The sequence below is a fragment of the Hoeflea marina genome (genome assembly GCF_003182275.1).
Taxonomy (GTDB): Bacteria; Pseudomonadota; Alphaproteobacteria; order Rhizobiales; family Rhizobiaceae; genus Hoeflea; species Hoeflea marina.
Genome location: NZ_QGTR01000005.1, coordinates 56,754 through 111,445 on the forward strand (window position 1 = coordinate 56,754; position 54,692 = coordinate 111,445).

58 protein-coding genes and 1 tRNA gene (2 of these 59 cut by a window edge) are annotated in these 54,692 nt (G+C 65.9%); 27 read left to right on the plus strand and 32 right to left on the minus strand.

Annotated features, from left to right (window positions below; translation table 11 throughout):
* The 4 genes from DFR52_RS18490 to DFR52_RS18505 form a co-directional block, all read left to right on the plus strand.
* A protein-coding gene (locus tag DFR52_RS18490; protein WP_110033503.1) for a rhomboid family intramembrane serine protease crosses the window boundary here: on the plus strand, window positions 1-311 show its 3' end. It extends 475 nt beyond the left edge of the window; the window shows 311 of its 786 coding nt (coding positions 476-786); the start codon falls outside the window, past its left edge; it ends in the stop codon at window positions 309-311.
* Window positions 312-512: 201 nt separating this feature from the next.
* Window positions 513-1,262: an electron transfer flavoprotein subunit beta/FixA family protein gene (locus DFR52_RS18495; RefSeq protein WP_110033504.1), complete on the plus strand. Its 750-nt coding sequence runs from the start codon at window positions 513-515 to the stop codon at window positions 1,260-1,262.
* A gap of 15 nt (window positions 1,263-1,277) precedes the next feature.
* Entirely contained in the window at window positions 1,278-2,207 is a 930-nt protein-coding gene (locus DFR52_RS18500) for an electron transfer flavoprotein subunit alpha/FixB family protein (RefSeq protein ID WP_110033505.1), read from the plus strand.
* Window positions 2,208-2,334: 127 nt separating this feature from the next.
* The gene (locus DFR52_RS18505) at window positions 2,335-3,216 is read left to right on the plus strand and encodes a 3-hydroxybutyryl-CoA dehydrogenase (RefSeq protein ID WP_110033506.1); all 882 of its coding nucleotides are present in this window, start codon (window positions 2,335-2,337) and stop codon (window positions 3,214-3,216) included.
* A gap of 178 nt (window positions 3,217-3,394) precedes the next feature.
* Here DFR52_RS18505 and tlpA read toward each other — a convergent pair whose 3' ends face one another.
* Window positions 3,395-4,093, minus strand: coding sequence for a thiol:disulfide interchange protein TlpA (gene tlpA / locus DFR52_RS18510; RefSeq protein WP_110033507.1), 699 nt, complete (start codon window positions 4,091-4,093; stop codon window positions 3,395-3,397).
* Between the two features lie 21 nt (window positions 4,094-4,114).
* Between tlpA and argH the strand changes: the two genes are divergently transcribed.
* The 4 genes from argH (at window position 4,115) to DFR52_RS18530 (ending at window position 9,756) form a co-directional block, all read left to right on the plus strand.
* Window positions 4,115-5,515, plus strand: coding sequence for an argininosuccinate lyase (gene argH, locus DFR52_RS18515; protein WP_110033508.1), 1,401 nt, complete (start codon window positions 4,115-4,117; stop codon window positions 5,513-5,515).
* 111 nt (window positions 5,516-5,626) lie between these two features.
* Complete coding sequence (lptM, locus tag DFR52_RS18520) at window positions 5,627-5,815, plus strand: LPS translocon maturation chaperone LptM (protein ID WP_110033509.1); 189 nt, start codon at window positions 5,627-5,629, stop codon at window positions 5,813-5,815.
* 9 nt (window positions 5,816-5,824) lie between these two features.
* Window positions 5,825-7,099, plus strand: coding sequence for a diaminopimelate decarboxylase (gene lysA, locus DFR52_RS18525; RefSeq protein ID WP_110033510.1), 1,275 nt, complete (start codon window positions 5,825-5,827; stop codon window positions 7,097-7,099).
* A gap of 104 nt (window positions 7,100-7,203) precedes the next feature.
* Window positions 7,204-9,756: a TIGR02302 family protein gene (locus tag DFR52_RS18530; RefSeq protein WP_110033511.1), complete on the plus strand. Its 2,553-nt coding sequence runs from the start codon at window positions 7,204-7,206 to the stop codon at window positions 9,754-9,756.
* A 9-nt stretch (window positions 9,757-9,765) separates the two neighbouring features.
* Here DFR52_RS18530 and DFR52_RS18535 read toward each other — a convergent pair whose 3' ends face one another.
* The 3 genes from DFR52_RS18535 to DFR52_RS24315 all read right to left on the minus strand — a co-directional run bounded on the left by DFR52_RS18535 (window position 9,766) and on the right by DFR52_RS24315 (window position 11,208).
* The gene (locus tag DFR52_RS18535; RefSeq protein ID WP_110033512.1) at window positions 9,766-10,125 is read right to left on the minus strand and encodes a response regulator; all 360 of its coding nucleotides are present in this window, start codon (window positions 10,123-10,125) and stop codon (window positions 9,766-9,768) included.
* Between the two features lie 133 nt (window positions 10,126-10,258).
* Complete coding sequence (gene hpt, locus DFR52_RS18540) at window positions 10,259-10,801, minus strand: hypoxanthine phosphoribosyltransferase (protein WP_110033513.1); 543 nt, start codon at window positions 10,799-10,801, stop codon at window positions 10,259-10,261.
* Between the two features lie 161 nt (window positions 10,802-10,962).
* Window positions 10,963-11,208: a hypothetical protein gene (locus DFR52_RS24315; RefSeq protein ID WP_146215633.1), complete on the minus strand. Its 246-nt coding sequence runs from the start codon at window positions 11,206-11,208 to the stop codon at window positions 10,963-10,965.
* A gap of 510 nt (window positions 11,209-11,718) precedes the next feature.
* Between DFR52_RS24315 and ftsE the strand changes: the two genes are divergently transcribed.
* From ftsE to DFR52_RS18565, 4 genes are all read left to right on the plus strand, one after another.
* Window positions 11,719-12,378: a cell division ATP-binding protein FtsE gene (ftsE, locus tag DFR52_RS18550; protein WP_170132311.1), complete on the plus strand. Its 660-nt coding sequence runs from the start codon at window positions 11,719-11,721 to the stop codon at window positions 12,376-12,378.
* The gene (locus DFR52_RS18555; protein ID WP_110033516.1) at window positions 12,371-13,363 is read left to right on the plus strand and encodes a cell division protein FtsX; all 993 of its coding nucleotides are present in this window, start codon (window positions 12,371-12,373) and stop codon (window positions 13,361-13,363) included. The genes ftsE and DFR52_RS18555 overlap by 8 nt, the downstream gene beginning before the upstream one ends.
* A gap of 304 nt (window positions 13,364-13,667) precedes the next feature.
* Window positions 13,668-14,330 carry a YdcF family protein gene (locus DFR52_RS18560; protein WP_245415399.1) on the plus strand — a complete coding sequence of 221 codons (663 nt, stop codon included), beginning with the start codon at window positions 13,668-13,670 and terminating at the stop codon, window positions 14,328-14,330.
* A gap of 101 nt (window positions 14,331-14,431) precedes the next feature.
* Entirely contained in the window at window positions 14,432-15,214 is a 783-nt protein-coding gene (locus DFR52_RS18565) for a lysophospholipid acyltransferase family protein (RefSeq protein ID WP_110033518.1), read from the plus strand.
* Window positions 15,215-15,270: 56 nt separating this feature from the next.
* Here the strand turns inward: DFR52_RS18565 and DFR52_RS18570 are convergent, their stop codons facing one another.
* From DFR52_RS18570 to DFR52_RS18615, 10 genes are all read right to left on the minus strand, one after another.
* Window positions 15,271-15,807 (minus strand): gamma-glutamylcyclotransferase, encoded by a 537-nt coding sequence (locus DFR52_RS18570; RefSeq protein WP_170132312.1) that lies wholly within the window; start codon window positions 15,805-15,807, stop codon window positions 15,271-15,273.
* Window positions 15,808-15,986: 179 nt separating this feature from the next.
* A complete protein-coding gene (locus DFR52_RS18575; protein WP_110033519.1) occupies window positions 15,987-16,331 on the minus strand; it encodes a RidA family protein in 345 nt (114 codons plus the stop codon).
* Between the two features lie 66 nt (window positions 16,332-16,397).
* Window positions 16,398-17,531 carry an NAD(P)/FAD-dependent oxidoreductase gene (locus tag DFR52_RS18580; RefSeq protein WP_110033520.1) on the minus strand — a complete coding sequence of 378 codons (1,134 nt, stop codon included), beginning with the start codon at window positions 17,529-17,531 and terminating at the stop codon, window positions 16,398-16,400.
* Complete coding sequence (locus tag DFR52_RS18585; protein ID WP_110033521.1) at window positions 17,528-18,940, minus strand: FAD/NAD(P)-dependent oxidoreductase; 1,413 nt, start codon at window positions 18,938-18,940, stop codon at window positions 17,528-17,530. Before DFR52_RS18585 ends, DFR52_RS18580 begins: the two co-directional genes overlap by 4 nt.
* On the minus strand, window positions 18,937-19,239 hold the full coding sequence (locus DFR52_RS18590) for a (2Fe-2S)-binding protein (RefSeq protein WP_110033522.1): 303 nt from the start codon (window positions 19,237-19,239) through the stop codon (window positions 18,937-18,939). The genes DFR52_RS18585 and DFR52_RS18590 overlap by 4 nt, the downstream gene beginning before the upstream one ends.
* A complete protein-coding gene (locus DFR52_RS18595; protein WP_110033523.1) occupies window positions 19,211-20,350 on the minus strand; it encodes an NAD(P)/FAD-dependent oxidoreductase in 1,140 nt (379 codons plus the stop codon). The genes DFR52_RS18590 and DFR52_RS18595 overlap by 29 nt, the downstream gene beginning before the upstream one ends.
* A complete protein-coding gene (locus DFR52_RS18600) occupies window positions 20,347-21,147 on the minus strand; it encodes an ABC transporter permease (protein WP_110033524.1) in 801 nt (266 codons plus the stop codon). The genes DFR52_RS18595 and DFR52_RS18600 overlap by 4 nt, the downstream gene beginning before the upstream one ends.
* Window positions 21,144-22,004 (minus strand): ABC transporter permease, encoded by an 861-nt coding sequence (locus DFR52_RS18605; protein WP_110033525.1) that lies wholly within the window; start codon window positions 22,002-22,004, stop codon window positions 21,144-21,146. The genes DFR52_RS18600 and DFR52_RS18605 overlap by 4 nt, the downstream gene beginning before the upstream one ends.
* Window positions 22,001-23,062 carry an ABC transporter ATP-binding protein gene (locus DFR52_RS18610; RefSeq protein ID WP_110033526.1) on the minus strand — a complete coding sequence of 354 codons (1,062 nt, stop codon included), beginning with the start codon at window positions 23,060-23,062 and terminating at the stop codon, window positions 22,001-22,003. The genes DFR52_RS18605 and DFR52_RS18610 overlap by 4 nt, the downstream gene beginning before the upstream one ends.
* A gap of 189 nt (window positions 23,063-23,251) precedes the next feature.
* Window positions 23,252-24,280, minus strand: coding sequence for an ABC transporter substrate-binding protein (locus tag DFR52_RS18615; protein WP_210205877.1), 1,029 nt, complete (start codon window positions 24,278-24,280; stop codon window positions 23,252-23,254).
* Window positions 24,281-24,397: 117 nt separating this feature from the next.
* On the opposite strand from DFR52_RS18615, the gene DFR52_RS18620 reads away from it, so the two are divergent.
* Both DFR52_RS18620 and DFR52_RS18625 read left to right on the plus strand, forming a co-directional pair.
* Window positions 24,398-25,318, plus strand: coding sequence for a LysR substrate-binding domain-containing protein (locus DFR52_RS18620; RefSeq protein WP_158285000.1), 921 nt, complete (start codon window positions 24,398-24,400; stop codon window positions 25,316-25,318).
* A 200-nt stretch (window positions 25,319-25,518) separates the two neighbouring features.
* Complete coding sequence (locus DFR52_RS18625; protein ID WP_110033529.1) at window positions 25,519-26,535, plus strand: DUF2125 domain-containing protein; 1,017 nt, start codon at window positions 25,519-25,521, stop codon at window positions 26,533-26,535.
* 8 nt (window positions 26,536-26,543) lie between these two features.
* On the opposite strand, the gene DFR52_RS18630 is transcribed toward DFR52_RS18625, so the two are convergent.
* The 3 genes from DFR52_RS18630 to DFR52_RS18640 form a co-directional block, all read right to left on the minus strand.
* The gene (locus tag DFR52_RS18630; protein ID WP_110033530.1) at window positions 26,544-27,488 is read right to left on the minus strand and encodes a prephenate/arogenate dehydrogenase family protein; all 945 of its coding nucleotides are present in this window, start codon (window positions 27,486-27,488) and stop codon (window positions 26,544-26,546) included.
* Window positions 27,485-28,591, minus strand: coding sequence for a pyridoxal phosphate-dependent aminotransferase (locus DFR52_RS18635; protein ID WP_110033531.1), 1,107 nt, complete (start codon window positions 28,589-28,591; stop codon window positions 27,485-27,487). The genes DFR52_RS18630 and DFR52_RS18635 overlap by 4 nt, the downstream gene beginning before the upstream one ends.
* Window positions 28,592-28,698: 107 nt before the next feature.
* Entirely contained in the window at window positions 28,699-29,448 is a 750-nt protein-coding gene (locus DFR52_RS18640) for a class I SAM-dependent methyltransferase (RefSeq protein ID WP_110033532.1), read from the minus strand.
* Window positions 29,449-29,545: 97 nt separating this feature from the next.
* Here DFR52_RS18640 and gloB point away from each other — a divergent pair, with 97 nt between their 5' ends.
* Both gloB and DFR52_RS18650 read left to right on the plus strand, forming a co-directional pair.
* Window positions 29,546-30,316: a hydroxyacylglutathione hydrolase gene (gloB, locus tag DFR52_RS18645; protein ID WP_110033533.1), complete on the plus strand. Its 771-nt coding sequence runs from the start codon at window positions 29,546-29,548 to the stop codon at window positions 30,314-30,316.
* Window position 30,317: 1 nt separating this feature from the next.
* A complete protein-coding gene (locus tag DFR52_RS18650; RefSeq protein ID WP_110033534.1) occupies window positions 30,318-30,761 on the plus strand; it encodes a cupin domain-containing protein in 444 nt (147 codons plus the stop codon).
* On the opposite strand, the gene DFR52_RS18655 is transcribed toward DFR52_RS18650, so the two are convergent.
* The 3 genes from DFR52_RS18655 to DFR52_RS18665 form a co-directional block, all read right to left on the minus strand.
* Window positions 30,751-31,386, minus strand: coding sequence for a lysoplasmalogenase family protein (locus DFR52_RS18655; RefSeq protein ID WP_158285001.1), 636 nt, complete (start codon window positions 31,384-31,386; stop codon window positions 30,751-30,753). The two genes, DFR52_RS18650 and DFR52_RS18655, sit on opposite strands and share 11 nt — an antisense overlap.
* A 14-nt stretch (window positions 31,387-31,400) precedes the next feature.
* Window positions 31,401-32,276 (minus strand): aromatic amino acid exporter YddG, encoded by an 876-nt coding sequence (gene yddG / locus DFR52_RS18660; protein WP_110033536.1) that lies wholly within the window; start codon window positions 32,274-32,276, stop codon window positions 31,401-31,403.
* Window positions 32,277-32,410: 134 nt separating this feature from the next.
* On the minus strand, window positions 32,411-33,187 hold the full coding sequence (locus DFR52_RS18665) for a DUF3108 domain-containing protein (protein ID WP_110033537.1): 777 nt from the start codon (window positions 33,185-33,187) through the stop codon (window positions 32,411-32,413).
* Window positions 33,188-33,464: 277 nt separating this feature from the next.
* Here DFR52_RS18665 and rpmB point away from each other — a divergent pair, with 277 nt between their 5' ends.
* Window positions 33,465-33,761, plus strand: coding sequence for a 50S ribosomal protein L28 (gene rpmB / locus DFR52_RS18670; RefSeq protein ID WP_110033538.1), 297 nt, complete (start codon window positions 33,465-33,467; stop codon window positions 33,759-33,761).
* 84 nt (window positions 33,762-33,845) lie between these two features.
* Window positions 33,846-34,475 (plus strand): queuosine precursor transporter, encoded by a 630-nt coding sequence (locus DFR52_RS18675; RefSeq protein WP_245415400.1) that lies wholly within the window; start codon window positions 33,846-33,848, stop codon window positions 34,473-34,475.
* Between the two features lie 30 nt (window positions 34,476-34,505).
* Here the strand turns inward: DFR52_RS18675 and DFR52_RS18680 are convergent, their stop codons facing one another.
* The 4 genes from DFR52_RS18680 to DFR52_RS18695 all read right to left on the minus strand — a co-directional run bounded on the left by DFR52_RS18680 (window position 34,506) and on the right by DFR52_RS18695 (window position 39,385).
* Window positions 34,506-35,531 carry an esterase-like activity of phytase family protein gene (locus DFR52_RS18680; RefSeq protein WP_110033540.1) on the minus strand — a complete coding sequence of 342 codons (1,026 nt, stop codon included), beginning with the start codon at window positions 35,529-35,531 and terminating at the stop codon, window positions 34,506-34,508.
* A complete protein-coding gene (gene cobT / locus DFR52_RS18685; RefSeq protein ID WP_110033541.1) occupies window positions 35,531-37,429 on the minus strand; it encodes a cobaltochelatase subunit CobT in 1,899 nt (632 codons plus the stop codon). The genes DFR52_RS18680 and cobT overlap by 1 nt, the downstream gene beginning before the upstream one ends.
* A gap of 8 nt (window positions 37,430-37,437) precedes the next feature.
* Window positions 37,438-38,433: a cobaltochelatase subunit CobS gene (gene cobS, locus DFR52_RS18690; RefSeq protein ID WP_110033542.1), complete on the minus strand. Its 996-nt coding sequence runs from the start codon at window positions 38,431-38,433 to the stop codon at window positions 37,438-37,440.
* Between the two features lie 331 nt (window positions 38,434-38,764).
* Window positions 38,765-39,385 (minus strand): J domain-containing protein, encoded by a 621-nt coding sequence (locus DFR52_RS18695; RefSeq protein ID WP_110033543.1) that lies wholly within the window; start codon window positions 39,383-39,385, stop codon window positions 38,765-38,767.
* Between the two features lie 166 nt (window positions 39,386-39,551).
* Here DFR52_RS18695 and DFR52_RS18700 point away from each other — a divergent pair, with 166 nt between their 5' ends.
* Window positions 39,552-39,833 (plus strand): BolA family protein, encoded by a 282-nt coding sequence (locus tag DFR52_RS18700; protein ID WP_110033544.1) that lies wholly within the window; start codon window positions 39,552-39,554, stop codon window positions 39,831-39,833.
* 42 nt (window positions 39,834-39,875) lie between these two features.
* Here DFR52_RS18700 and DFR52_RS18705 read toward each other — a convergent pair whose 3' ends face one another.
* The 3 genes from DFR52_RS18705 to DFR52_RS18715 are packed head-to-tail and all read right to left on the minus strand — an operon-like array spanning window position 39,876 to window position 42,888.
* Window positions 39,876-41,171 carry an HlyC/CorC family transporter gene (locus DFR52_RS18705; RefSeq protein WP_110033545.1) on the minus strand — a complete coding sequence of 432 codons (1,296 nt, stop codon included), beginning with the start codon at window positions 41,169-41,171 and terminating at the stop codon, window positions 39,876-39,878.
* Complete coding sequence (gene aroB / locus DFR52_RS18710; RefSeq protein ID WP_110033546.1) at window positions 41,168-42,283, minus strand: 3-dehydroquinate synthase; 1,116 nt, start codon at window positions 42,281-42,283, stop codon at window positions 41,168-41,170. Before aroB ends, DFR52_RS18705 begins: the two co-directional genes overlap by 4 nt.
* Window positions 42,280-42,888, minus strand: a complete 609-nt coding sequence (locus DFR52_RS18715) for a shikimate kinase (protein WP_110033547.1) — start codon at window positions 42,886-42,888, stop codon at window positions 42,280-42,282. The genes aroB and DFR52_RS18715 overlap by 4 nt, the downstream gene beginning before the upstream one ends.
* 225 nt (window positions 42,889-43,113) lie before the next feature.
* Here DFR52_RS18715 and DFR52_RS18720 point away from each other — a divergent pair, with 225 nt between their 5' ends.
* The 5 genes from DFR52_RS18720 to DFR52_RS18740 all read left to right on the plus strand — a co-directional run bounded on the left by DFR52_RS18720 (window position 43,114) and on the right by DFR52_RS18740 (window position 46,960).
* Window positions 43,114-43,257, plus strand: coding sequence for a histidine kinase (locus DFR52_RS18720; RefSeq protein WP_110033548.1), 144 nt, complete (start codon window positions 43,114-43,116; stop codon window positions 43,255-43,257).
* 42 nt (window positions 43,258-43,299) lie between these two features.
* Window positions 43,300-44,277 (plus strand): site-specific tyrosine recombinase XerD, encoded by a 978-nt coding sequence (gene xerD / locus DFR52_RS18725; RefSeq protein ID WP_110033549.1) that lies wholly within the window; start codon window positions 43,300-43,302, stop codon window positions 44,275-44,277.
* A 77-nt stretch (window positions 44,278-44,354) separates the two neighbouring features.
* Complete coding sequence (locus DFR52_RS18730; RefSeq protein ID WP_110033550.1) at window positions 44,355-45,311, plus strand: acetyl-CoA carboxylase carboxyltransferase subunit alpha; 957 nt, start codon at window positions 44,355-44,357, stop codon at window positions 45,309-45,311.
* 162 nt (window positions 45,312-45,473) lie between these two features.
* Window positions 45,474-46,718 carry a L,D-transpeptidase family protein gene (locus DFR52_RS18735; protein WP_110033551.1) on the plus strand — a complete coding sequence of 415 codons (1,245 nt, stop codon included), beginning with the start codon at window positions 45,474-45,476 and terminating at the stop codon, window positions 46,716-46,718.
* Window positions 46,718-46,960, plus strand: a complete 243-nt coding sequence (locus DFR52_RS18740) for a sulfurtransferase TusA family protein (protein WP_110033552.1) — start codon at window positions 46,718-46,720, stop codon at window positions 46,958-46,960. Before DFR52_RS18735 ends, DFR52_RS18740 begins: the two co-directional genes overlap by 1 nt.
* A 9-nt stretch (window positions 46,961-46,969) precedes the next feature.
* On the opposite strand, the gene DFR52_RS18745 is transcribed toward DFR52_RS18740, so the two are convergent.
* Window positions 46,970-48,127, minus strand: coding sequence for a CobW family GTP-binding protein (locus tag DFR52_RS18745; RefSeq protein WP_110033553.1), 1,158 nt, complete (start codon window positions 48,125-48,127; stop codon window positions 46,970-46,972).
* A gap of 1 nt (window position 48,128) precedes the next feature.
* Window positions 48,129-49,283 carry a D-alanyl-D-alanine carboxypeptidase family protein gene (locus tag DFR52_RS18750; RefSeq protein WP_110033780.1) on the minus strand — a complete coding sequence of 385 codons (1,155 nt, stop codon included), beginning with the start codon at window positions 49,281-49,283 and terminating at the stop codon, window positions 48,129-48,131.
* A 239-nt stretch (window positions 49,284-49,522) separates the two neighbouring features.
* Between DFR52_RS18750 and DFR52_RS18755 the strand changes: the two genes are divergently transcribed.
* The 3 genes from DFR52_RS18755 (at window position 49,523) to DFR52_RS18765 (ending at window position 51,526) form a co-directional block, all read left to right on the plus strand.
* The gene (locus tag DFR52_RS18755) at window positions 49,523-50,689 is read left to right on the plus strand and encodes a M20 aminoacylase family protein (RefSeq protein ID WP_110033554.1); all 1,167 of its coding nucleotides are present in this window, start codon (window positions 49,523-49,525) and stop codon (window positions 50,687-50,689) included.
* Between the two features lie 190 nt (window positions 50,690-50,879).
* A tRNA-Arg gene (locus DFR52_RS18760) sits at window positions 50,880-50,956 on the plus strand.
* A 195-nt stretch (window positions 50,957-51,151) separates the two neighbouring features.
* Window positions 51,152-51,526, plus strand: coding sequence for a hypothetical protein (locus DFR52_RS18765; RefSeq protein WP_210205874.1), 375 nt, complete (start codon window positions 51,152-51,154; stop codon window positions 51,524-51,526).
* A gap of 193 nt (window positions 51,527-51,719) precedes the next feature.
* Here the strand turns inward: DFR52_RS18765 and DFR52_RS18770 are convergent, their stop codons facing one another.
* The 3 genes from DFR52_RS18770 to DFR52_RS18780 form a co-directional block, all read right to left on the minus strand.
* Window positions 51,720-52,577, minus strand: coding sequence for a sugar phosphate isomerase/epimerase family protein (locus DFR52_RS18770; protein ID WP_110033555.1), 858 nt, complete (start codon window positions 52,575-52,577; stop codon window positions 51,720-51,722).
* Between the two features lie 71 nt (window positions 52,578-52,648).
* Window positions 52,649-53,842 carry a Gfo/Idh/MocA family protein gene (locus DFR52_RS18775; protein ID WP_110033556.1) on the minus strand — a complete coding sequence of 398 codons (1,194 nt, stop codon included), beginning with the start codon at window positions 53,840-53,842 and terminating at the stop codon, window positions 52,649-52,651.
* 166 nt (window positions 53,843-54,008) lie between these two features.
* Window positions 54,009-54,692, minus strand: partial view of a sugar phosphate isomerase/epimerase family protein gene (locus tag DFR52_RS18780; RefSeq protein WP_110033557.1) — the 3' portion only. It continues 372 nt past the right edge of the window; 684 of the gene's 1,056 nt are visible here — the last part of the coding sequence; the start codon falls outside the window, past its right edge; the stop codon is at window positions 54,009-54,011.

The following is a 54,692-nucleotide window of genomic DNA, read 5'->3' on the forward strand; positions in this document are numbered from 1 at the left end:
GGATTCGGATCTGGGTGCTGATCCTGGGCCGTATCCCGCTGCCGCTGCCGGCCTACATTCCATTGCTGCTCTGGGTCGGTTTCCAGTTCGTCATGCTGCTGGCCGATCCCGAAGGCGAGGTTTCCTGGGCCACCCATGCGGGCGGCATTCTCGCCGGGGGCCTGCTGGTGGTGGTCATGCGTCGCCGCGGAGTGCCGCTGTTCGACCGCGTCATCGAGAGCCCTCGTGCGGTCGTCCACAAGTCAGCCGACCCCGCCGTCGCGGCCAAGTCCGGTCCCGATGCGCCGCCGCCGGTGCACTGGGGCCGGTGAGCCGCCCACAACGACCGGGTGAGCTCGCGCCACCGCCAAGAATCCGCCTGCGCCTGCGACAGCTTCGCCTCAGGCGCCGCACGGCGGTTGAATTCGCATCAAAATCGGGTATCCATGTCGCCATTCGGCTATCGGAGCGCCCCGATCACGGGCATTGTCCGAAAAACAGCTTGAGGCCCGCAGCTTTAGGAAGGGAATCGAATGAAAATCCTCGTACCGGTCAAACGGGTTGTCGACTACAACGTCAAGATCCGCGTCAAGCCAGACGGCAGCGGCGTTGAGCTTTCCAACGTCAAGATGTCGATGAATCCCTTCGATGAGATTGCTGTCGAGGAAGCCCTGCGCCTGCGCGAAGCCGGCACCGCGACCGAAGTCGTCGTCGTCTCAATCGGCCCTGCAAAGGCCGAGGAAACCCTGCGCACCGCGCTCGCCATGGGTGCCGATCGCGCCATCCTCATCGAATGCGAGACCCTCGTCGAGCCGCTCGCCGTCGCCAAGCTGCTCAAGGGCGTGGTCGGGGAAGAAAATCCCGACCTGGTCATTCTCGGCAAGCAGGCCATCGATGACGACGCCAACCAGACAGGCCAGATGCTCTCCGCCCTGCTCGGCTGGGGCCAGGCGACGTTCGCCTCCAAGATCGTCATCGCCGATGGCTCGGCCAGCGTCACCCGCGAAGTTGATGGCGGCCTGCAGACCATCTCGGTCAAGCTGCCCGCCATCGTCACCACTGACCTGCGCCTCAACGAGCCGCGCTATGCCTCGCTGCCCAACATCATGAAGGCCAAGAAAAAGCCGCTGGACAAGAAGACCGCGGCGGATTTCGGGGTCGATGTCACACCGCGGCTGGAAGTCATCAAGACCGAGGAGCCCGGCGGCCGCAAGGCCGGCGTCAAGGTCGGCTCCGTTGCCGAACTGGTCGACAAGCTCAAGAACGAAGCCGGCGTGCTCTAAGGACAGGAATCAATCATGGCCATTCTCATTCTAGCCGAACATGACAACGCCACTCTGTCCGACCAGACAGGCAAGGCGCTTTCCGCAGCCAAGGAAATCGGCGGCGACATCCACATTCTGGTGGCCGGCAAGGACGCCGGTGCTGCCGGCGACGCTGCCGCCAAGCTCGAAGGCGTCGCCAAGGTGTTGCTCGCCGAGGGCGACGAATACGCCAACAAGCTCGCCGAACCGCTGGCGGCGCTTATGGTGTCGCTCGCCGACGGCTACGACACTCTGATGGCGCCCGCCACCACTTCCGGCAAGAACGTCATGCCGCGCGTCGCCGCCCTGCTCGACGTCATGCAGATTTCCGACATCATCGAGGTCAAGGGTGCCGACACCTTCAAGCGCGGCATCTATGCCGGAAACGCGCTGCAGACGGTGCGGTCCACCGACGCCAAGCGGGTGATCACCGTTCGCACCGCCAATTTCCAGGCGGCAGGCGAAGGTGGCTCCGCCAAGGTTGAAAGCATCAAGTCGGCCGGCGATCCGGGACTGTCGTCCTTCGTCAACGACGCCCTGTCCTCGAGCGACCGTCCGGAACTGACTTCGGCCAGGATCATCATCTCCGGTGGTCGTGCACTGGGCTCGTCGGACAAGTTCAAGGAAGTCATCCTGCCGGTGGCCGACAAGCTCGGCGCCGCCGTCGGCGCTTCGCGTGCAGCCGTCGATGCGGGCTATGCGCCCAACGACTGGCAGGTCGGCCAGACCGGCAAGGTGGTCGCTCCGGACCTCTACATCGCCTGCGGCATTTCCGGCGCCATCCAGCACCTGGCCGGCATGAAGGATTCCAAGGTTATCGTCGCCATCAACAAGGATGAGGAGGCGCCGATCTTCCAGGTTGCCGACTACGGACTGGTCGCCGACCTGTTCACGGCGCTTCCGGAGCTTGAAAAAGCGCTCTGAGTTCGCATTTTTTCACTCAGATCAATGGCCGGGCTGGACGTCTCCATCCCGGCCATTTAGCTTTGCGGCTCCGGGTGCGTAAGGCATGCGCTTCGCGCCGTTCCAACAGACCAGTCAGGCGAAATCCATGGGCAACCAGATCAAGAGTGTCGGCATCATCGGAGCGGGTCAGATGGGCGGCGGGATCGCCCATGTCTGCGCCATGGCGGGCTACGAGGTCCGGGTTCATGACGTCTCGGCCGACCGGCTGCAGACCATGCACGCCACCATATCGGGCAACCTCGCCCGCCAGGTCTCTTCCGGCAAGACCACGGAGAGCGAGCGCGAGCAGGCGCTGGCCCGCATCAGACCGGCGCCGGCGATGGCCGACCTTGCCGCCATGGATCTGGTGATCGAGGCAGCGACCGAGGACGAGACCGTCAAGCGCAAGATCTACCAGCAGCTCTGCCCGGTGCTCAATCCAGAGGCGATCCTGGCCACCAACACCTCGTCGCTGTCGATCACCCGGTTGGCCTCGTCGACCGACCGGCCGGAGCGGTTCATCGGCATCCACTTCATGAACCCGGTGCCGGTGATGAAGCTTGTCGAACTGGTCCGCGGCATCGCCACCGAGGACACCACCTTCAAGTCCGCCCGCGCCTTCATCGACACGCTCGACAAGACCATCACCGTGGCCGAGGACTTCCCCGCCTTCATCGTCAACCGCATCCTGCTGCCGATGATCAACGAGGCCATCTACACGCTCTATGAGGGCGTCGGATCGGTGGAGGCCATCGACACCGCCATGAAGCTCGGGGCCAACCATCCCATGGGGCCGCTGCAGTTGGCCGATTTCATCGGGCTCGACACCTGCCTGTCGATCATGCAGGTGCTGCACGACGGGCTGTCGGATTCGAAATATCGCCCCTGCCCGCTGCTGGTCAAATATGTCGAGGCGGGCTGGCTTGGCCGCAAGTCGAACCGCGGCTTCTACGACTATCGCGGCGACGTGCCGGTTCCTACGCGCTAATTCATGTCGCCCGTACAAGGAGCTAAAGCACATCGCGTGAATCTGAATTCCCGCGACGTGCTGAGAGCATTTCCGGCGGCCGTGAAATTCACGTCGTCGCAGGGAATGCGACAATTCAGTCACCCGGAGCGCTTCTGCGATCCAATGAAAAACTGAAGCGCTCCGGCAGGTCGTGCCGTCAGGAGCCAGCGGGCACCGGCGTCTGCGCGGCGATGGCTGCCTTCACAAGGTCATGGGCGTCTGCGCCGGCCCATTCGGCCGGCCCGTTCATCGCCCCCATCAGGCAGCCGTCGGCGCCGACCAGCAGGGTCACCGGCAGGCCGAAGGCCAGGCCTTGCTTCTTCATCGTGTTGAACACGTCCATCGACGGGTCGCGGTGCAGGCCCAGATTGTCAACGCCGATTTCGGCCAGGAATGCCTGCGGCTTGGCCACGTCGCCGGTGTCGATGTTGATCGGCATCACCGAAAACCCTGCCCCGCCAAGATCTGCCTGCAACTTCGACAGCGCCGGCATCTCGGCCCTGCAGGGCGCGCACCAGGTCGCCCACAGATTGACCAGCAGCACCTGCCCACGATAATCGCTGAGCGTCTTCTGCGCCCCGTCGGTGTCAACGAAACTCAGCGCCGGCAGCGGTGTCGCCTCCTCGCGGATCGCCATTGCCGCAACCTCGCCGCGGGCCAGCGGCTTGAGCTCCGCCAGGGTTTTGGCTTTGGTCTCGCACTCGCCGCCGACGATCGCGACCTGGTTTTGTGCCGCCTCTCCATTGCCATAGTGCAGTCCGTTCCCGTATATCCAGCCGGCGCTGACTGCGGCGCCGAGCCCGATTGCGATGGCAGCCAGGGCGGCGGTGGACAGTCTCGGTGATGAATGGCTCATGAAAAACTCCAGGACAGGCTCATGTCAGACAGCAAGGACCCGAAGGCCTCCAACCAGATGTGGGGCGGACGCTTCGCCTCCGGACCGGCGGCGATCATGGAGGAGATCAATGCCAGCATCGACTTCGACCGCAAGCTTTATGCGCAGGACATCCGCGGTTCAATCGCCCATGCGGCGATGCTGGGCAATACTGGCATAATTTCGGCGGAGGACTGCGACAAGATCACTCACGGGCTGAACACGATTCTGTCAGAGATCGAATCCGGCAGCTTCGTCTTCTCCCGCCGGCTCGAAGACATCCACATGAACATCGAATCGCGCCTGGCCGAGCTAATCGGCCCCGCCGCGGGCCGGCTGCACACGGCACGCTCGCGCAACGACCAGGTGGCGCTCGATTTCCGCCTCTGGGTCAAGGAAGAGCTGCAGCGGACCGAAGCGGCGCTCAGCGGCCTGATCGGCGCCTTTCTCGACCGCGCCGAGGAACACGCCGACACCGTCATGCCCGGCTTCACCCATCTCCAGACCGCCCAGCCGGTGACCTTCGGCCACCATTGCATGGCCTATGTCGAGATGTTCGGCCGCGACCGCCAGCGGGTCCGCCACGCCATCGAGCATCTCGACGAAAGTCCGATCGGCGCTGCGGCCCTTGCCGGCACCGGATTTCCCATCGACCGTCACATGACGGCAAAGGCGCTGGGCTTCCGCGAGCCCACCCGCAACTCCATCGACACGGTCTCGGACCGCGATTTCGCCCTTGAATTCCTGTCGATCGCGGCGATCGCGGCGACGCATCTGTCGCGGATCGCCGAGGAAATCGTCATCTGGTCGACGCCGCAGTTCGGCTTCGTCCGGCTGTCGGACGCCTTTTCCACCGGCTCGTCGATAATGCCGCAGAAGAAGAACCCCGACGCGGCCGAGCTGGTGCGCGCCAAGACCGGCCGCATCAACGGCTCGCTGGTGGCGCTGCTCACCATCATGAAGGGCCTGCCGCTCGCCTATTCCAAGGACATGCAGGAAGACAAGGAACAGGTCTTCGATGCCGCCGAGAGCCTGGAACTCGCGCTTGCCGCGATGACCGGCATGGTCCGCGACATGACCATTCGCGCCGACAGGATGAAGGCCGCTGCCGGCACCGGCTATTCCACGGCCACCGATCTCGCCGACTGGCTGGTGCGCGAGGCCGGCCTGCCGTTCCGCGACGCCCACCATGCCACCGGACATGCCGTGGCGCTGGCCGAAAAGAGGGGCTGCGAGCTCGCCGACCTGTCGCTGGCCGACCTGCAGGCCATCAATCCCGCCATCACCGACGGCATCTTCGACGTTCTCACCGTCGAGGCATCGGTTGCCAGCCGCCAGAGCTTTGGCGGCACGGCCCCTTCCGAGGTTCGCAAGCAGATCGCCTGGTGGCGCGCCCGCAATTGATCAAGCCGGCACCCAGATGCATCAAAGGAATAAGGGTGCACACCGCCGCAAAAACCCGCTATGTAAGCCTCCATTCCAGCCCACGCCCGCCAAGACGCAGGATCAGACACCATGACCATCAGCCCTTGGGTGAAAACCATCTGCACCATCGCCGTCCTGACGGTGGCCCTGTCGGGCTGCGGCCGCAAGGGCGGACTGGAACGACCAGGCGCAACCATGACCAACCCGCCCGCGCAAGGCACGGAGACGACGCCGCCCGTAGAGGACCGCCGCTTCATCCTTGACGGACTCCTCGAATAGGCGACCCCGTTGAATCATTTCGAATACCGCAATGGCGTGCTTCACGCCGAGGAGGTGAGCCTGCCGGCCATCGCCAAGGCCGTCGGAACCCCTTTCTACTGCTATTCCAGTGCTACGCTGTCGCGGCACTACACCGTCTTTGCCGATGCCTTCGCGGACATCGATTCGATGGTCTGCTACGCCATGAAGGCCAACTCCAACCAGGCCGTGCTGACGACGCTCGCGAGACTCGGATCGGGCATAGACGTGGTCTCGGAAGGCGAACTGCGCCGCGCGCTGGCAGCCGGCGTGCCCGCCGAAAAGATCCTGTTTTCCGGCGTCGGCAAGCTGCCGCGCGAGATGGACGCGGCGCTCGCCGCCGGCATCTGCTGTTTCAACATCGAGTCCGAGCCGGAACTGGAAGTGCTCAACGCGCGGGCGCTGGCCACGGGAAAGGTGGCGCCGATCTCGTTCCGCATCAATCCCGACGTCGATGCCAGAACCCATGCCAAGATCTCCACCGGCAAGAAGGAGGACAAGTTCGGCATCTCCTGGCAGCGCGCCCGCGAAGTCTATCGCCATGCCGCGACATTGCCCGGGGTCCGGGTCATCGGCATAGACATGCATATCGGCAGCCAGATCACCGACCTTCAGCCCTATGACGACGCGCTCAAGCTGATGGTCGAACTCATCGGTGTGCTGCGCGCCGACGGTCACGACATCAGCCATTTCGACTTGGGCGGCGGACTCGGCGTCCCCTATCGCGACGACGAAACCGTGCCGCCGAACCCCGAGGCCTACGCCAGAATGGTCAAGGCACGGGTCGGGGACCTTGGCTGTAAGCTGATCTTCGAACCCGGCCGGATGATCGTCGCCAATGCCGGCGTTCTGGTCAGCGAGGTCATCTATGTGAAGGATGGCGGCGAGAAGACTTTCGTCATTGTCGATGCGGCCATGAACGACCTTATCCGCCCGACCCTCTACGAAGCATGGCACGAGATCCGCCCGGTCGTGCTGTCGGCTGCCAGCGGCTCGCGCATCAAGGCCGACATTGTCGGTCCGGTCTGCGAGAGCGGCGACTACCTTGCCAAGGACCGCGAGATGTCGGCGCTGAAGGCCGGCGACCTCATCGCGGTCGGATCGGCGGGGGCCTATGGCGCGGTGCAGGCGGGTACCTACAACACCAGGCCGCTGGTTCCGGAAGTCCTGGTCAAGGGCAATCGGTTCCATGTGGTGCGCAAGCGTCCCACCTATGAGGAGATGATCGCGCTGGATTCGGTTCCGGACTGGCTCGCCGAGGCTTGAACCGCCAGGCAGGGCCCCCGCACCTGCCGCTCACTTTTTCGCGACAGGCCTCGCCAAGGCCGCAATCGGTGCTATCTTTGCTCAAAACCGCAAGGGAGATGCCGATGGCCCAGCCGCGCGACGGCAACGAGACTCCGGACCGAGCCGAGGCCGGCGTGACCTCCCGACCGCTGTCGCTGATCCGGTTGCGGATGCGTCTGGTGATGGCCGCCGAGCAGTTGTTGCTGCTGGCAACTCCTATCTGCAGTGTTGTTGCGCTGTTCCTGATCCTCTCATGGCTGGGATGGTTCCGCGCCGTGCCGGAATGGCTGCGGCTCGGATCGCTCGGCTTGCTCGCCCTGGCCGGCCTGGCTTCGCTCTGGCCCTTCAGCCATTTCCGCCCTGCCGCCGGCCGCGCCATCGACGAGCGGATCGAACGGCAGAATTTGATCCGTCACCAGGCCGTCGCGGTGCAGGACGACCGGATCGACAATGACGATGCCTTCGCCCGCGCCCTCTGGCAAGAGCACCAGCGCCGCATGGCGCGGCAGATCGGCCAGCTGTCGACCGGCATTCCCCGGTCCAACCTGCCTGAGCGCGACCCCTATGGCGGCCGTGTCGCCGTGGTCCTCATGCTGATCACCGCGGGCGCCTACTCGCTGTCGTCGGGCTCCGGGCGGATCGCCGATGCCTTCATGCGCCATGACCGCGCCAGCCTGCCCGACATCCGCATCGATGCCTGGATCAGCCCGCCATCCTATGTCAGCAAGCCGCCAGTCTTTCTCACAGGGCTGGTCAACAATGGCCAGGGACCGGTCGAGGCCATCGTCGGCAGCCAGATCACCGTCAGGCTTGGCGGCGCCTCTCCCGACGCGGCGGTTTCCTGGCGCGACGCCGCCAGCGGCGAAAGCCGGCCGTTGCCCGCCGCGGATCCGGCGCTTGCCGCCGCCGCGCCGACGGACAGGGGATCGCCGCAGTCGACTGTCTTCACCTACAAGCCGACGGCCGACGGCGTTCTAGAAGTGGCGGCCGGCACGGCGCCCCGGCAGTGGCCGATTCGCATGCTGCCCGACCAGCCGCCCGTGGCGTCTTTTGTCGAGGAGCCGCGCCGTGCCGTCAATGGCGCGCTCGAACTCGACTACACGCTCAGCGACGACCACGGCCTGGTCTCGGCCGAGGCCGAGATCGTCCCGCTGGACTCCCAGGGGCCCGACGCGCGACCCCTGTTCGAGCCGCCGAAATACCGCCTGACGCTGCCTCGGCGCAATTCCGCCGACAACCGCGCCACATCGAGCCAGGACCTCACCGAGCACCCCCTCGCCGGCCAGAAGGTTCGCATCACGCTGGTGGCGACCGACGGCGCCGGACAGCAGGGACGCAGCGAGACACTGGAAACTGTGCTTCCCGGTCGGCGTTTTTCCGAGCCCCTGGCCGCCGCGGTGGTCGAACAGCGCGGTCTTGTGGCGCTCGACGCCAACAATGTGGACCGCGCGCTGGAGCTCAACGATGCGCTGATGGTCGCGCCCGAGGAGACGATCCCCAACCTGATCCACTATCTGCTGATGAAGTCGGTGCGCGGCCGGCTCGCCTATGCCCACAATGACGACGATCTCAGGGCTGCGGTCGACTATCTCTGGGGCGTGGCGCTGCAGATCGAGGACGGCAACCTGTCGCTGGCCGAACGCCGGCTGCGCGACGCGCAGCGCGCTCTGTCGGAGGCGCTCGAGAACGGCGCCACCGACGAGGAGATCGCCAAGCTGATGGACGAGCTGCGCGAGGCGATGCAGGAATACATGCAGGCGCTCGCCAGGCAGGCCGAATCCAACCAGGCGCAGCAGCAGCCCATGGACCCGCAGAACATGCTGCGCCAGCGCGATCTTGAGAACATGCTCGACCAGATCGAGAATCTCGCCCGCTCCGGCGCCCGAGAGCAGGCTCAGCAGATGCTCTCGGAACTGCAGCGGATGATGAACAACCTGCAGGCCGGCCGCCAGCAGCGCCAGCAGCAGCAGGGCGGGCCGATGCGCCAGCAGATGGACAAGCTCGGCGAGATGATGCGCCAGCAGCAGCAACTGATGGACCAGACATTCCGCCTCGACCAGCAGGGGCGGCAGATGCAGCCCGGCGAGGGCGGCGACGAGCAGCAACAGGAGGGCCAGGACGGGCAGAGCCAGCAGCAACAGCTCGGCGAACTGAGTCAGGGTCAGCAGGCGCTGCGCGATGCCCTTGGCCAGTTGCAGAAGGATCTGGAGGCGATGGGAATCACCCCCTCCGAGGGCTTCGGCGAGGCCGGAGAGGCGATGGGCGACGCCGCTGGCGATCTCGGCGAGGGCGAGACCGGCAATGCGCTGTCCAACCAGGGCAAGGCGCTGCAGGCGCTGCGCCAGGGCGCCGAGGACATGATGAACCAGATGATGCAGGCCATGGGCAATGAACAGGGCGAGGCGGAGGGCGAGGGCGCGGCGCGCACCGGCAACCGCAATTCGGATGACCGCGATCCGCTCGGTCGTCCGAGAGCCACCACCGGCCCCGATTTCGGCTCACGCGTCAAGGTGCCCGACGAGATCGACATCCAGCGGGCCCGCGAGATCCTGGACGCCATCCGCAAGCGGCTCGGCGATCAGTTGGGACCGGATGTGGAGAAGCGCTACCTGGAGCGGTTGCTGGACCTGCAATAGGGCGTCAGGTCATGCCGCCAATGCATCGGCGACCGCCTGCCGGATCTGCGGCAGGGTGAACGGCTTCTCGAGGACATCGACGATGATCCTGGTCAGCGAATCGGCCCGCTCCCGCTGTTCGGCGTAGCCGGTCATGAGAAGGATCGGCAGTGCGGGGCGGAGCTTCGCCACTTCCATCGCCAGCTCAATGCCGTCCATTACCGGCATGCGGATGTCCGAGAGCAGCAGATCGAACTCCTCGCTGACGATGTGGTCGAGCGCCTCCGCACCGTCGGCCGCCTCGACGGTTTCGTGGCCGTCCAGCCGCAGCGCCCGTGCCACGAAGACGCGAAGCGAACTTTCGTCTTCGGCGATGAGGATACGCGCCATGCTTCCGCTCCACCGTTGCACCAGTTGCGAATCACGCCCCATGCTGCGCCGGTGGCGGCAGCCAGGTCAAATTTGATGCTCTCCCCAATTCTGGGGGGCCGCGGTTTGCGCCCGGTCAGGGCCTGCGGTGGCCTCAGGCGTCGCCCTTGACGACGCCGACGAAGGGCAGTTCGCGGAATGCATAGGCCACGTCCATGCCGTAACCGACGACGAAATAGTCCGGGCATTCGAAACCGACATATTCGGCATCCAGACTTCCCTCGCGCCGCGAGCGCTTGTCCAGCAGAACAGCGATATCGACATGGCGGGCCCCTCGCTCATACATCAGGTCGCGCGCAAAGCGCAGCGTCCTGCCCGATTCGAGGATGTCATCGATCAGCAGCACGTCGCGGCCGCGCACATCGCTGTCGATGTCCTTGATGATCTTGACGCCCTGGCTGGTCGTGCCCTTGCCGTAGCTCGACAGGGTGATGAACTCGACCTCCGGCGCCAGCCCGACATCATGCAGGGCGCGAATGAGATCGGCGGCGAAGATGAACGACCCCTTCAGGATCGAGATGACCAGCAGGTCATGCTTCGGATTCCTCGCGATTTCGGCTGCCATGGACAGGTTGCGCTCGGCAATCTGGGCGGGGGTAAACAGCGGTTCGATGATTTTACCGCGCACGACCGGCATGAAGCACTCCTCTGGATCATGTCCGTCACCCGCAGGTGACCCTGTTGCATTGGGAGGACGCTTCGTCCGCGACAGCCGCGGCCCGCACCCGACCAAGTCCTAGCGGAAGCAGGATCGACTTGGAACCCTTGTTTCCCACCATTCACATCAGACGGCGTCGTTCAGCTGCCGCCGCGAATCATCAGGATCGAGCCGGCGCGCTCGATCCGCGGCGGGCGCGGTGTGGCGCGGATGACCTGTACGGGCTCGGCTACCGCCACGGCTGGCTTCGCGGCCGGTTGGTCGACGACGGACGCGGTCGGCATTGCGGTTGGCGAAGCGGGGACGGGAACCGCGGCGCCCGCCGGTGTCGCCTGCGGGATGAAGAGCGCGTGACCTCCGGCCATCCAGAAGGCGGCAAGCGCCACGACAGCCACTCCGCCGCATAAGGCTCCGACGGCAGGCCGGGAGCGCCGTATCGCAGAGCCGCCTGTAAAGATCCGCAGCCCGTGCGGATCCCGCCTTGGCCTGACGGCGGCCGTTTCCGCTCCGGGCTCGCCCATCGTCGACGCGTCGGCAGACGCGGTCTGAGCCGGGTGCGGCCGTCGGTCGGCAGGTGGGGCGGAGACGATCTCGAACTCGGCGTCCTCAACGTCGCGGACAGACAGGGAAGATGCCGCGGCGGCAGGCGGAAGGGGGCGCAGCAAATCGTCAAGCCCGGGGTCGATCATCCGCAATTGGTCGCGTGACCGGCTCATTGAGGTCTCTTTTCCGCGCTAAGGCTTACCAGCCATTGAAACATCCGTTGCCGAGACGTAAACGGGAATGGTTAATGCTTGGAAAACAAGCGCCACAGACCGCAGCCATCGCGGCTGCTTTAACCTTGCGTTTACCATGCGGGGGCGACCGTGCAGCGAGCTGCGGACAGGAAAGTACCCTTGATTCATTTTGAAAATGTCGGATTGCGCTATGGCATGGGGCCCGAGGTGTTGCGCGATCTCACCTTTGACATTCCGAAGAAGTCCTTCCAGTTCCTCACCGGCCCTTCCGGCGCCGGCAAGACCACGCTGATGCGGCTCTTGTTCATGTCGCTGCACCCGACGCGCGGGCTGATTCGCATGTTCGACCGCGACATTTCATCCATCGGGCGCGATGAGTTGCCGCTCTTGCGGCGACGCATCGGCATCGTCTTCCAGGATTTCCGCCTGCTCGACCACATGACCACCTACGAGAACGTGTCCCTGCCGCTCCGGGTGCGAGGCAAGGATGAATCCACCTATCGCTCCGACGTCATCGAACTGCTGAAATGGGTCGGCCTCGGCGAGCGCATCAATGTGCTTCCGCCTGTGTTGTCGGGCGGTGAGAAGCAGCGCGTGGCCATTGCCCGGGCGCTCATCGACCAGCCGGAAATCCTGCTCGCTGACGAACCCACCGGCAATGTCGACCCACCGATGGCCCAGCGGCTTTTGAGCCTGTTCATCGAACTCAACCGGCTCGGCACCGCCGTCGTCATCGCAACCCATGACCTGACCCTGATGGACAAGGTCGATGCGCGCCGGATGATTCTGAGCGAAGGGCGGCTCGATATCTATGACTGACGCCAATCCCGCCCGCACCGGAGACCCGCGCCGGCCGCGCCCGGTGGTGCTGCGCCCTATGGCTCCGATCGTGCCGCGCGGCAATGTCTCGGGCAGCGCACTGGTCATTGTCATCGCCATCATGTCGTTTCTCTGCTGCATGACGCTGGGCAGCGTCACCATGGTTCGCGAGACGGCTGAGAGCTGGCAGGGGCAGATCTCGCGCGAGATCACCATTCAGGTCAAGCCGGCAGATGGAGCCGACATGGATCTGGCCCTCGACTCCGTCCGCACGTCCGTGCTGTCGTTCAGCGGCGTGCTCAGCGCAGAGATCGTCGACCGCGCCGCCACCGCGCGGCTGCTCGAACCATGGCTCGGCAGTGATTTCAGCATGGATGACCTGCCGGTGCCGCGGCTGGTCATCATCACCATCGACGAGACCGCGCCCCCCGATTTCGGCGCCATTCGGCAGGCCCTGGCCGAAGCGGTGCCGCAGGCGGCGCTCGATGACCACCGCGCCTGGACGGACCGGCTGATTGCCATGGCCCGCACGACCATCGTCATCGGCATCGCCGTTCTCACCCTGATGCTCGCCACCACCATGCTGACGGTCATCTTCGCCACCCGCGGGGCCATGGCCGGCAACCGCCACATTATCGAGGTGCTGCATTTCGTTGGCGCGGAATCCGGCTTCATCGCATCGCAGTTCCAGCGCCGCTTCCTGATCATCGGGCTCAAGGGGGCGAGCGTGGGCGGCTGCGCGGCCGGCCTCACCTTCCTGGCGCTCAGCATCTGGCAGCAGGCATCCATGGCCACACCGCTCGCCGATCAGGCCTCGGCGCTGTTTGGACGGTTCCTTCTTGGCGGCGCCGGATATGTCGGCATCGTCTTCGTCATCGCCCTGATTGCCGGGATGACCGCCATCACCACACGGCTGACCGTGATCCGCACCATCCGGGAGATCGACCGGGAGCGCGCCGACCCTTCGTTCGGCGAGCTGGACTGATGCCTGTCGCCAGGGAGCGTTCGGCCGGTCCGTGGACACGCCAGGCATGCCTGCGAAGAGCCAGGGCCAAGCGCGCAATTCCACGCCAGGCGATGTGCTTTGGCGCCGTCGTCGCGACCGGCACCATCGCGTCCGGCGACACCGCTCGCCGGAAACGGGCATGCCCCGTTTCGGACAAGAATCGGTCTGGTCCTTGCCCGATTCTCGGGTTATGGATTGGGCAATGAGGCTCGAGACCGTTCGTGGCACGTCAATGCGAAACGCCCCGCCGCGCACAACCGTCTTGAAACGGTTGCGCCGGATTGTGCATTATGCACTCAAGACTTTGACCCTGCTGCTCATCGGCATCGTCGCGCTTGGCCTGATCGGCTTCTTTCGCTTCACCGACCGGATCGCCACATTGTCGGTGCCGGCCGACACCGGGTCGGTGGAAGCGATCGTCGCATTGACGGGCGGCTACCAGCGCATTGACCAGGCGCTGGAACTGCTGGAAGACGGCATCGGCCAGCGGCTGCTGATCTCAGGCGTCAATCCGGCGACATCCGGGCCCGAATTGCAGCGCGTGACCGGCGCCAACGGGCGAATGTTCGCCTGTTGCGTCGACATCGGCTATGAGGCGCTCGACACCATCGGCAATGCCAACGAGACCGCTCACTGGATCCGCGAGAAGGGCTATCGCAGGGTGCTGGTGGTCACCAACAATTACCACATGCCGCGCAGCCTGCTCGAACTCGCCGAGGCGAGCCCCGACGTCACCTTCCTCGCCTATCCGGTCAGCCTCACCGATCTCAGGACCCAGGAGTGGCTGGGCGATCCGATCGCGCTCAGGACGCTGGTCATCGAATATTTCAAGTACAGCTTCGCGCGGCTGCGCAGCTGGTCCGGCGCCAAGACCGCCGGCACCGGCCTGCGCGCCGACGCGGCCCGGCCCAAGCCCAGGACCGCCTCGGTCATGCTGGCCGAGTGAAAGAATTTCTCCCGCTCCGGTTTTCGCGTCTGCCGTCATGGTGTAACCGGAATGCTTGACGGCTCCGCCCCGGGCGCCGGCAGCGCCAGAACGGGAATTTCATGATCGCCATCCGCTCCATTCTCTTCAACGCAGCCTTCTACCTCAACCTGATCGGCCGCATGGTCGTGCTCAGTCCGGTCTTCTTTCTCTCGAGCCACAGGAAGGCCTGGCGGGTCCCGAAGGACTGGGCGATGTCCAACCACTGGCTGATGGACAAGATCGTCGGCACCACTTTCGAGATCGAGGGCCTGGAGAACATTCCCGCCGGCGCCTACATCTTCGCGCCCAAGCACCAGTCGTTCTGGGACGCCTATGCGCTGCTGCCGTGGCTTGACGATCCGGTCTATATCCTCAAACGCGAGCTGCGCTGGATTCCGCTGTTCGGCCAGTACATCACCAAGATGAACATGGTTCCGGTCAACCGCGGCGCCAAGGGCAAGGTGATGACGGCGGTGATGGAGCGCACCAAGCAGGAAATGCGCAAGGGCCGCCAGCTCATCATCTATCCCGAGGGCACCCGGCGCCCGCCGGGTGCGGCGCCGGACTACAAATACGGCATCGCCAGACTTTACCGGGATCTCGACGTGCCTGTGGTCCCCGTGGTCATGCATCCGGGCCTGTTCTGGCCGCGCCGCAAGTTCCTGCGCTTCCCCGGCCATTTCAAGGTCCGCATCCTGCCGGCGATACCGGCGGGGATCGATCCTGACGTGTTCATGAAGCGCTTGATCGACGAGATGGAGAGCGCCAGCGACGCGCTGCTGGTGGAAACCATCCGCGCCAATCCGCAGCTGCCGCTCCGCGAGGACGCGAAGCGCCGCATGGCCGAGCTGACGGCCCGCTGAGGCCCGCGCGACGGACCAGCGACGGCAGTTGGCAAGGTGTCGTGGCCCAGAGGCCTTCAGTCACTGACGCCGGGCAAGGCGCCCACGATCGCCTCGAGCCGGTGGTCGCGGATACGCAATCCGCGCAGATGGTCGACGGTGTTGCGGACATACGCCTCGTTCGGTCCTGACTGCCCCACCGCGCCCCTGACGGATCTGACCGCATCCTCGGTCGACAGCGGCCCGGAATACTGCACGTGCCTGCGGTCGACCACATAGGCCACCGCCTGCACATCAATGCCCGTTTCCAGCCGGACCCGGTGGCTGGTCTCGAGATACACGCTGGTGACGAGTTCGCGGGCGCGCAGATAGGCCATCACCGCGTCGCGATCCTGGCCGAGCACCCGGAAGGCGAGCCCCCGACAGGAGCCGCCGCGGTCCAGGCCGAGGACCAGGCCAGGCCGTTCCGGCGTGCCGCGATGCACATGCGACCATACGCAAAGCGCGCGATGATAGCCGCGCAGCAGCGCCATGCGGGTCTCGACATGGTCGAAACCCGGCCGCCACATCAGCGAGCCATAGCCGAAAACCCAGAAATCATTCGCATTCATCATCACCCATTTGCCCCAGACACGCGGTCAGGGCAAGGGCGCCTGCGCTCACCGGCTGATGACCCAGCCTGCCATGCGCGCCGAAGGCTGGCGGCCACCGGCAAAGGCAGAAGCTTTCGTGCGGAAGGCGGCGGCCGGGACTGGCCGCCGCCTTCAACGCTGTCTCAGGCCGGGCATCGGCCTCAGCGGACGGCGGACACCACCACCTCGATGAGCACGTTCGGGCCCAGTTCGGCGACTCCGATCGTCGCGCGGGTCGGCAGATGCTCGGCCTCCAGCCATTCGAGCCAGGCTTCGTTCATGCCGTCCTTCTGCGCGAAATCAGTGATGTAGAGCATCGCGGTGACGAGTTTTTCCTTTGACGAGCCGACCTCAGCCAGCAGTTTCTCGATCTTGGCGCAGATCTGCGCGGTCTGGCCCTTCATGTCGAGGCTGAGATCGTCCGCGATCAGGCCGCCGAAATGCAGGATGCCGCCGGCTTCGACGACGCGGTGATTGATGCGCGTGGGGATGTATCGCTGAACCAAGGTATTGTCCTTTCTTGGGGTGGTTTCGGAACAGGCCCGGCCTGCGGTCCAGACGGCAAAGCCGGCTCAAACGGCAAAACGGGCAATGGAAAAGGGTGTGATCGGCGCCTGGGTCGCCCCGGTGGCGATCAGTTCGGCCATCAGTTCGCCGACGCCCGGCCCCATCTGGAAGCCATGCGCCGAGAAGCCAAAGGCATGGTAGAGACCCTCGTGGCGGGCCGAAGGACCGATGACGGGGATGTCGTCGGGCATGCGGCCCTCGACGCCCGACCAGCTGCGCACGATCGAGGCCGAGCGCATGACCGGAAACAGGCTCATCGCCGTTTCGGCCGTCAGCTGCAGCTCGTTGAACAGGATTTCGGATCGGTTTGCATGCCGGTCGGCTCGACCCCGCCGTCCGCCGCCGATGACGACGGTGCCGTTCGGCATCTGCTTGAACGACAGCGGCCTGCCCGCGGCTCCCACCACGGCATCGCAGAAATGCGGAACCCGGTTGGTCACCAGCATCATAGGGGCGATGGCCTCGACCGGCGCGGCTTCGCCGAGCGCGCCTGCGATCGCGCCGGCCCAGGCGCCGGCGGCATTGAGCAGCCTGGGTGCCGCGAACACCCCGTCCGCTGTCTCGACCTGCCAGACTCCGTCGGATCGATGGATGCGGCCGGCCTGGCAATGTTCGTAGAACCGCGCCCCCTTCTCCATGGCCTTGCGCTGGATGGCGAATGTCGTCTTGTAGGGCTGCGCGAAACCATCCTTGAGGCTCGCCAGCCCTCCCACCGCATGATCGGAGATGGCGGGCAGGTGCCGGCGCAGTCCGGCACGGTCGAGAATGATCTCGTGGTCGTAGCCCATCGCCTGAAGCTCGCCGGCGCGCTGCGACAATCCGGCCAGTTCGGCGTCCGTCTCGGCGACCTTGATCTGAGGCGCGATCTGGAAGCCGCAATCGTCATCGAGAAGGTCGGCAATGCCGTACCAGATCTGCATCGAGCGCTGCGAGATCGGAATCTCGGCGTGGTGGCGTCCAAGCCGCCGCACGCCTCCCGCATTGGTGCCCGAGGCGTGGCGGGCCACCGTGTCCTTTTCGAGCACTGCCACCGAGAGCCCGCGCAGGGACGCGAAAAGTGCTGCGGAAGAGCCGTGGATTCCGCCGCCGACGACGACCAGGTCAAAGCCTCGCGTCCCGCTTCGGCCGGCGGGAGTCATGCCGCGGCGTCGCCGCTTGCGGCGCGCGGCGCGTCCTCGTCCGGTGCGTAGGCGGCAAGTTCCGCCAGGGTGATCGGCTTGATCGGCGGACGAATCCGGTAGTAGCCCGTCTCCTCCGGCGTCTCGCCCTTCCGGTCGGCGATGATCTGGGCGACGGCCAATCCGCAGACACGCCCCTGGCATGGTCCCATGCCGGCGCGCAGCATCGATTTGATCTGATTTGGACCCGGTGCGCCAAGGTCGACCACCGAGCGGATTTCGCCAGCCGTTACCTCTTCGCAGCGACAGATCAGGGTGCTGTCGGCCGGCGCGAGGATTTCGGGTGCCGGCGCATAGATCGTCTCCAGCATCGGCCGGACGGACTTGTCGCGGGCAATCCCGGCCTGAAGCCGTCGGATCCGCTCTGTCCCCACGCGCCTGCCCTGGTCTTCCGCGATCAACAATGCGGCAAGCCGGCCCTGCAGCGCCGCAGGTCTGGCGCCATTGATGGCCGCGCCGTCGCCGGCGACATAGATGCTGTCGGCGGAGGTGCGGAACCGCGCGTCGAGCACGGGGTGGAAGCAGGCCTGTGCCGCATCCCAACGGTGCTCCGCGCCCACCAGCCTCGTGATCTGCTGGTTGGGCACCACGCCCTGATGCAGCGCGATGGCATCCGTTTCGATGCGGTGCTGCCTGCCGCCCGAGCTGAACGTGATCGCCTCGGCCTGCGTCGAGCCCTCGATGGCGAGCCCGGTGGCGTTGGCATAGACCGGAACACCGGCCGCCTTCACCCGCGCGATCATCGCCAGGCCCTTGAACAGATACTCGCGCGCCCGCAGCGCGCCTGGAAGATGGCGCAATCCGGCGACAATCCTGCCGCGCGGGAGATTTTCGACGATCGCCGCCGGTCGCGCGCCGGCAGCGATCATCTGCGTGGCCACGAGCCACAGCAGCGGGCCGGCGCCAGCCAGAACGCAGTTGTCCCTGACGATGCCCGAGCTCTTGAGCAGGATCTGCAGCGCTCCGGCCGTGGTCACGCCGGGAAGCGTCCAGCCCGGAATCGGCATCGGCCGTTCCAGCGCGCCGGTGGCCACCAGGATGGCCGAGGGATTCATCTGCTGCGCCCTGCCGCCGCGGCTGAAGTCCACCGATCGGTCCGATCCGATGTTCCAGACCAGCGTGTCTGGCAGATACTCCGCCGCGCTCGAGCGGAAGCTTTCGGTGAGCGAGCGGCCGGCCGCGTAATCCTTGCCGAGTACGGCAAGCCGTTTCGGGCTCGCGGTTTCGATGCCGCGGTAGATCTGGCCGCCGGGGCGCGATTGCTCGTCCATGACGCTCACCGACAGGCCGAGCCCGGCCGCCTCGGTGGCCGCGGCGATTCCCGCCGGCCCGGCGCCGATGACCAGCAGGTCAACCGACCGCGCGCTCACAGCTCCAGCTCCGCACGGCCCTGCTGGCGGCGGACGACAAGCCCCTCGCGCACCTCGCACATGCAGGCCTGCCTGTTGGGTTGGCCGTCGATTTCGACCAGACAGTCGAAACAGGCGCCCATCATGCAGTAGATGCCGCGGGGAGCGCCGGACACCGGCGAATCGCGCAGATCGACGATGCCGGCGGCGGTCAGCGCCGCCGCGACGCTGTCGCCTTCCTGCGCCTGCACCGCCAGGCCCTCGAATTCGAAGCTGATCGTGCGGACTTCTTCAATGCGCCGCGCGCGTGACGGAACCATCTGCGAACCTCCTGGAAGAAAAAACGTCGAGTTCGGAATCGAGCTTGCCGCGCGCCAGCATCGGCGCCAGCGAGAGCGCGTGCGCGCCCGCCAGCGTGACGCCGGAATGGCAGTTGACGGAAAACGCACCGGGATGGCTCTCCGACTCCTGGTAGATCGGACATCCGTCCGGGCTGAGGATGCGCACGGCGCCCCAGCTGCGCACGATGCGGGCACCGGCCAGCGCCGGGAACGATCGCACCGCATCGCGGGCGATCCTGGTCAGCACCGGCGTCTCGCTGTCGGTCGAATAGCCGGTGTCCTCATGGCTGTCGCCGATCATCACCGTGCCCTCCGTCGTCTGGCGCAGCACATGGGTCGGCATCGGCAGCAGCGGCCGGATCCGCTCGGTGACGAGAATTTGGCCTTTTTCCGGAATCAGCGGCACGTTCAGGCCGAGCGACGGTCCAAGCCACTTGTTGCCGTGCCCGGCCGCCAGCACCACCTTGCCGCCGCGAAAGCTGCCCTTGGCGGTCCTGACCACGAAGCCCGATCCGTCGCGCTCGACCGCCTGCGCCTTGGCATCGGAGACGTAGCGTCCGCCCCGCGCAGCCAGTCCGGCGTGCAGCGCGCGCAACAGCTTCAGCGGGCTGGCATGTCCGTCATGGGGCGAATAGCTCCCGGCGATCACATCGGGACCGAGGCCGGGAAAAATCCCGTCGAGCGCCTTCCGGTCCAGCAGCTCGACGCCGTAGCCAAGCGCGCCGTTGACATTGTGCATGCGGTTGATCTGCGCCCGCTTCGCCTCGAGCGCCGCCTCGGACAGCAGGAAATGCAGCCCGCCAGGCTTCTGGTATTCCGGCGAAACGCCGCTTGCCGCTTCCAGCTCGTCGGCAAAGTCGGTCCACAGGTCGGCCGACTGCCGGGTCCAGCGGGCATATTCGGACATGCCGTCGCCCTTCGACTGCACCCAGACCAGGCCGAAGTTGCCGCGGCTGGCGCGCAGCGCCACGTCGCCCTCGTCAATCACCGTTACCCGCTCGCCCAGCCGGGCCAGGCCCCAGGCCAGCGCGGCTCCTACCAGGCCGCCGCCGACCACCAACGTGTCGGCACCGTCATCCGTATCGCTCATTTGGCGCCTTCTCCGATCAAGAGTCTGTCCAGGCCGTAGATCCGGTCGACCAGCAGCATGACCGCCACGGTGAACAGGATGGCCACCGCCGACACCGACGCCACCAGCGGATCCGTGGTCTGCGCAATATGGGAAAACAGCCGGACCGGCAATGTGGTGGTCGAGGGGTTGACGATGAAGATGGTCACCGTGACCTCGTCGAAGCTGGTGATGAACGCCAGGACCCAGCCGCCGATGATCCCCGACAGGATGGATGGCATGGTGATGCGGCGGAAGACGGTCCAGTCGGACGCGCCCAGCGCGACGGCTGCCTTCTCCACCGCCCGGTCCAGCCCGGACAGCGAAGCCAGCACCAGCCGCAGCACGAAGGGGGTGACGATGATGGCGTGACAGACCGCCAGGCCGGAGAATGTGCCGTTGAACCCGATCAGGGTCAGGAACCGGAGAAAGGCAATGCCGAGCACCACTGTCGGCACCATCAGCGGCGACATGAAGAAAGCCAGCAGCGCTTCGCGGCCGTGGAAGCGGCGGCGGTCGATCGCCATGGCCGCCGGCACAGCCACCAGCGTCGCCAGTGTCGCCGAGACCACGCCAAGCTTGAGGCTGTTGATCGCCGCGTCGATGAAGTCCGGATTGTCGAGGATCGCCCGGAACCAGCGCAGCGACAGGCCGCTGGGCGGAAACTCCAGATAGCCGGTCGGCGTCACCGAGACGCCGAGCACGACGATGATTGGCGCCAGCATGAACAGCGCGAACAAGGCCATGAAGCCGATGGCGAACGGACCGTTGCGTCTCATGCGTAGGACCTCCCGAAGCGGGCTTCGACCAGCCTGTTCCAAGCCACCATGACCACCACGATGGAGACCATCAGCAGAATGGCGATGGCAGCGCCGAGCGGCCAGTTGAGCGTGTTCATGAACTCGTCATAGACCGAGGTCGCCACCACCTTCACCCGTCGGCCGCCAAGAATGGCCGGGGTGGCAAAGGCGGAAGCCGACAGGGAGAACACGATCAGCGAGCCCGACAGCACGCCCGGCATGGCCTGCGGCAGGACGATGCGGCGGAAGATGGTGAGCGGCGACGCGCCGAGGCTTTCAGCGGCCGCCTCGGTGGCCGGATCCTGCCTTTGCAGGGCGGCCCAGACCGCCAGCACCATGTAGGGCACCATCACATGCACGAGAGCCAGCACGATGCCGCCCGACGTGTACATCATCTTGATCGGGGCCTCGATCACGCCGAGATCCATCAGGAATGTGTTGATGACGCCGCGGTTGCCGAGAATGATCGCCCAGCCCAGCGTCCGCACCACCACCGAGATCAGCAGCGGCCCGAGGATGATCAGGATCATCACCGACCGGAATCCGGGGCGCATCCTGTTGAGGAAGTAGGAGGCGGGAGCGCCGATCAGAACGCACAGCACGGTTGTGGCCAGCGCGATGGCGAAGGTTCGCCCGAAGATCTCGTAGAAGTACCAGTCGCCGAGCACCTCGGCGTAGCTCGCCAGGCTGACGCTGTCGTCGATGCCGCCATAAAAATCGAAATGGCGGAACGACAGCACCAACGTCATGATCAGCGGCGCCAGCAGGAACGTGGTGAACAGCACCAGCGCCGGCGCCGACAGCGCCCAGTGCCGGTAGTCGGTGCGCGCGCTCATGCCGCCGCCTCCGACGAGGCCAGGATCCGCAGATCCACGCGGCGGAAGGCCAGCCCGACGGTGTCGCCGATGTCGGCCTCGCTGCGCCCGGCGTTGCGACGCAGGACCAGCAGATTGCCCACCGGCGTGGCAACCGTGAGCAACCACTGATTGCCCAGAAAGACCCGCTCGCTTACCTTTCCGGTGAGAACCGCGCCGTCGTCGACGACCTCGATCCGCTCCGGCCTGATGGCGATCTGTACCGGCCCGGCGGCCAGCGGCGTTGCGCCGGCCTGCAGCCTGACGCCGGCGCACTCGACAATGCTGCCGGACGCATCGCCGGACACCAGCGTCGCCGGCAGAGTGTTGCTCTTGCCAATGAAGGAGGACACGAAGGCCGTGTGGGGCGTCTCGTAGACGTCGAAGGGAGCTGCCTCCTGCTGCACCTGGCCTTTCTCGAGCACCACCACCCGGTCCGAAAGCGCCAGAGCCTCGGCCTGGTCATGGGTCACCATCAGCGTGGTTACGCCGGCCTCGCGCTGGATGCGCCGCAGTTCGAGCTGCATTTCCTCGCGCAGCTTGGCATCGAGATTGGAGAGCGGCTCGTCGAGCAGCAGCAGTTCCGGTTCGATGACGAGCGCGCGGGCCAGCGCAACGCGCTGCCGCTGGCCGCCGGACATGGTCCTCGGATAACGATCTGAGAGGTGGCTCAGATGCACCAGGTCCAGCGCGCGCGCCACCCGGATCTTGCGTTCGGCCCCTGGAACCCCGCGCATCTCCAGACCGAAGGAGACATTCTCCGCCGTGGTCATGTGCATGAACAGAGCATAGGACTGGAAGACGATGCCCAGGCCGCGATGACGCGCCGGGACACCGGCCAGGTCGCGTCCGTTGAGCGTGATCTTGCCGGACGTCACATTCTCGAAGCCGGCAATCATCTGCAGGGTGGTGGTCTTGCCGCAGCCCGAAGGGCCAAGCAGCGAAACGAAGCTGCCCTGCTCGACATTGAAGGAGATCCGGTCAACCGCCGTGACCGGGCCGAAGCGCTTCGTCAGCGCATTGAGCTCAAGAAATGCCATCTCATTCACCGCCGTTCAGGTTTCAACAGAGAGGGTGTCGTCATCGGTGCTGCACGGAAGGGCTGCGGTGGCGACGCATGCGCGGCCGACGCGACATTGCCGATCACCTGCATGCTGCGCGGGACAGGGCGGAGCCACAAGGCCGCCGCGGACGGAACTGTCCCGTCGCGGCGACCCTGCGACACGAGATTATTGTTCGACTTCACGGCTCCAGCGCGTCGTCCAGTCCTGGCGTTTGGGGTTGATGACGTCCCAATCCACCGTCACGAGGGTGGAGATCTTCTCGCCGTAGGGAAGCGAGGCGGCCATTTCCGGCGAGAGTTCCGCCTTCTTGTTCACCGGTCCCGAGCCCATGACATCGGCGAGCTTGACCTGGATCTCCGGCTCCAGCAGATAGTCGATGAAGGCCTGCGCCTCTTCCGGCGCGTCGCTCTCGACCACCGGACATGCGGCCAGCATCAGCGCGACGGCGCCTTCCTTCGGATAGATGAAGCCGGCGTTGAAGCCGGTGTCGGCCAGCGACTTGGTGCGGCCCGAACCCCAGACCGAGAGCGCGATCTCGCCCGACTGGAACAGTTCCGACATCCGGCCGGACGATGGCTCGAAAACCAGCACATTCGGGGCGACTTCATCGGCCATGGCCTTGAAACCGGGGTCGATGTCGGCCTCGCCACCGCCGGCGTCGCGTGCCAGCATCACCAGGGCGTGCAGGCCGTAGGTGTTGCTGATCGGCGGCACCACCAGGATCTGGCTGTATTTCGGATCCTTGAGATCCTCCCAGCTCGTGGGCAGGTCCCAGCCCTTCTTCTCGAACCAGTCCTTGCTGTAGGTAAAGCCGGTGGCGACAAAACCGATGCCGATCGAATTCGCGCCCAGATCGGCGATCTCGTAGATGTCGTCCTTGACCGGCGATTTCACGATCGGCGCGCAGAAGCCGAGCGCGTCGGCCTGGTACATCGGGCCGTCGTCGAGAATCACGACATCCAGCTCCTGGGCGCCCTTCTGTGCCTGCAGGCGGGCGAGATTCTCCGTCGAGTTGCCGGCAACGAAGGCGATCTTGACGTCATGCGCCTTCTCGAACTCCGGAATGATCAGCTCCTTCATCAGCGTCTCGAAGGAGCCGCCATAGCCGCCGACGGTCAGCGTCTTGGTCTGGGCGTGGGCAGCGGAGGCCAGAAAGCACATGGCTGTTGCGGCAAGCAGGATGTTTCTCTTCAGTTTCATCGCTCGTTCCCCTTTTTGTGATGGCGACTGGACCCCGAGTTTCCGGCGTAGATCGGCTTTGGGCAAATGAAATTGGTTACATACCCTATAACCTTGGGTTATACTGAATTCATGGCAAGAGCGAACATCCGTCAGATCGAGGCCTTCAATGCGGTGATGAAGGGCGGCTCCGTCACCAAGGCGGCAGAAGCGCTGTTCGTCAGCCAGCCCGCCGTCAGCAAGATGGTCCAGTCCTTCGAGCAGTCCTGCGGCTTCAAGCTGTTCACCCGAACCCAGGGACGACTGCTGCCGACCTCTGAGGCGCGTCGCCTGTTCGCCGAGACCGAGACATTCATGACCGGCGTCGAGCGGATCGAGAACACTGCCCGGGCAATCCGCATTTCCGAGCGCGGCGACATTTCCGTCGTCGCCTATCCGGGCCTGAGCCTGAGGCTGCTGCCGCGCTACGCGGCGCGCTTTCTCTCCACCAGGCCGGACGTGGGACTGACGATCCTGACCCGCAATTCCATCGATGTCGCCAACTCGATGCTGGCGAGCGCCGCCGATTTCGGCATCTCGCTCACTCCGACCCGGGAGGCCGGCATCGTCTGCAGGCCGCTTCGCGACATCCAGATGGTCTGCGCGCTGCCGGTCGGTCATCCGCTCGCCGCAAGCCCGATCATCGATCTGCGCGACCTGCGTGGCGAGCCGCTCATCAGCCTGGGCCAGGACGATCGCTCGCGTCTGATCCTGGACGACGCCTTCGCGCGTGCCGGCGTCAAGTTCGAGCGCCGCATCGACGTGCAGATGGCGGACACCGCCTGCATGCTGGTCAGCGAAGGGCTGGGCATCGCCTTCGTCTCGTCTCTGACCACCATCGGCTGGGAACACCACGACATCGTCTTTCGGCCGCTGCGACAGCCGATCAGTGCGTCGATGTGGCTTTACAGCTCTGCCTGGGAACCGATGTCGACGCTGGCGCGGCTGCTGCTCGAGGCCATCGAGGACGGGATCTCGACGATCGAGGCGACATTCGAGCCGGCGGCCGGCTGACGTGCGGCGGCCATGTCCGCTCCGTTCCACGCTCGCCCCCACCGCATCGGCGGTCCGAATGGCATTTGGGCGTATCCTGAGGGCGTTCATCGTCTTTCGGTCACAAAATGCAGGCATCCCGCATCTGACCGCGCTGTCGCTGCTGCATCAGCCGGTACGCGCCCGTCAGACCGTATGGCCCTGCAGCACCGGAGAAGCCGATGACGAATTCGAACCAGACGCCCCACGCACCGAAATCGGGCGCCCGCAAATTCGTCTGGCTCGGGGGCGCCATCATCGTCGCCTGCCTGCTGTGGACCGCGGGCTGGTTCTACGCCGCGGGACAGATGCAGACCCATCTGCCTGCCCTTTTGCAGCTGGCCGCGCGCAATGGCGTCGTGACCGATTGCGGCAACGCCGATGTGCGCGGCTATCCGTTCCGGATCGGCCTGTTCTGCGACCAGACCAGGATCGAGATCCCGTCGCGGCAGATCACCGTGACCTCGTCCGCGTTCCGCTCGGCGGCGCAGATCTACCGCCCCGGCCACGTGATTTCGGAGATCGATGGCCCGCTCACCGTGACCGACGCCGGCGGAGTATCGGCGAAACTCGATTGGCAGGCGTTGCAGACCAGTTCCGTCGTCGGCTTGAACGGCCTCGACCGGGCGTCGCTCAATGGACGGCTGTTGTCCATGGGCCTCGACAGTCCCGACCTGCCGTCCAGGCTGGCTCTGACCGCCGACAGTTTCGAATTTCACGTCCGGCAACGCGATGAGGATGCCGACATTGCCGGCTCGGCCAGCCAGGTCAGCGCCCGCTTCGGCCCCGAGGTCGATGTCCGGTCGCTGAGCTATGACCTCACGCTCGTTGGCGGAGCCGCATGGCTTGCCGGCCAGGGCAATGAGCCGGACTCGCTGCGCGGATCGACGGTGCAGATCCGCGATGCCACGCTCAATCTCTCGGACTCATCCGCTCTGACCGTGAACGGACAGGTGGATGTGGGCGCGGACGGGCTGTTGTCGGGGTCCCTGAAGGTCACGATCAAGGGCATGGCCGAGATCTCGCGCGTGGTCGCCGTCTTCGCATCGGATCTGGCCGATCAGGCCGACGCGCTGGCGCCGGTGCTCAATGCGCTCGACAGCGAGACGGGCGACAATGCCATCACCCTGCCGCTGACCCTGAGCCGCGGGCAGGCCTCGATGGGGTTCATACCGCTGGGCAGGATCCCGGCCCTCTGAGCCGCCGCTCAGTCGGGCTTGGCACTGTCCGTCGGCGCCTGGACATTGCGACCGAAGTTGGGCACGGCCACGTCCTGTCCGGCTTCGATGATCGACCGCCGCACATGCCGCGTCCGGGTGAAAAGCTCGAACAGCTTGTCGCCGTCGCCCCATCGGATCATGCGCTGCAGCGACGCCAGGTCCTCGGAGAACCGGGCCAGCATTTCCAGGATCGCGTCCTTGTTGTGCAGGCAGACATCGCGCCACATGGTCGGATCCGACGCCGCCAGGCGGGTGAAGTCGCGGAATCCGGAGGCGGAGTATTTGATCACCTCGGACTCGGTGACCATTTCCAGATCATCCGCGGTGCCGACAATGTTGTAGGCGATGATGTGCGGCAGATGCGAGACGATCGCCAGCACCATGTCGTGGTGCTCCGGGTCCATCTGGTCGACGCGCGAGCCGCAGGCCTCCCAGAAGCGGGTCAGCCTCGCCACCGCGTCAGGATCGGCATCCGGCAGCGGCGTCAGGATGCACCAGCGGCCGGCGAAGAGCTCGGCAAACCCCGCCTCGGGACCCGACTGCTCGGTTCCGGCGATCGGATGGCCCGGGATGAACTGCACATGCGAGGGCATGTGCGGCTGCATCTGCCGGATCACCGACGCCTTGGTCGAGCCCACATCGGTGACCGTGGAGCCCGGCTTGAGCGCCGCGGCGATGTCTTCCGCCACCTGCCCGGAGGCGCCGACGGGCACCGAGACGATCACCAGATCCGCGTCGCGCACGGCTTCCGCATTGTCCGTCGTGTAGTGGTCGCCCAGATCCAGCGCCTTGGCGGCGGCCAGTGTATGTCCGCTGCGGCTCGCAATCGTGATGCTGCCGGCCAGGCCCGCCTTGCGGATCATGCGCGCCAGCGACGACCCGATCAGGCCGATGCCGATCAGCGCGATTTTGTCGTAATGCACCTGGGTCATGACGTGACGGCCATGAAGCCTCTGAGCGCCTCGAGCGTTCCGAGATTGGCCTCCTCGCTGCCGATGGTCATGCGCAGCGCATTGGGCAGGCCGTAGCCGGTCAAGCGCCGGAGCACGAAGCCGCGCGCCACCAGATAGGCGTCTGCGTCGGCCGCCGTCTTGCCCGGAGCATCGGGGAAATGCATCAGCACGAAATTGCCCACCGAAGGCGTCACCTCTAGACCGAGCGCGGTCAGGCCTTCGCTGACCCTGGCCAGCCATTTGTCATTGTGGTCGATGGCCGCATCCACATGGGCGCGGTCGCCTATGGCGGCGGCGCCGGCGACGATCGCCATGGCGTTGACGTTGAACGGCCCGCGGATGCGATTGACGGCGTCGATGACGGCCTCCGGCGCATACATCCAGCCGATCCGCAGCCCGGCCAGTCCATGAATTTTCGAGAAGGTCCGGGTCATCACCACGTTGGAGTTGCCGGAGACCAGCTCGATGCCGGCTTCATAGTCGTTGCGGCGGACATATTCGGCATAGGCGGCGTCGATCACCAGAAGCACATGCCTGGGCAGGCCGGCCTGCAGGCGGCGCACTTCGCTGACCGGCAGATAGGTGCCCGTCGGATTGTTCGGATTGGCAAGGAAGACGATTCGCGTCTTCTCCGTCACCGCAGCCAGCATCGCATCGACGTCGGCGGTGAAGTCTGTTTCCCTGACAACCACCGGGGTGGCGCCCGCGGCCATGATCTGGATCCTGTAGACCAGGAAGCCATGCTCCGTGAAGATGCCCTCGTCGCCGGGGCTCAGATAGGTCTGGCACAGCAGGCCCAGCAGTTCGTCGGAACCGTTCGAGCACAGGATGTTGCCGGGGTTCAGCCCGTGCGCCCTAGCGATGGCATCCCTGAGCTTGTGCGCTGCCCCGTCGGGATAAAGTTCCAGCCGGCCCGCCACGTCGGCGATCGCCGCTGCGACCGCAGGACTGGCGCCCAGCGGCGTCTCGTTGGATGACAGCTTGTAGACCTTTTCCACCCCGGGCGCGGATTCGCGGCCGGGCACATAGGCGGCGATGTCCATGACGCCGGGTTTCGGTCGGGGCATGTCTGGGCTGCTCATGACGGCTGACTTTCCATTGCGAGAACTGGCCGTTGCAAGGCTGGCCATTGCGAGAATTGGATGGGGCGGAAATATCCCGTCCTGCCCTGCTTGTCGAGTGCCGGGACTCAGTGCGGCGGGGCGTGGGGCAGGACCCTGGTCGTCTGCGGCGACAGCACCGGCACGAACACCCGCCGCGAGGCCCGGGCCGCCACCGGCAGGCCCTGGTAGAGGCGTTTCTGCGCCTCCACGATGATGACGCCGGAAAACACCGGCCACAACCTGCGGCCCAGCCGTTCGAAGACCGAGCGCATCCTCTGGACCAGCGCGACCTCCGAGGGCGGGAAGAACAGCGCTTCCGCAAACGAGCCGGGGGTGAAGTTGGTCTCGCGCAGCAGCCGGACCATCTGGCCCCGGGAATAGGGCCGTCCGGCGCCGAACGGCGTGTGCTCGAACCGCGCCCAGACACCGCGGCGGTTGGGCGCCACGATCACCAGCCGTCCGCCGGGCGCCAGCACGCGCCACATTTCCTTCAGCGTCTCGCGCGGATTCTCGGCGAATTCGAGCGAATGCACCATCAGGATCCGATCGATGGCGGCATCCGGCAGCGGCAGTTCCTCGTCAAACACCAGCACCGTCGCGGAGGGCTCGGCCATCGGCCAGTTCACCGCCCCCTGCCCCGCCGGCATGAAGGCAAATGTCCGCTCCGCGTCGGGCCTGAACCGGTCGAGATAGGGAACGGCGTAGCCGATGCCGAGAAGCCGCTCTCCGGGCAGCCGCGCCCAGACGCTGGACAGCGCCATGGTTATGGAGTGAACGGCGAGGCCGCCGAGCCGCGAATGATAAAACTGTCTGAGATCGACGATGTCTGCGTTCATCCGTTGAAGCTAGCTACGCCGTTCCCCACATGCAATGGGTTCCTATCCCCGGCGGATGGGATTACCGTATTGCAAATCATGTCTGGAGGACTGGCGATTGACTGGCCTGATGATCGAACAATTCACCTGCCGACAGGACAACTTCGGTGTCCTGGTCCATGATCCGATGACCGGCGAGACCGCCTCGATTGATGCCCCCGACGCCCGCGTGATCGAGGACAGGCTGGCGCAATGCGGCTGGAACCTCACCCACATTTTCGTCACGCATCATCATGGCGACCACGTTGAGGGCATCGCCGCGCTGAAGCATGCCCACCACGCCCGTGTCATCGGCCCGGCGGCGGAGGCGGCGAAGATTGCCGATCTCGACGAAACCTGCGGCGATGGCGATACGTTCGAATTTGCCGGCCGCCAGGTCCGCGTCATTTCCACGCCGGGCCACACGCTGGGCCACATCTGCTTCTACATTGCCGATGACCGGCTGCTGTTTGCCGGCGACACCCTTTTCGCGCTCGGCTGCGGGCGTCTCTTCGAGGGCACGGCAGCCGACATGTCCGGTTCTCTGCAGAAGCTCGCCGCACTGCCCGACGACACCACCACCTATTGCGGCCACGAATACACCCTGTCCAACGCCCGGTTCGCCGTCAGCGTCGACCCGGACAATCAGGCGCTCGCCGAGCGTCTCGACCACATCGTCGAACTGCGCGGCAAGGGAATTGCCACCCTGCCCACCGCCATCGGCTACGAGAAGCGCACCAACCCCTTCCTCCGCGCCGGCGATCCCGGCATCCGCAGGCAACTGGGCATGGAGAGCGCCTCCGACCAGGAGGTCTTCGCCGAGCTTCGCCGGCGCAAGGACAGTTTCTAGAATGGCGGCGGAGCTGCGAGCGGCGGCGGTCATCGATCTGCTGGGACTGCAGCGCCATCCCGAAGGCGGCTGGTATCTCGAAACATTCCGCGATCCCCTGGGCGGCGACCGGGGCCATTCCACCGCGATCTATTATCTCCTGGCCGAAGGGGAGCGGTCGCATTGGCACAGGGTCCTTGACGCTGCCGAGATCTGGCACTGGCATGCCGGCGCGCCGCTCCAACTCGAAGTCTCCACCGATGGCCGCCCCAGCACCGTCCACCGCCTGGGCAGCGATCTCGTCTCCGGCGAGCGACCGCAATGCATCGTTCCCGCCGGCTTCTGGCAGTCGGCCCACTCCCTCGGCGCCTGGACGCTCGTCGGCTGCACGGTGGCGCCGGGATTCGAGTTCGCAGCTTTCGAGATGGCGGCGCCCGGCTGGCAGCCGGAAACGGTCAGCCGGTGACGATGCCGAAGCCGATCGCCGCCTGTCCGAGATAATACAGCAGCCAGACGCCAGGCGCCGTGAGGCGGCGGGCCGGGCTCTGCGGGGGCAGCACGAATTTCTCCAGGCCGAGCAGGGTGTCCGACGCCATGAACATGACTGCGCCGGCCAGCGTCCAGCCGCCGGGCAGCACCGATGTCATGCCCATGGCCGCAATGGCCGCGGCGTAGACGGCGACCGGCACCCGCAGGGCGCCGGCATGGCGCACCAGCACCACGCCCGCGACGAGGGCGGCAAGCAGGATAAGGGCCATCACGGCGAGCTCGGAACCTTCCGGTGCCCCGTGAGCCCGGCCGCCGAACAGCCAGGCATAGGCGAGGTGGGCAAGCAGGAAACTGGCGAGCCCCGCGATGAAACGGCGGTCGCCCTCTCGCGCCAGCAACGCATCGCCCACGGCCGACAGCACCAGCGCCGCGGCCAGCCAGGGCGGACCGCCCGACGCCAGCGCCGCCAGCGCCAGGCATCCGACGGCGGCGGTCTTGATCACCGTGCGGGGCATGGACTCCGGCTTTCCGAGCATCCACAGATAGGCCAGCGCGGCGGCCACCGATCCTGCCAGGCACAGCCAGATGAGCGGGGAACCCATTGCGACGGCCGGCGTCATGCCGAAAGCTTCCGGCGCATGATGAGGTTCTTGGCTGCCAGCGCCGCGCCGCCGGTGATCAGCACGCAGGCAAGCAGGATCGACAGGCTCGGCTCGCCGTAGCCGAAGGCGATCAGCACCAGCGTCGACAGCAGCGGCGCCGAATAGCTCAGCGCGCCGAGCACCTGGATGTCGCCCTTCTTCATGCCGATGTCCCAGGTGTAGAAGGCCGCGCCCACCGGGCCCAGTCCAAGCCCGATCACAGCGAGCCACTCGGTGGGGGTGCCGGGCCAGACGGTGGTCTCGAGCGTCAGATGCGCCAGCGCCGCCAGCACGGCGGATGCCGCGCAGAAGCCGGTGACGACATCGGTGGGCACCGTGCCGAAGCGGCGGGACATGAGCGAGTAGGACGACCAGGTCAGGGCGCACAACATGGCGGCGCCGTAGCCGAGCAGCGGATCGCCGATGATGCGCGCGTCGGCGCCGGCGCCCGCGAGAATCAGCACCGTGCCCGCCAGCCCCATCAGCGCGCCGGCCACATGGTGCCAGCCGAGCCGCTCTCCGGGCAACAGTGCCGAGCCGACAACGATCAGCAACGGCCACAGATAGGCGATAAGCCCGGCCTGCACGGCAGGCGCATTTCGCAGCGCCGTGAAATAGAAGAAGTGATAGCCGAACAGTCCGGCAATGCCGACCAGCCACACCGGCCAGGGCTGGCGCAGCCCGTCGAGCCGCGCCGGATCACGGATCAGCGCGGCCACGCCGATCAGCGTGCCGATCGCAAAACAGATGGCGGCCAGCTGAAACGGCGGCACGGTGCCGGACGCCGCCGTCAGCAGCGCCAGCAGCGACCACATCAGGATCGCCGAAAAACCGATCAATGTCGACAGCATGAGATCCCAACCCCGTTTCGCCGGCGCAGGCTAGTGCGTGTCGGCATCAATGGGAATGGCCCCGCGCAGGAAACCGCCACCGCATGGCCGGCGGCAAGGTCGCGCCCGCCAGGTTCGACCGGGCCGGCTGGTCGTCAGAAGAGTGTGGCCGACACGGTCACCTGGCCGATCTTGGTCGGAACCTTGGCATAGACCGGCGCGTAGTAGCCCTTGTCCGCGTTCTTGGCGAACCAGACCTCCATCGTCGTCAGCTTGCGCAGATATTCGAGAGAATCGTTGCCCTTGCGGTAACCGCCCTTCGGCACGATCCGCACCGAGCAGACGACCACGTCGCCGGAGAAGCCCTTGGTCGAGAACGGCCGCACCCCCTTCATGCCGAGCACCAGATCCATCCGCGATTCGCCGTCGAAGATCGGCAGGGTGCGCGGGCAGACCGGACCGGTTGCCGGAATGATCAGGCTCGAGAGCGGATCGAGCACGGAACGCATGTGCGAATCGGCCAGCGGCACCCAGTTGGCGCCGCGCCGCTTCTTTTCCTCCGGCAACCGCACAGTCGACTGCACATTGCCGTTCCGCATCCGCATCTCGGTGCTGTGCGTCTTCCGGCCGCTGGTGTAGGAGAACGCGAAACGCGACGCCACCAGCCGATCGGTTCCGATCCGGCCCTTCACCTCGGCGGTGCCGCGCGTCTTCTCGAAGATGTCGGCCAGCGCCGATGTCCGCATCCTGCCGGAGATCTGGTACTCCTTGCCCTTGACCACCGTGGTGAAGTCAAGATCGGCAATCGGCAGCCCGAGCAGCGTGACCGAATAGCTGGTCCGGTTTTCGATGGTGTCCGCGGTGGCCGGCAGTTGCGCCAGTCCGACGGCCATCGCCGCCACCGCCAACCGTGATATGAATGCGTATCGCATGGAATGATCCAGAAATGGTGCCGCCGGGTTTCCCGGTCATGCGCGTCCCTACGCCACGCCCTTGCCGCCATATTGCGGCGAATATGGGTCGATGCCGGAAAAATGCCGTCACTGCGCCGGCTGGAGCAGAATCCGGCCGGTTTGAGTGCCATGCGGCTTGACGCGGGAAGCTGGTGTGACTATAGACACCCGACTTTCCGATAAAGGCCTGTGGTCAATTGGGCGAGCGCGATTGCGGCTCCGCCATTGGGCAGGCATAGAGAAAATAGGTGCATATATGTCCCGCAGCTGTGAATTGACCGGCAAAGGCGTGCAGTCAGGCAACAATGTCAGCCATGCAAACAACAGGACCCGTCGCCGGTTCCTGCCCAATTTGTGCAGCGTCACGTTGATCTCCGACGCGCTTGGCCAGAGCTACCGCCTTCGGGTTTCCGCCAATGCCTTGCGCACTGTCGAGCACCGCGGCGGCCTCGATGCCTTCCTTGCCAAGGCAAGCGAGACCGAACTGTCGATGCGCGCCCGTCTTCTCAAGCGCCAGATCGCCAAGAAGCTCCAGGAAAAGACCGCCGCCTGAGGCTGTCGCTTCCGTATCGCACTTATGGCGGGCCTGTGGCCCGCCTTTCATTTTCCGCTGGTGGCATCAACCCAGGATAAAAAAATGCAGATCCTCAGACCCGTATTCCCGTTCATGATCCTGATGGCAGCCATCGTGGCCGCGTCGAACTATCTGGTCCAGTTTCCCGTCGAGGGCATGCTGGGCGGGATCAATCTTGCCGACATCCTCACCTGGGGCGCCTTCACCTATCCGGTGGCCTTCCTCGTCACGGACCTCACCAACCGGCGCTTCGGCCCCCGGGCGGCGCGCCTCGTCGTCGCCGCCGGCTTTGTCATGGCCGTCGCACTGTCGATCTGGCTCGCCTCGCCGCGCATCGCCATCGCCTCCGGCAGTGCCTTCCTGGCCGCGCAGCTCCTCGACGTGTCGATCTTCGACCGGCTTCGCAACCGGATCTGGTGGCTGCCGCCCTTCGTCTCGACAGTCTTCGGCTCCTGCCTCGACACCGTCATCTTCTTTGGGCTGGCATTCTCGCAGGCCGCCAACGGCATTGGCCCGGGCGATGCCTTCGCCACCGAAGTCGCGCCGCTGATGGGAGCATTCGCCCTGGAAGCGCCGCGCTGGGTGTCCTGGGCGCTCGGCGACCTCGCGGTCAAGCTATGCGTCGGCCTGGCCATGCTGGCACCCTATGGCGCGCTGCTGCCCACCCTGCTGCCGCGCTCGCAGCGGCAGTAGCCATGAGCGCCGGCCGGCGATCCCGGGCGGTTACCACCCGGATATGTCGAGCTTGAACTCCAGCATCAGGTTGCGCTGCAGGATCGAGTGATTGTCGTCGGAAACCAGCGTCAGGAACACCTGACCCCCGGCGTCCGAGGTCACGTCCAGACCTTCCATGTTGTCGATCTGGTAGCCGAAATCCGCCTCCAGCAGCGCTTCTCCGTCCACGGTGGCCCCCGGCTTGATGCTGTCGCCACCGATGCGGCGAATGCGCATGCCGATGCCTTCGGCGATCGAGAACCGCCGCTCCAGCAGGATCAGGTCGCCGTTGGGCAGGAAATCGCCGTCGGTGATGTCGAAGGGCGGATGCCGCTTGACGAAGAACACGCCGGCCCTGTCGCCGCCGAGAATGGCCCCGAACTGGTCCCCCGCCGCATTCAGGCTCCGCTCCGAGACCGCCACCAGGGCGCCGTCAAGCGGCGAGCCGGCGGGCGGCACCGCGATGGTCTCGATGCCGCGGTTGCCGCGCAATTCCTCGAGGGGAATGAGCAGCGGCACGCTGCCGGTCGGCCGCGAGGCGGCGGGACTGTCGGCCGAATAGACATCGATCCGGTGCCGCCGCTCGAAACTGACCAGGGCCCTCCCGCCGCTGATGGCGAGACCTTCGGCGTCGAAGCGCCACTTCTCGTCGGAGGCGTCGCCGTTCGCGTCCAGGATCGGCGCGACCGAAAAATCCTCGATGCCCACCGGCTTGCCGGCCGCATCGCGGACGATCCGGCCCGCATACCAGTGGCCGGTGTCCATGACGCCGAGGAACTTGCTGCGGTCGTCCGACAGCCGGATCGCCGACATCGCGCCGAGAGCGCTGCTCGAGGCTGTCAGTTCCAGCCCGCCGATGAAGTCGAGACGCCCGAAGCGGGTTTCGGTCGAGCCGACCTTGAAATGGTCGATGGTCCGCGCGCTGATGCCGAGGGCCATCGGCTCCGCAGGCGAAAGCGTCGTTCCGGCGAGCAGCAGCGAGACGACGACGGCAGCCAGTCGCGATGCTGGCCGGATCGCGGGCCTGGTTGCCATCAGGCCCTGCGCCGGCCGCGCCGGCCGCCGGGTGCCTGGGCTTCATCGGTGAACAGTTCCGCCAGTTGCTCGGTCATCGCGCCCGCCAGTTCCTCGGCATCGACGATGGTGACCGCGCGCCGGTAGTAGCGGGTCACATCGTGGCCGATGCCGATGGCGAGCAGTTCCACCGGCGAACGGGTTTCGATCTCCTCGATGACGGCGCGCAGATGCCGTTCGAGATAATTGCCGGGATTGACCGACAGTGTCGAATCGTCGACCGGAGCGCCATCCGAGATCATCATCAGGATGCGGCGCTGTTCGGGCCGGCGCAGCAGCCGCGAATGGGCCCAGATCAGCGCCTCGCCATCGATGTTCTCCTTGAGCAGCCCCTCGCGCATCATCAGCCCGAGATTGCGCCGCGCCCGGCGCCAGGGCGCATCCGCCGACTTGTAGACAATGTGGCGCAGATCGTTGAGCCGGCCCGGCGTCGCCGGTTTGCCGCCGTTGAGCCACTTCTCGCGGCTCTGGCCGCCCTTCCAGGCCTTGGTGGTGAAGCCCAGCAGTTCCACCTTGACGCCGCAGCGTTCGAGCGTGCGCGCCAGGATGTCGGCGCAGGTGGCGGCGACCGTGATCGGGCGTCCTCGCATCGAGCCGGAATTGTCGATGAGCAGCGTCACCACGGTGTCGCGAAAATTGGTGTCGCGCTCCATCTTGAACGACAGCGGCTGCATCGGGTCGATGATCATCCGTGTCAGCCTGGCCGCGTCGAGATAGCCCTCTTCGAGATCGAAGTCCCAAGCGCGGTTCTGCTGCGCCATCAGCTTGCGCTGCAGCCGGTTGGCAAGCCGCCCGACCACGCCCTGCAGATGCGCCAGCTGCTTGTCGAGAAAGGCCCGGAGCCGGTCGAGTTCGGCGGTGTCGCAGAGATCCTCGGCTGAGATCTCCTCGTCGAACTCCTCGGTAAACACCCGGTAGTCGACACGCTCGTTGAGGTCGGAAAACGGCTGATTCGGCTTGCGCGTCTCGCCCGGGGTCTCGGCATCCTCGTCGCTTTCGTCCAGGGTCTCGTCGTCGGACACCTCGGCGCCGTCCATTTCGCCCGAATCCATCTGCTCATCGGCGGATTCGTTCTCGTCGGCGGGAGCGGCGTCGGAGCCGGCTTCCTCGTCGCTGCCCTGCTCGTTCTCTTCCTCGCTGCGCGGCTGGTCCTCGGCGCTGGAGTCATCCTCGTCCTGGGTCGATTCGTCGTCGCCGTAATCCTCGGCCATTTCCATCGCCGACAGCAGTTCGCGGATCGACCGGGCGAAGGCCTGCTGGTCGTTGAGGGAGGCGGACAGGGAGTCAAGCGGCTTGGATGCCTTCGCCTCGACCCACTCCCGCCACAGATCGACCACCTGCCCGGAGGATTTGGGCGGCTTGAGGCCGGTGAGCTTTTCGCGCACCATCAGCGCCAGGGCCTCCTCGAGCGGCGCGTCTTCGCGCCGGGCGATGGCGCCGTAATTGGCCTTCTGGTACTTGTCATCGAGCATCGAGGTGATGTTGGCCGCCACGCCGGTCATGCGCTGGGCGCCGATGGATTCGACTCGCGCCTGCTCGACCGCATCATAGACCGCGCGCGCCTCGGCGCCCTGCGGCGCCATGCTGGCGTGGAGACGGTTGTCGTGGCAGGCCTTGCGCAATGCCATGGAATCGCCCAGTCCGCGGGTGACTGAGATGTCCTGCTGCGTCGGCCGCTTCGGAAGCTCGGGCAGCCGCACGGTCTCGCCGGCCAGCCCCGGCCTGTCATTCGAAAACGACACTTCCAGCTCGTGATCGCCGGCAATCGCCCGCACGCACCCCGTCAACGCCCTCTTGAACGGCTCGGTGTCGACGGTGCCGGTGGGCCTCACCCGGGAATTGTCGCCACGTCCGGCCATGCGGTGCCTCAGGCTGTTGCGTCGAGGACGATGTTGGCGGTGCTTTCCTTCAGCTCGACTCCGAAGGCACGCTGATAGTGCTCGGCCACAAGCGAGCGCTCGAGTTCATCGCACTTGTTGAGGAAGGTCAGCCGGAAGGCCATCGCGACGTCGCCGAAGATGGCGGCGTTCTCGGCCCACATGATCACGGTGCGCGGGCTCATCACGGTCGACAGGTCGCCGTTGACGAAGGATGAGCGCGTCATGTCGGCCACGCGAACCATGCGCGAGATCGTCTCGCGGCCTTCCCTGGCGGCAAAATCCTTCACCTTGGCGGCGACAATATCGACTTCCTTGTCATGCGGGAGGTAGTTGAGCGTGGTGACGATGGACCAGCGGTCCATCTGCGCCTGGTTGATCTGCTGCGTGCCGTGATAGAGACCGGTCGTGTCGCCGAGGCCGACCGTGTTGGCGGTGGCAAACAGCCGGAAAGCCGGATGCGGCCGGATCACGCGGCTCTGGTCGAGCAGGGTCAAGCGGCCGGAGGACTCCAGCACCCGCTGGATGACGAACATCACGTCGGGGCGACCGGCGTCGTATTCATCGAAGACCAGCGCCACATTGTGCTGGTAAGCCCAGGGCAATATGCCGTCCTTGAACTCGGTGATCTGCAGGCCGTCGCGGACGACGATGGCGTCCTTGCCGACGAGATCGATGCGGCTGACATGGCTGTCAAGGTTGACGCGGACGCAGGGCCAGTTCAGCCGCGCCGCGACCTGTTCGATATGGGTCGACTTGCCAGTGCCGTGATAGCCGGAGACCATGACGCGGCGATTGTGGGCAAAGCCCGCCAGGATCGCCAGCGTCGTGTCGCGGTCGAACAGATAATCCGGATCGAGATCGGGAACATAGGAATCGCGCGTCTTGTAGGCCGGCACGGTGAAGTCGGCATCGATGCCGAAGACCTCCCGAACGCTAACGGTGGTATCGGGCAGATTGGTGATATCGAGGTCGATCTTGCTCATCATGTCTCCACGGCCGCGGCCTCAGCCAGTCGGTCATATTTTGCAGGCGGTTAGCTTTAATACCAATTCGCGGCATTGAAAACCCATTGCGCCGGTCCGGTACCGTCTTGGAACGGGAGCTTGCCGGCCCGCGGCCACCGGCCGCGCCAGACTCCGTGACATGTCCGGGGCGCCGAACCCGGCCCGCCCGCGGCGCCCGATGCGACTGCATCCGGCGCTGTCACCCGCCGGTGGCACCCAGGGCGCCATCGGAGGTCTTGCTCCTCGCCGCTGTCTGGGACATTCCGGCGCAACAGGCACCCTTCAGGGGCGCTTGATACTGATTGATCGCTTAGCAGAAACCCGACTGCTTTAACAACTGGTAGGCCTGGATTACGGCGCGAAAACGGTCTTCGGATCCGCGGTCGCCGCCATTGGCGTCGGGGTGGTGCTGCTTGACCAGTTCCTTGTAGCGACTCTTGATTTCGGTCGGCGTCGAATTAGCCGCCATTCCGAGCGTGTCGAAGGCCTTCTGCTCCAGCGACTTGACCTTTCGCTGCCGGAGCGGCGCGCGCGCGCGCTGGGTTTCGTTGAAGAGCCCCAGCGGATCGCGGATCCGGGCCTGCGATGCGGCTGAACCCGACCGGGCGGTGGACTGCTGCGGACCGCCTCGGGCGGCGCGATTGACGCCCATGCCCCAGGTCGGACGGTGGCCGGTCAGCGCTTCCTTCTGGTAGCGCGCGATCTCCGAATCCGACAGTCCCGAGAAGTAGTTGTAGCCCTTGTTGTAGGCGCGGACGTGGTCGAAGCAGAACAGGAAATACTGCCCGTCCGCGTCCCGGCCGACAGGCGCGCGATGAACGCCGTTCTCCTCGCATCCGTCCCACTGGCACGTCGGCGTCGTCGGCTCGGCCGGTCGTTCGCCGCGGCGTCCGACACGGATGCGGTCAAAATATTTTGATTCGAGTTTCATGCTGAGATTATGGTGTCCAGGACAACGGGCTACAAGGATTGACAGGGATGATTCAGACTGCGTACCCCGTCTGTGGCGAGAATGCCACCACAATCCGGCGGCACGCAGCAGGCCGGAGCGGTCGCATGCGGCCTTGCCGGAACCGACCCCGAACAGGAGCGACACCATGACACGCCAGCAGCGCATCGAAACCGCCCTTCAGGCAACATTCGACCCCGAAAGGCTGACGGTCATCAACGAAAGCCATCTTCACGCCGGTCATCAGCCGCACTTCGACGGCAGCGGCGAATCGCATTTTCGGGTCCGAATGCAAAGCGCCGGCTTTACCGGCCTCAGCCGGATCGACCGGCATCGGGCCGTCAATGCGGCGCTGAAGGCGGAATTCGACGGCGGCCTGCACGCCTTGGCCGTCGAGGCCGCGGCGCCCGGCGAGACCACCCGCTGGTGAACGGCGGACGCGGATCGGCGCGAGTGCGGCCTCTCGCCCGGCTTACACCGTATCGGTCGAGCGGATCCTGAGCCGCGTGATGCGGTTCTTCTCCCGTTTCATGACGATGAAGCGCTTGCCGTGAAAAGTGAAGGACTGCTTTTCCTCCGGAATGATCTGGCTCTCGTGGATCACCAGGCCGGCCACGGTGGTGGCCTCGTCGTCGGGCAGCGACCATTCCAGCGCCCGGTTGAGGTCTCTGATCGAGACCTGGCCGTCGACCACGACGGAGCCGTCAGCCTCCTGGCGCAGGCCCTGGACATCGATGTCGTGCTCGTCGGCTATGTCGCCGACGATCTCCTCGAGGATGTCCTCGAGCGTCACCAGGCCCTCCACCTCGCCGTATTCGTCGACCACGATGGCGATGTGGGCCTTGCGCCGCAGGAAGGCGTTGAGCTGGTCGGGCACGCTCGTGGTATCGGGCACGAACCATGGCTTCTGCGACAGTTTGACGATGTCGATGCGCGAGCGGTCGTTCCCCAACTCGGACAGCGACCGCAGCAGGTCCTTGGCATGGATGATGCCGATGATGTTGTCGGTGGTGCCGCGCCAGATCGGGATGCGTGTGTAGGGGCTGTCGAGCACGGCCCGGACATTGGCGTCGGGCGTCTCGTCGGCGTTGAGCATCCGCATCGCGGTGCGGTGGATCATCACATCCGACACTTCGAGTTCGCTGAGATCGAGCACCCCGCCGAGGCGATCGCGGTCGGCCTTGATCACCGACCCCTCCCGGTGCAGCAGATCGACCGCGCCACGGATTTCCTCATGCGCAGGCAGCAGAGATGTCTCCGCCGACAGGTGCACGCCCACCAGCGAGAGGATGAAGCGGACGATGACGTTGACGAGGCCCGCCAGCGGTCCGACCACGATGACGAACAGATTGACCACCGGCGCGACGAACATCGCGAAGCGGTCGGGCGCCGCGATCGCCCAGCTCTTCGGCAGGACTTCGGCGAAGATCACCAAGAGCACGGTCATCGCGATGGTCGCATAGATCACGCCGGTGTCGCCGAAAAGCTTCAGGAGCAGGCTGGTGGCCAGCGCCGAGGACAGGATGTTGACGAGATTGTTGCCGATCAGCAGAGCGCCGATCAGGCGGTCGCGGCGGGAGATCAGCCGGTTGACGATGCCGGCCCGCATCTCGCCGTTGATTTCCAGCGAGTGCATCCGGGCCCGCGACGCGGCGGTCAGCGCCGTCTCCGACCCGGAGAAAAATCCGGACAGGCCGATCAGGGCCAGGATGATGATGATCGTCACCCAATTTTCCAGGATGACCGTGGTGACGTTCGCAAATGTCATGATGCGCGTTTTTCCTCGAGGAACCGGAAGACTTCACTGGGAGGAACATCGTCGGCGATGAAGGACGCGCCGATTCCCCGCGTCAGGATGAAGGTCAGGGCGCCGCGTTGGACCTTCTTGTCCTGGCCGATATGGTCCATCAGCATATCGGTGGTGGGCAGGCCGCCTTCAATATCGGAGAGTCTGGTGGGAAGTCCCACCGCCCTGAGGTGCCTGGACACGCGATGTGCATCGTCGGGACTGGCAAGATTCATGCGGGCGGAGAATTCATAAGCCAGCACCATGCCGATGGCGACACCCTCGCCATGCACCAGCCGGCGGCTGTCGTAGCCCGTCGCCGCCTCCAGCGCATGACCGAATGTATGGCCGAGATTGAGCAGCGCCCGGGCACCGGATTCGCGCTCGTCGGCGATCACGACATCCGCCTTTGCCTGGCAGCTGATGGCGATGGCCTGCGCCCGTTCGGGCCCGCCGGCGAAAACCGCCTGCCAGTTGCGTTCCAGCCACTCGAAGAAGTCCGGCTTGTCGATCAGTCCGTACTTCGCCATTTCGGCGTAGCCGGCACGGAACTCCCGTTTCGACAGCGTATCGAGCACATCCGTGTCTGCCAGCACCAGGTCGGGCTGGTGGAAGACGCCGATCAGGTTCTTGCCGTGGGCGGTGTTGATGCCGGTCTTGCCGCCCACCGAGGAATCCACCTGCGCCAGCAGACTGGTGGGGACCTGGATGAAGCGCATGCCGCGACGGACGATGCCGGCGGCAAAGCCGCTGAGGTCGCCGATGACCCCGCCACCGAGCGCCACCACGGCGTCGCCCCGCTCGAGCCGGGACTCGAGGATGTGGTCGCAGACCCGGATCAACTCCTCGAACCGCTTGGTCTTCTCGCCGGCCGGCAGCACCAGTGGCGAGGCGTCGATGCCGGCCTCGCCGAGGCTCGCCAGGAGCGGCTGCAGATGCAGACCGGCGACGGTCTCGTCGGTGACCACGGCGACGCGCAGGCCCTTGCGCCGGGCGGCGATCTCCGCGCCGGCGCGCGCGATAAGCCCGGCGCCGATGACGATGTCATAGGCCCGGCCTTCCAGGGGCACCTTCACGATCTGTGGGTGGCTCATGCCAGCTTTTCCTGTTCCTGGGCCTTTGTCGCGCGCGCATGCGCTGCGAGGCTGGCGATCACCTCGGCCGCGATCGCCTCCTTGGGCACGTCGCGCGACTGAACGGTCAGATCGGCGGCCGCGTAGATGGGATAGCGGATATCGAGCAGCTTCGACAGGGTGGCCCGGGGATTTTCGGTTTTCAGCAGCGGCCGGCTGTCGCGCTTGGACACCCGCTCCCACAGCACGTCGAGATCCGCCTTGAGCCACACCGAAAAGCCGCTGCGCAACACCAGGGCGCGCGTCTCCTCGTTGATGAAGGCGCCGCCGCCTGTCGACAGCACCCGCGGGCCAGTCTTAAGGAGTCGCTTGATGACCCGGGCTTCGAGCGCCCGGAACTCCGGCTCGCCATAGGCCTGGAACAGTTCAGGCACGCTCATGCGCGAGACCCGTTCGATTTCATGGTCCGAATCGACAAATGGGATATTGAGGCCCTGGGCGACCAGCCGGCCGACCGCCGATTTGCCGGCTCCCATCAGTCCGACAAACACCAGATTGCGGCGCCCCAGCAAGCGGCGCGCAGTTTCGATGTCGCCCGGTGGCGTGCTGTCGTCTGTGCCTGTCACACCAGGGTCTCCCGCCCCTCGTCTTCGCCGCCGAACCCCTGCCGCCGAGGGCGACCGCCGGGGTCCCGGCCATCTGGCCTATCCCTATTGAGGAATGTCGTCCTGACGTCAAGCGCGGCCTGCGGGGCCGGCCGGGATCGGGTCCGGTCTGCCCGTTCCCATGCGGAGCCTTGAACTGATGGCCAACCTGCCGCATAACGCGCCCATGACATGCCAGGAGACGCCATGCCCTCCCTGTTCCGGTTTCTAGTTCTGTGCGCCCTGCTGGCCGGGATCGTCTATGGCGTCATGTTTGCGCTGGTTCTCTACGTGCAGCCGACGGAACGCGACATCACCATCCGGATCCCGACCGAGAAACTCAATCCCTGAACCCGGGCCGGACCATCAGGCCGGGCCTTGCGAGGCAATCGAATGCGCGATCTGAGCGCCGCCCATGCCGAAGCGTTTCTCGAGATGATGAGCGCCGAGCGCGGCGCCGCCGCCAACACGCTGGAGGCCTACCGCCGCGACCTTGACGAGGCCGCACGCTTTCTGGCCGCCGCCGGATCGTCCCTGACCCAGGCGGCTTCGGAACAGATCCGCGACCTCATCGCCGATCTCGCCGACCGCGGCTTTGCCGCCACCACGCAGGCGCGGCATCTTTCGGCGCTGCGCCAGTTCTACAGGTTTCTGCACGCCGAAGGCATTCGCGCGGATGATCCAACCGGCGTCATCGAGTCACCGCGCAAGGCCCGGTCGTTGCCGAAGATCCTCAGCGTCGAGGAGGTCTCGCGGCTGATCGCGCGGGCTGAGGCCGATGTCGGCGAGGCGGCGGACGCGGCGGAAGCGTTGCAGCGGATCCGCTTCCGGGCGCTGTTCGAGCTTCTCTATGCGACCGGCATGCGCGTGAGCGAACTGGTCGGACTGCCGGCGCGCGTCATGGCCGAGGGAGGCCGGTTTCTCATCGTCCGCGGCAAGGGCAACAAGGAGCGCCTGGTGCCGCTGTCGCGCCCGGCCCGCGCCGCCGTCGAGCAATGGATCGAGGCACGTGACCGCGCCGCCGCCGATGCCGCCGGGGAAGCCGAATGGCTGTTTCCCGCCGGTTCCAGCTCCGGCCACCTCGCCCGTCAGGTTTTTGCCCGCGACCTCAAGGACGTCGCCGCCCGGGCGGGGATAGCCGTCGCAAGGGTCTCGCCGCATGTGCTCCGCCATGCATTCGCCAGCCATTTGCTGGCCAACGGCGCCGACCTTCGGGCGGTGCAGGAATTGCTCGGCCATGCCGACATTTCCACCACCCAGATCTACACTCATGTGCTTGACGAACGCCTCAAGCAACTGGTCAACGAGCATCACCCCCTTGCAAAAACCACAAAGACTCGCGATGTAGCGCCCACCAGCCCGGACAAGTAAAGGGTGACAGGGTCCCGAAACTGCGATTGACTGTGGTCAGACACATTTCAGGCGACCGGCCACAACAGAAAAGACCGATGCACAATTATCTCGATTTTGAAAAACCCATCTCGGACCTCGAAGGCAAGATCCTCGAACTGCGCAAGCTCGCCGCCGAAGATGAGAGCGTTGACACGGCCGACGAGGTCTCCCGCCTGGAGGCACGCGCCCGCGACGCCACGGCGGACATCTATTCGCGCCTCAATCCCTGGCAGAAGACCCAGGTAGCCCGGCATCCGGCGCGGCCGCATTTCCGCGACTATGCGGCCGGCCTGTTCACCGAATTCACGCCGCTGGCCGGAGACCGCAAATTCGGCGAGGACGCCGCCATCCAGGCCGGGTTCGCCCGCTTTCGCGGCAAGCCGATTGCCGTCATCGGCCAGGAAAAGGGCAATGACACCAAATCCCGCATCCGGCACAATTTCGGCTCCGCCCGCCCCGAGGGCTACCGCAAGGCGATCCGCATCATGGAGATGGCCAACCGCTTCGGGCTGCCGGTGGTTACGCTCGTCGACACCGCGGGCGCCTATCCCGGCGTCGGCGCCGAGGAGCGCGGCCAGTCGGAGGCCATCGCACGCTCCACCGAGATGTGTCTCAATCTGAAGGTGCCGCTGGTCTCGGTGATCATCGGCGAAGGCGGCTCCGGTGGCGCCATCGCCATTGCCACCGGCAACCGCGTCTACATGCTCGAACATGCGGTCTACAGCGTGATCTCGCCCGAGGGCGCCGCATCCATCCTGTGGCGCGATTCCACCAGGGCCAAGGACGCCGCCACCGCGATGAAGATCACGGCGGAAGACCTGAACGATCTCGGCATCATCGACGGCATCATCAAGGAACCGGTCGGCGGCGCCCATCGCGACGCCGAGGCGGTCATCGCCCGCACCGGCGACACCATATTCGCCGCGCTGGAATCGCTCGGTCAGAAGAGCGGCGACGAACTCCGCGCCCATCGCCGGGCGAAGTTCCTGCAGATCGGTCGCCAGATCGGCTGACGGCGGCCGCCGCATTGGCGCCACATTCAGACTCTTTTGTGCGCCCGGTGGCGGAGCTTGCGCCGTGGGTAAGGATTCGTGAACCCTGATCACCTTTAATTCGTCCTGCAGACTGGACTTCGCCCTCGGGTGTTCGTCGCCGGTCGTGGATTCAGAGGCACCATGACACCATTGCGCTCATTGTTGATTGTACCGGTTGTGCTGTTCGGCCTCAGCGGCTGCCAGGACGCGCTCGAATCGGTCGGCGACAAGGTCGAGCACCCGCTCCCGGCCAAGCTTGTCAACAAGATGAAGGCCAATGACATGAGCACCCGCTCGCCGATCATGATGCGCATCTTCAAGGAAGAGGGCGTGCTCGAGGTCTGGAAGCAGAAGGGCAATGGCCGCTACGACCGCGTCGCCGAGTACCAGATCTGCAAATGGTCCGGCAAGCTGGGACCCAAGATCAAGGAGGGCGACCGGCAGGCGCCGGAGGGCTACTACCGGATCTACCCCTCGCAGATGAATCCGAAGTCGAACTACTATCTCTCCTTCAACATCGGCTATCCCAACAGCTACGACCGGTCCTACGGCCGCACCGGCTCCAACCTGATGGTGCACGGCGCCTGCTCCTCTGCGGGCTGCTACTCGATGACCGATGAGCAGGTGCTGGAGATCTACGCCTTCGCCCGCGACGCCTTCCGCGGCGGCCAGGAATACTTCCTTGTAGAGGCGCTGCCGTTCCGGATGACGCCGGAAAACATGGCGCGCCACCGCAACGACGAGAACTACGAGTTCTGGAAGATGCTCAAGACCGGCTATGACCAGTTCGAGCTGACCAAACGGCCGCCGAAGGTCGATGTCTGCGACCAGCGCTACGTCTTCAACCAGCAGACCGAATCGCCCGACGCCAAGTTCGCGGCTTCCAGCGCCTGTCCGCCGATGTCGACGCCGCCATCGCTGGCCATGGCCTATCAGGCCTATGAAACCAGCTGGAACGCGCAGTTTCTCAAGGCCGTGGAAAAGGTCGACAAGGAAGAGGCCAAGCGCCTGGCCGCGGCTGAAGCGAAGGCGAAGGCCGAAGAGAAGCGTGCCGAGGCCGAGGCTGCCCGCGTCGCCCGCGCCGAGGCCGCCGCCGCGTCGCCCTCGCCGATCGCCAGCCTGTTCGCGCTTCCCGGACAATCAAATGCTGCCGCGGCGACCGCTGCCGCAGATCCGGGACAGCTGCAGGAGTCGGCACCCTCGGCGGTCTCCGCGAATGCCGCCGTGTCGGCAGATGCCCCCGTGCCGGCAGTGTCCGATATTCCCGTCCCCGTCGCCAATCCGCTCGAGCAGGCCGATGCAGCCGTGGCGGTGGCGTCACCCGCGCCTGCGCAGGCCCCGCCACCGCAGGGCATGAAGCCGTTCTGGAAGCTCTGGAGCAAGTAGTGGAGCAGCCCGCGGCGACCGAGACGATCGACCTGCGCGGGCTCAAATGTCCGCTGCCGGTGTTGAGGACCCGCCGGCATCTGCGCGACCTGGCCGCAGGCAGCCTGTTGCGGATCGAGACCACCGACCCGCTCTCGGTCATCGACATTCCGCACCTCTGCCGCGAGGACGGCCACAGGCTGGTGTCCTCCGCGCCACTCGAAGGCGGCCACAGCTTCCTGATCGAGAAGGCCTGGGAATAGGGTTTGAGATCAGCGCCGCCGCGGCGAGCCGCCGGGTATCGCCAGGGGATTGTCCATCAGCGCGGCGCTGTCGGGCCGTCCGATATCGGGCTCGTCGCTGAAGGCGGCAAACAGCTCGGACACAAACCCCGCAGGCATGTCGCGGGTGATCACCACAAGCCTGGTCTCGGGCCCTGCGCCGTCCGGCCAGCGGGCGAGCCGCACCGGTTCGGCCATCAGCGACTGCACGCAATGCACCACCACCGGGCGGGACGGATCGTCGCTCAGCTTGACGATTCCCTTCATGCGCAGCAGGTTCGGGCCGTGAGCCGAGCGCAGCAGGTCGAGGAACATGGAGAGCGCCATCTGCGAGATCGGCCGCGAAGTCACCAGGCTGTCTGACCTGATCGAGGCGTCGTGGCGGTTGACCTCGTGGGCGTGCTGGTGGGAATGACCGGCGTGATCATGACCCTGATGGTGGCCGTGATCGTGCCCGCCGTCGTGATGCCCGTGCCCCGCGCCGAGCCAGCGGGCGACATCGAGGGACTTGCGCGCTGGATCGTAGGCGCCGAGGTCGAACAGGCTCCCGGGGGCGAGGTCGCCGTCGCCATCAAGAAGCTCTGCCTGCGGATTGAATATCCTTAGCCGGCTTCGGATTTCGCCCGACGCATCGCCGGAGACCATCTTGGTCAGCACCAGTCGGTCGGCGACCGCCACCTGCCGCCGGGCCTCCTCGTGCAGGTCCAGCGTCGACATGCCGTTGACCGCATCGACGACGGTGACGATGCCCTCCAGCCTGTAGGACTGCGCCAGCGCCGGGTTGCCCATGACCGCCTGCATCACCGGCACCGGATCGGCGAGCCCGGTAGTCTCGACGATCACCCGCGAAAACGGCCGCACCCGGCCTGTCTGCATCCGGTCCATCAGATCGGCCAGCGTATCGACCAGTTCACCGCGCACCGTGCAGCAGAGGCAGCCGTCCGACAGCTCTATGATGCCGTCGCCGGACTGCTCGACCAGCAGGTGGTCGATCCCGACATCACCGAACTCGTTGATGATGACCGCGGCATCGGAGAGGAATGGCGTCCGGATGACGCGGTTGAGCAGCGTCGTCTTGCCGGCGCCGAGAAAGCCCGTGAGAATGCAGACCGGAATCTGCCGCGGCGCCGTCCAGGAGGGCTGGCTCATGTCAGAGCGCCGGTCGCGGCAGCGGCTGCGGCGCCGAGATGTCGAGCCCGGCGGCGGCGGCCGGCGCGGCGAAAGCCGATTCGCTTGCCGTCGCCTCGGCGTCGGCAGCGACATTGCTGCCAGGCCCGTCGAGCGGCCGGGGGGTTGGAACGGGAATGCGCTTCACCCCGAGCACGTCCGCCATGCCGGGGCTGTAGGGAGCCGACACCAGGCGGGGCGGATGGTCCATCGGCTGCAGGTAGGGCGACCGCGCCACCGCCTTGCCCTCCTCGCCTGTGCCTTCGCCCTTGGCTGCACTCTGCTTGGGCGGGCAGACCGTGGCGCTGACATCAGCCACATGGTCACGATCGGCGCCGTAGGGCGCGAGGCTGCTCAGCGTCACCGATCCGGATGCCGGCGCGGCAAAGGCCTGCTGCAGCAACCGGGCCGATTCCTCTGCCCGGCCCGACAGGCTCGGGGCACCGAACACCACGGTGACCACGGTTTTGCCGTTGCGGGTGGCCGAGGAGACCTGGTTGAAGCCGGAGGCGCAGATATAGCCGGTCTTCATGCCGTCGGCGCCTTGGAAACGGCCGATCAGCGCGTTGAAGTTGGTGTAGGACTGCTTGCCGGTGGTGAAACCCTCCAGGCTGAAATAGGAGGCGTATTCCGGAAATTCGCGCCGCAACGCCACGGCGAGCACCGCCATGTCATGCGCGGTGGTGTACTGTCCTTCGCCCGGCAAGCCATTCGGATTGATGAAATGCGACGAGGTCATGCCGATGCGCGCAGCCTCGGAATTCATCATGGCGACGAAGGTCTCCACCGACCCGCCAACCGCCTGGGCCACCGCGACCGCGATGTCGTTGGCGGATTTGACCATCAGGTACTTCAGCGCCGAATCGAGCGGGAACTGGGTCCCCGGCTTGAAGTACATCTTGCTCGCCGGCTCCTTGGCTGCCTGCTCGGTCATGGTCACCGGCGAATCCAGCGTCAGCCTGCCGGCCTTCAGCGCCCTGAACGTCACATAGGTCGTCATCAGCTTGGTGAGCGACGCGGGGTACCAGCGCTGGAAAGCCTGCTCATGCTCGATGACCCGGCCCGAGGCCAGGTCCACGGCGATCGTCGGACCCGCCCGGGCCGTCAGCGGGAGCGATGCGGCCAGCAGACCCGCCATCAGGGTGGTTGCTGCGGCGCGGCGGGTCGGAAACGGCGAAAGAAGGCGGATCTGGCGGTTCACGGCGGATTCCTGGAATTGCTGGCTTGAGGGCGGGACCCGACCATATCCGGGAATTCCCGGAAGCCACCGCCCGCTTTTCACTCGTCATGCTGCCCTACTTAGCCTATATGGCAAGGAAAAGGCAAAAGGCCAATGATCTCGGGCCTGCCGCCCCATCCGGATGCAAGGACGACCGCATGCCCCTTCTGCCCGAAAGCCTAGCCATGAAGGACGATGTCGCAAGCTGGCGCCGCCATCTGCATGCGCAGCCGGAGCTTCTCTACGACGTCCACCAGACCGCGGAATTCGTCGCCGACAAGCTGCGCCAGTTCGGCTGCGACGAGGTGGTGACGGGCATCGGCCGCACCGGCGTCGTCGGCCTGATCAGGGGCCGTCCGGGCAGCAACGGACCGACCATCGGGCTGCGCGCCGACATGGACGCCCTGCCCGTCACGGAAACATCCGGTGTGGCCTGGGCGTCGCGCACAGCCGGCCGCATGCACGCCTGCGGCCATGACGGCCACACCGCCATGCTGCTCGGCGCAGCAAGTCAGCTCGCGCAGTCGCGCAATTTCAACGGCTCGGTGGCGGTGATCTTCCAGCCGGCCGAGGAAGGCGGCGCCGGCGGCCGCGAAATGGTTCGGGACGGCATGATGGAGCGCTTCGGCATTGCCAGCGTCTACGGCATGCACAATCTGCCCGGTCTCCCGGTCGGCGATTTCGCCATCCGCAAGGGTCCGATCATGGCCGCCACCGACGAGTTCATCCTCACCATCCGCGGCAGGAGCGGCCATGCGGCGATGCCCCACAACACCATCGACCCGATTGTGGCCGGCTCGGCGATCGTCGCCGGACTGCAGATGATTGCCGCGCGCAACGCCGATCCGCTGGAATCGGTCGTCGTCTCGGTCACCAAGTTCAATGCCGGCTTTGCCCACAACGTCATCCCCGATGAGGCAAAGCTTGCCGGCACCGTGCGCAGCCTCACCACCGCGATGCGCGACTTCGCCGAACGTCGCCTGGGCGAGATCGTCCGCGGCATCGCCGCCGCGCACGGCGCCGAGGTCGATGTCCGCTACATCCGCAACTACCCCGTCACCTTCAACCATGCCGACGAGACGGTGGTGGCCGCCGACGCTGCGGCCAGCGTGGCGGGCGACGATCATGTCGAGCGCGAGACGGCGCCGATGATGGGCGGCGAGGATTTCTCCTACATGCTCGAATCGCGTCCGGGCGCCTTCATCTTCATCGGCAACGGCGACAGTTCCGGCCTGCACAGTTCGTCCTATGACTTCAACGATGATGCCATTCCGCACGGCGTGTCCTACTGGGTGAAGCTGGCCGAATCGGTGCTGCCGCTCTGAAAATGCCGTGAGATTACGCCCGCCTGCCCGGCCTGGACGGCGGCGGCAATCGCGTCCGTTTCGGCTGTCCGGGGCGCGATTTCTGGATGAAATCGCCTGCGGCCTGTGCTAACAGGTTTCCGCACCGTCCGCGGCCCTGCCGCCGGTGGCGCACGAATTCCCGGCGCCGAGGTTTCCACGGCGCCTGGCGGGCCCCATAGCTCAGTTGGATAGAGCGCAGGATTCCTAATCCTGAGGCCGATGGTTCAAATCCATCTGGGGTCACCATTCACCACATGTCTCGGCAGACCGCTTTCGTCAAATCCATCTCCCGCCTTTGACAGGCGCGTGCACAGCAAACGCGGTTTGCGCCACCACTCCGCCGTAGGGCACAGGCCGGGAGTTCCCATCGGGCCCGTCCCGCTGTAAGACAAACTGCGTTTGAACAACGCGGCTGATTTGGTCTCCTGATGGTTGGATGGCATGGCGCAGACACAACGCGAGAAGCTCGACAAGCAGCGCATCCGCCAGCAGCGCATCCGTGACCGCATGAAGGCCGAGCGCCGGCCCTCGCGCGACGACATCGCCCGGGCGCTGCTGCACTGGTCGATCACGGCCAATGTCCGCAAGGGCCGCGAGACGCTGCTGTTCAACCTGCAGACCCGCATCGTCGAGATCCTCGTCGCCCAGGGCTTCGATGAGGTCGCCGCGGACGCCAGTTTCGACGACCTGGTCGACCGCTATTGCGAGGGCTGGAGCTTCCGCCGCAAGCAGCATCTTGGCACGGACGACGCTTCGTCGGGACCCGCGGATCTTCCCGCGGCGCTCGCCGGCCTCGATGCCCCCGACCGCGACTGACGCCACGGCTGTCCAGATGATGTGGCTCTCATGTCGCAGGACAATGTGACAGATGAGAAACCGGAGCGCTTCTGCAATTCGATGAAAGGCAGGAGCGCGCGCTGGCCGACCGCCGTCGCATCCCGTGCACCCGACAGCCGCTGCCTTGCCCCGATGGCATCACCACACGCCGACCGAGCCGGTGCGCGGCGGATCAGCCGCGGCCAGCGGCCTCCCAGTGGTGCCGGATATGGGCATGGCCCTCGCGGTAGACCGCCTCCGGGCTCTCGGCGAAATCCCGCCACACCTTGGTCGCCGCAGCCAGGTCCGGCAGTCCCCTGCCGAAGGCCTCGATGGTCAGCCAGTCGTCATAGCCGCTGTCCCGGATTGCCTGGAACGTGGCGGCCCAGGGAATGTGCCCCCGGCCAGGCACGCCGCGGTCGTTCTCCGAAATGTGGATATGCACCACATTGTGTCGGTGGTCGGTGAAGGCCGCGACCGGATCGGTTTCCTCGATATTGCAGTGGAAGGTGTCGTACATCGCCCTGATGTTCGGATGCCCGATGGCGTCGATATGGGCTGACAGCCCCGCCATGGTGTTGAGCAGGTAGCACTCGAAGCGGTTGAGCGCCTCGAGTCCGATGGTCACGCCGCAGCCGGCGGCATGATCGCCGATGGCGCGCTGGGACTCGATGGATCGGGAAAACTCGTCCGCGGTCGGACCGGTGCCGGAAAACCCGCCCAGCGTCGAGTGCAGCGGACCGCTCAGGGTCCTGGCGCCGAGTTCCGCCGCGCAATCGATCACCCGGCGCATATGGGCCACGCCCGCCGCCCGCACCGAGGCGTCCGGGCTGATCAGGTTCACGGCCGGATCGCCCATCGCCGAGACCGCCGTGCGCTCGAGCCCGATATCATCGAGCAGGACGCCCAGCCTGGCATAGTCCGCAGGCGCGCCCTCGAAGATCGGGATCTCGACCCCGTCGAAGCCCGTCGCCTTGATGTCGCTGAGCAGCGCCGCGTCGTCTCCGGTGACCCTGGTGGTCCACAGGAACATGCACATGCCGACCTTCATAGGATCCCCCCGTCCGGCCGCGCCGGCGCTTCGCGTTCAGGTCCGCCGCCGGCCCGTCGGGCCGGCGGGCTTCAGATGTCGAGCGGCGTCCAGGCCGCGTTGTTGGCCGAGGAGTCGACACAGGCGGCGACAAACGCCACCCCCTCGAGCCCGTCGTCGATTCCCGGATAACTCACCGCGGGATCGAGCGGCGCCGCGGACAGACGCGCCGCGCGGATGGCGCGCGCCGCCTCGGCATAGATCGTGGCAAAACCCTCGAGATAACCCTCCGGATGGCCGCCGGGGACCCTCGACACACGGCCGGCGGCCTCGCCGGCGCCGGCACCGTTGCGGGTGATGAGCCGCTTGGGCTCGCCCAGCGGCGTGAACCAGAGATAGTTCGGGTCCTCCTGGGCCCATTCCAGTCCGCCTCTGCTGCCGTATACCCTGAGCTTCAGCGCGTTCTCGTTGCCCGGCGCCACCTGGCTCGCCCACAGTATTCCCTTGGCGGCCGGCGCATCTCCCTCCGGCCGGAACCGCAGCATCACATGCGCATTGTCGTCAACCCGGCGGCCGGCCACGAAGGCGGAAAGATCAGCCGACAGGCTGTCAAGCGTCAGTCCGCTGACGAAACGGGCGAGATTGAAGGCGTGGGTGCCGATGTCGCCGGTGGCGCCACCCGCCCCGGACTTGGCCGGATCGGTACGCCAGGCGGCCTGCTTCTGCCCGCTGGCCTCCAGGTCCTCGCTGAGCCAGTCCTGCGCATACTCCGCCTGCACCAGCCGAAGGTCGCCGAGCAGGCCTGAGCGCACCATCTCTCGCGCCTGCCGGATCATCGGGTAGCCGGTGTAGTTGTGGGTCAGCACGAACAGCCTGCCGCTGGACCGCGCCAGCGCGGCGAGATCCCTGGCGTCCTTGAGCGTCGATGTCAGCGGTTTGTCGCAGATGACATGGATGCCGGCCTCGAGAAACGCCTTCGCCGCCGGGTAGTGCATGTGATTGGGCGTGACGATCGAGACCGCCTCGATACCGTCGGGCCGCGCCGCCTCGGCGCGCGCCATCTCCTCGAAGCTTGCATAGCTGCGCTCCGGATCGAGCCCCAGTTCGGCCGCCGACGCTCTTGCGCGGGACGGGTCCGACGACAATGCGCCGGCCACCAGCAAGAACTCGCCGTCCAGCCGCGCGGCGATGCGGTGCACCCCGCCGATAAAGGCGCCCTGGCCGCCGCCGACCATGCCGTAGCGGATGGGACCCGCGGCGATTTCGGATTTTCCCTCGATTGCCATTTCTCTCTCCCTAAGCCATGCCGGGCGAAGCCGGTTCCGCCCCGCCCGAATCCTGTGCAAGACGATTGGTCACACGGCCGCCGCGACCCGGTGCGACAAAGGCGCACTGCATTGCCGCGCCGTCAACCGGACACGCGACCGGTGCAGCCCAAGCCGCCACCATATCTCAGAGCCCCAGCAGCTTGTTGATCGCGGCCTGGTCGGTTTCTCCGCCGGCGAAATCGTCGAACGCCTTCTCCGTGACCCTGATGATGTGGTCGGCGATGAAGGGCGCGCCCTCCGCCGCCCCGTCCTCGGGATGCTTGAGGCAGCATTCCCATTCCAGCACCGCCCAGCGGTCGTAATTGTACTGCGCCAGTTTGGAGAAGATGCCGACGAAATCAACCTGACCGTCACCCAGCGAGCGGAAGCGCCCGGCCCGCTCGGTCCAGCCCTGGTAGCCCGAATAGACGCCCTGCCGGCCGGTCGGGTTGAACTCGGCATCCTTGGCATGGAAGGCGGAAATCCGCTCGTGATAGATGTCGATGAAGGCAAGATAGTCCAGCTGCTGCAGCAGGAAATGCGACGGATCATAGTTGATCCGGCAGCGGTTGTGATTGCCGGTCTGCTCGAGGAACATCTCGTAGGTGGCGCCGTCGAAGACGTCCTCGCCCGGATGGATTTCGTAGCCGATGTCGACGCCGACGTCCTCATAGGCATCGAGAATCGGCTTCCAGCGCCGGCCAAGCTCCTTGAAGGCGGTCTCGATCAGCCCCTGCGGCCGCTGCGGCCAGGGATAGAGATAGGGAAAGGCCAATGCGCCGGTGAACGACACCGTTCCGGTCAGCCCGAGATTGCGCGAGGCCCTGGC

What these genes read in the sequence shown, in the direction of transcription:
- DFR52_RS18495 (WP_110033504.1), top strand. Translation starts at nt 513, where the DNA reads ATGAAAATCCTCGTACCGGTCAAACGGGTTGTCGACTACAACGTCAAG.
- DFR52_RS18500 (WP_110033505.1), top strand. Translation starts at nt 1,278, where the DNA reads ATGGCCATTCTCATTCTAGCCGAACATGACAACGCCACTCTGTCCGAC.
- DFR52_RS18505 (WP_110033506.1), top strand. Translation starts at nt 2,335, where the DNA reads ATGGGCAACCAGATCAAGAGTGTCGGCATCATCGGAGCGGGTCAGATG.
- tlpA (WP_110033507.1), bottom strand. Translation starts at nt 4,093, where the DNA reads ATGAGCCATTCATCACCGAGACTGTCCACCGCCGCCCTGGCTGCCATC.
- argH (WP_110033508.1), top strand. Translation starts at nt 4,115, where the DNA reads ATGTCAGACAGCAAGGACCCGAAGGCCTCCAACCAGATGTGGGGCGGA.
- lptM (WP_110033509.1), top strand. Translation starts at nt 5,627, where the DNA reads ATGACCATCAGCCCTTGGGTGAAAACCATCTGCACCATCGCCGTCCTG.
- DFR52_RS18530 (WP_110033511.1), top strand. Translation starts at nt 7,204, where the DNA reads ATGGCCCAGCCGCGCGACGGCAACGAGACTCCGGACCGAGCCGAGGCC.
- DFR52_RS18535 (WP_110033512.1), bottom strand. Translation starts at nt 10,125, where the DNA reads ATGGCGCGTATCCTCATCGCCGAAGACGAAAGTTCGCTTCGCGTCTTC.
- hpt (WP_110033513.1), bottom strand. Translation starts at nt 10,801, where the DNA reads ATGCCGGTCGTGCGCGGTAAAATCATCGAACCGCTGTTTACCCCCGCC.
- DFR52_RS18555 (WP_110033516.1), top strand. Translation starts at nt 12,371, where the DNA reads ATGACTGACGCCAATCCCGCCCGCACCGGAGACCCGCGCCGGCCGCGC.
- DFR52_RS18565 (WP_110033518.1), top strand. Translation starts at nt 14,432, where the DNA reads ATGATCGCCATCCGCTCCATTCTCTTCAACGCAGCCTTCTACCTCAAC.
- DFR52_RS18570 (WP_170132312.1), bottom strand. Translation starts at nt 15,807, where the DNA reads ATGATGAATGCGAATGATTTCTGGGTTTTCGGCTATGGCTCGCTGATG.
- DFR52_RS18580 (WP_110033520.1), bottom strand. Translation starts at nt 17,531, where the DNA reads ATGACTCCCGCCGGCCGAAGCGGGACGCGAGGCTTTGACCTGGTCGTC.
- DFR52_RS18590 (WP_110033522.1), bottom strand. Translation starts at nt 19,239, where the DNA reads ATGGTTCCGTCACGCGCGCGGCGCATTGAAGAAGTCCGCACGATCAGC.
- DFR52_RS18595 (WP_110033523.1), bottom strand. Translation starts at nt 20,350, where the DNA reads ATGAGCGATACGGATGACGGTGCCGACACGTTGGTGGTCGGCGGCGGC.
- DFR52_RS18600 (WP_110033524.1), bottom strand. Translation starts at nt 21,147, where the DNA reads ATGAGACGCAACGGTCCGTTCGCCATCGGCTTCATGGCCTTGTTCGCG.
- DFR52_RS18605 (WP_110033525.1), bottom strand. Translation starts at nt 22,004, where the DNA reads ATGAGCGCGCGCACCGACTACCGGCACTGGGCGCTGTCGGCGCCGGCG.
- DFR52_RS18610 (WP_110033526.1), bottom strand. Translation starts at nt 23,062, where the DNA reads ATGGCATTTCTTGAGCTCAATGCGCTGACGAAGCGCTTCGGCCCGGTC.
- DFR52_RS18620 (WP_158285000.1), top strand. Translation starts at nt 24,398, where the DNA reads ATGGCAAGAGCGAACATCCGTCAGATCGAGGCCTTCAATGCGGTGATG.
- DFR52_RS18625 (WP_110033529.1), top strand. Translation starts at nt 25,519, where the DNA reads ATGACGAATTCGAACCAGACGCCCCACGCACCGAAATCGGGCGCCCGC.
- DFR52_RS18630 (WP_110033530.1), bottom strand. Translation starts at nt 27,488, where the DNA reads ATGACCCAGGTGCATTACGACAAAATCGCGCTGATCGGCATCGGCCTG.
- DFR52_RS18635 (WP_110033531.1), bottom strand. Translation starts at nt 28,591, where the DNA reads ATGAGCAGCCCAGACATGCCCCGACCGAAACCCGGCGTCATGGACATC.
- DFR52_RS18640 (WP_110033532.1), bottom strand. Translation starts at nt 29,448, where the DNA reads ATGAACGCAGACATCGTCGATCTCAGACAGTTTTATCATTCGCGGCTC.
- DFR52_RS18650 (WP_110033534.1), top strand. Translation starts at nt 30,318, where the DNA reads ATGGCGGCGGAGCTGCGAGCGGCGGCGGTCATCGATCTGCTGGGACTG.
- DFR52_RS18655 (WP_158285001.1), bottom strand. Translation starts at nt 31,386, where the DNA reads ATGGGTTCCCCGCTCATCTGGCTGTGCCTGGCAGGATCGGTGGCCGCC.
- yddG (WP_110033536.1), bottom strand. Translation starts at nt 32,276, where the DNA reads ATGCTGTCGACATTGATCGGTTTTTCGGCGATCCTGATGTGGTCGCTG.
- DFR52_RS18665 (WP_110033537.1), bottom strand. Translation starts at nt 33,187, where the DNA reads ATGCGATACGCATTCATATCACGGTTGGCGGTGGCGGCGATGGCCGTC.
- rpmB (WP_110033538.1), top strand. Translation starts at nt 33,465, where the DNA reads ATGTCCCGCAGCTGTGAATTGACCGGCAAAGGCGTGCAGTCAGGCAAC.
- DFR52_RS18675 (WP_245415400.1), top strand. Translation starts at nt 33,846, where the DNA reads ATGCAGATCCTCAGACCCGTATTCCCGTTCATGATCCTGATGGCAGCC.
- DFR52_RS18680 (WP_110033540.1), bottom strand. Translation starts at nt 35,531, where the DNA reads ATGGCAACCAGGCCCGCGATCCGGCCAGCATCGCGACTGGCTGCCGTC.
- cobT (WP_110033541.1), bottom strand. Translation starts at nt 37,429, where the DNA reads ATGGCCGGACGTGGCGACAATTCCCGGGTGAGGCCCACCGGCACCGTC.
- cobS (WP_110033542.1), bottom strand. Translation starts at nt 38,433, where the DNA reads ATGAGCAAGATCGACCTCGATATCACCAATCTGCCCGATACCACCGTT.
- DFR52_RS18695 (WP_110033543.1), bottom strand. Translation starts at nt 39,385, where the DNA reads ATGAAACTCGAATCAAAATATTTTGACCGCATCCGTGTCGGACGCCGC.
- DFR52_RS18700 (WP_110033544.1), top strand. Translation starts at nt 39,552, where the DNA reads ATGACACGCCAGCAGCGCATCGAAACCGCCCTTCAGGCAACATTCGAC.
- DFR52_RS18705 (WP_110033545.1), bottom strand. Translation starts at nt 41,171, where the DNA reads ATGACATTTGCGAACGTCACCACGGTCATCCTGGAAAATTGGGTGACG.
- aroB (WP_110033546.1), bottom strand. Translation starts at nt 42,283, where the DNA reads ATGAGCCACCCACAGATCGTGAAGGTGCCCCTGGAAGGCCGGGCCTAT.
- DFR52_RS18720 (WP_110033548.1), top strand. Translation starts at nt 43,114, where the DNA reads ATGCCCTCCCTGTTCCGGTTTCTAGTTCTGTGCGCCCTGCTGGCCGGG.
- xerD (WP_110033549.1), top strand. Translation starts at nt 43,300, where the DNA reads ATGCGCGATCTGAGCGCCGCCCATGCCGAAGCGTTTCTCGAGATGATG.
- DFR52_RS18730 (WP_110033550.1), top strand. Translation starts at nt 44,355, where the DNA reads ATGCACAATTATCTCGATTTTGAAAAACCCATCTCGGACCTCGAAGGC.
- DFR52_RS18735 (WP_110033551.1), top strand. Translation starts at nt 45,474, where the DNA reads ATGACACCATTGCGCTCATTGTTGATTGTACCGGTTGTGCTGTTCGGC.
- DFR52_RS18745 (WP_110033553.1), bottom strand. Translation starts at nt 48,127, where the DNA reads ATGAGCCAGCCCTCCTGGACGGCGCCGCGGCAGATTCCGGTCTGCATT.
- DFR52_RS18750 (WP_110033780.1), bottom strand. Translation starts at nt 49,283, where the DNA reads ATGGCGGGTCTGCTGGCCGCATCGCTCCCGCTGACGGCCCGGGCGGGT.
- DFR52_RS18755 (WP_110033554.1), top strand. Translation starts at nt 49,523, where the DNA reads ATGCCCCTTCTGCCCGAAAGCCTAGCCATGAAGGACGATGTCGCAAGC.
- DFR52_RS18765 (WP_210205874.1), top strand. Translation starts at nt 51,152, where the DNA reads ATGGCGCAGACACAACGCGAGAAGCTCGACAAGCAGCGCATCCGCCAG.
- DFR52_RS18770 (WP_110033555.1), bottom strand. Translation starts at nt 52,577, where the DNA reads ATGAAGGTCGGCATGTGCATGTTCCTGTGGACCACCAGGGTCACCGGA.
- DFR52_RS18775 (WP_110033556.1), bottom strand. Translation starts at nt 53,842, where the DNA reads ATGGCAATCGAGGGAAAATCCGAAATCGCCGCGGGTCCCATCCGCTAC.